Origin of the sequence: Flavobacterium urumqiense (assembly GCF_900108015.1) — a bacterium.
Taxonomy (GTDB): domain Bacteria; phylum Bacteroidota; class Bacteroidia; order Flavobacteriales; family Flavobacteriaceae; genus Flavobacterium; species Flavobacterium urumqiense.
The window spans coordinates 1-41,976 of sequence record NZ_FNVP01000019.1; the positions used below are offsets into that span (position 1 = coordinate 1).

The 41,976-nt window shown below is 33.2% G+C and carries 35 protein-coding genes; 27 read left to right on the top strand and 8 right to left on the bottom strand.

Going from position 1 to position 41,976, the window contains the following annotated elements; all coding sequences use genetic code 11:
- Positions 1–520: 520 nt before the first annotated feature.
- The 3 genes from C4S35_RS15000 to C4S35_RS15010 form a co-directional block, all read right to left on the bottom strand.
- Positions 521–1,618 carry a Fic family protein gene (locus C4S35_RS15000; RefSeq protein ID WP_104000962.1) on the bottom strand — a complete coding sequence of 366 codons (1,098 nt, stop codon included), beginning with the start codon at positions 1,616–1,618 and terminating at the stop codon, positions 521–523.
- Positions 1,619–1,923: 305 nt separating this feature from the next.
- Positions 1,924–2,235: a hypothetical protein gene (locus C4S35_RS15005; protein WP_244175295.1), complete on the bottom strand. Its 312-nt coding sequence runs from the start codon at positions 2,233–2,235 to the stop codon at positions 1,924–1,926.
- A 415-nt stretch (positions 2,236–2,650) separates the two neighbouring features.
- Positions 2,651–5,086, bottom strand: coding sequence for an aminotransferase class I/II-fold pyridoxal phosphate-dependent enzyme (locus C4S35_RS15010; protein WP_104000963.1), 2,436 nt, complete (start codon positions 5,084–5,086; stop codon positions 2,651–2,653).
- 210 nt (positions 5,087–5,296) lie between these two features.
- Between C4S35_RS15010 and C4S35_RS15015 the strand changes: the two genes are divergently transcribed.
- The 4 genes from C4S35_RS15015 to C4S35_RS15030 all read left to right on the top strand — a co-directional run bounded on the left by C4S35_RS15015 (position 5,297) and on the right by C4S35_RS15030 (position 8,854).
- Positions 5,297–5,674 (top strand): DUF7793 family protein, encoded by a 378-nt coding sequence (locus C4S35_RS15015; protein WP_104000964.1) that lies wholly within the window; start codon positions 5,297–5,299, stop codon positions 5,672–5,674.
- 21 nt (positions 5,675–5,695) lie between these two features.
- Positions 5,696–6,634, top strand: a complete 939-nt coding sequence (locus C4S35_RS15020; RefSeq protein ID WP_104000965.1) for a helix-turn-helix domain-containing protein — start codon at positions 5,696–5,698, stop codon at positions 6,632–6,634.
- 152 nt (positions 6,635–6,786) lie between these two features.
- Positions 6,787–8,337: a DoxX family protein gene (locus C4S35_RS15025; protein ID WP_146059566.1), complete on the top strand. Its 1,551-nt coding sequence runs from the start codon at positions 6,787–6,789 to the stop codon at positions 8,335–8,337.
- A gap of 244 nt (positions 8,338–8,581) precedes the next feature.
- On the top strand, positions 8,582–8,854 hold the full coding sequence (locus C4S35_RS15030; protein ID WP_104000967.1) for a DUF6520 family protein: 273 nt from the start codon (positions 8,582–8,584) through the stop codon (positions 8,852–8,854).
- Positions 8,855–8,907: 53 nt separating this feature from the next.
- Here the strand turns inward: C4S35_RS15030 and C4S35_RS15035 are convergent, their stop codons facing one another.
- The 3 genes from C4S35_RS15035 to C4S35_RS15045 form a co-directional block, all read right to left on the bottom strand.
- Positions 8,908–11,544 carry a S9 family peptidase gene (locus C4S35_RS15035; protein WP_104000968.1) on the bottom strand — a complete coding sequence of 879 codons (2,637 nt, stop codon included), beginning with the start codon at positions 11,542–11,544 and terminating at the stop codon, positions 8,908–8,910.
- Positions 11,545–11,769: 225 nt separating this feature from the next.
- Positions 11,770–13,182, bottom strand: a complete 1,413-nt coding sequence (locus C4S35_RS15040) for a RagB/SusD family nutrient uptake outer membrane protein (RefSeq protein ID WP_104000969.1) — start codon at positions 13,180–13,182, stop codon at positions 11,770–11,772.
- Between the two features lie 17 nt (positions 13,183–13,199).
- Positions 13,200–16,238 carry a SusC/RagA family TonB-linked outer membrane protein gene (locus C4S35_RS15045; protein WP_104000970.1) on the bottom strand — a complete coding sequence of 1,013 codons (3,039 nt, stop codon included), beginning with the start codon at positions 16,236–16,238 and terminating at the stop codon, positions 13,200–13,202.
- A gap of 652 nt (positions 16,239–16,890) precedes the next feature.
- Between C4S35_RS15045 and C4S35_RS15050 the strand changes: the two genes are divergently transcribed.
- The 21 genes from C4S35_RS15050 (at position 16,891) to C4S35_RS15150 (ending at position 37,753) form a co-directional block, all read left to right on the top strand.
- Positions 16,891–17,166 (top strand): helix-turn-helix domain-containing protein, encoded by a 276-nt coding sequence (locus tag C4S35_RS15050; RefSeq protein ID WP_146059568.1) that lies wholly within the window; start codon positions 16,891–16,893, stop codon positions 17,164–17,166.
- A gap of 443 nt (positions 17,167–17,609) precedes the next feature.
- The gene (locus C4S35_RS15055) at positions 17,610–17,966 is read left to right on the top strand and encodes a helix-turn-helix domain-containing protein (RefSeq protein ID WP_104000972.1); all 357 of its coding nucleotides are present in this window, start codon (positions 17,610–17,612) and stop codon (positions 17,964–17,966) included.
- A gap of 932 nt (positions 17,967–18,898) precedes the next feature.
- On the top strand, positions 18,899–19,768 hold the full coding sequence (locus C4S35_RS15060; RefSeq protein WP_104000973.1) for an ABC transporter permease: 870 nt from the start codon (positions 18,899–18,901) through the stop codon (positions 19,766–19,768).
- A gap of 215 nt (positions 19,769–19,983) precedes the next feature.
- Positions 19,984–21,060, top strand: a complete 1,077-nt coding sequence (locus tag C4S35_RS15065) for a DegT/DnrJ/EryC1/StrS family aminotransferase (protein WP_104000974.1) — start codon at positions 19,984–19,986, stop codon at positions 21,058–21,060.
- Positions 21,054–21,701: an acetyltransferase gene (locus tag C4S35_RS15070; RefSeq protein ID WP_104000975.1), complete on the top strand. Its 648-nt coding sequence runs from the start codon at positions 21,054–21,056 to the stop codon at positions 21,699–21,701. Before C4S35_RS15065 ends, C4S35_RS15070 begins: the two co-directional genes overlap by 7 nt.
- A 1-nt stretch (position 21,702) precedes the next feature.
- Positions 21,703–22,641, top strand: coding sequence for a glycosyltransferase (locus tag C4S35_RS15075; protein ID WP_104000976.1), 939 nt, complete (start codon positions 21,703–21,705; stop codon positions 22,639–22,641).
- 28 nt (positions 22,642–22,669) lie between these two features.
- Complete coding sequence (locus C4S35_RS15080) at positions 22,670–23,905, top strand: ABC transporter ATP-binding protein (RefSeq protein ID WP_104000977.1); 1,236 nt, start codon at positions 22,670–22,672, stop codon at positions 23,903–23,905.
- Between the two features lie 43 nt (positions 23,906–23,948).
- A complete protein-coding gene (locus C4S35_RS15085) occupies positions 23,949–24,647 on the top strand; it encodes a CatB-related O-acetyltransferase (protein WP_104000978.1) in 699 nt (232 codons plus the stop codon).
- A 318-nt stretch (positions 24,648–24,965) separates the two neighbouring features.
- On the top strand, positions 24,966–25,877 hold the full coding sequence (locus C4S35_RS15090) for a hypothetical protein (RefSeq protein WP_104000979.1): 912 nt from the start codon (positions 24,966–24,968) through the stop codon (positions 25,875–25,877).
- Positions 25,878–25,907: 30 nt separating this feature from the next.
- Positions 25,908–26,771 carry a hypothetical protein gene (locus C4S35_RS15095; RefSeq protein ID WP_104000980.1) on the top strand — a complete coding sequence of 288 codons (864 nt, stop codon included), beginning with the start codon at positions 25,908–25,910 and terminating at the stop codon, positions 26,769–26,771.
- Positions 26,772–26,921: 150 nt separating this feature from the next.
- Entirely contained in the window at positions 26,922–27,905 is a 984-nt protein-coding gene (locus C4S35_RS15100; protein ID WP_104000981.1) for a glycosyltransferase family 10 domain-containing protein, read from the top strand.
- 90 nt (positions 27,906–27,995) lie between these two features.
- Positions 27,996–28,952, top strand: coding sequence for a glycosyltransferase family 10 domain-containing protein (locus C4S35_RS15105; protein WP_104000982.1), 957 nt, complete (start codon positions 27,996–27,998; stop codon positions 28,950–28,952).
- Entirely contained in the window at positions 28,952–29,872 is a 921-nt protein-coding gene (locus C4S35_RS15110) for a glycosyltransferase family 2 protein (RefSeq protein WP_146059569.1), read from the top strand. Before C4S35_RS15105 ends, C4S35_RS15110 begins: the two co-directional genes overlap by 1 nt.
- On the top strand, positions 29,869–30,696 hold the full coding sequence (locus C4S35_RS15115) for an O-fucosyltransferase family protein (protein ID WP_104000983.1): 828 nt from the start codon (positions 29,869–29,871) through the stop codon (positions 30,694–30,696). Before C4S35_RS15110 ends, C4S35_RS15115 begins: the two co-directional genes overlap by 4 nt.
- A 33-nt stretch (positions 30,697–30,729) precedes the next feature.
- Positions 30,730–31,692, top strand: coding sequence for a glycosyltransferase family 2 protein (locus C4S35_RS15120; RefSeq protein WP_104000984.1), 963 nt, complete (start codon positions 30,730–30,732; stop codon positions 31,690–31,692).
- Entirely contained in the window at positions 31,679–32,533 is an 855-nt protein-coding gene (locus C4S35_RS15125) for a glycosyltransferase (RefSeq protein WP_104000985.1), read from the top strand. Before C4S35_RS15120 ends, C4S35_RS15125 begins: the two co-directional genes overlap by 14 nt.
- Complete coding sequence (locus C4S35_RS15130; protein ID WP_104000986.1) at positions 32,530–33,465, top strand: glycosyltransferase family 2 protein; 936 nt, start codon at positions 32,530–32,532, stop codon at positions 33,463–33,465. The genes C4S35_RS15125 and C4S35_RS15130 overlap by 4 nt, the downstream gene beginning before the upstream one ends.
- A 3-nt stretch (positions 33,466–33,468) precedes the next feature.
- A complete protein-coding gene (gene wecB / locus C4S35_RS15135; RefSeq protein ID WP_104000987.1) occupies positions 33,469–34,599 on the top strand; it encodes a non-hydrolyzing UDP-N-acetylglucosamine 2-epimerase in 1,131 nt (376 codons plus the stop codon).
- Complete coding sequence (locus C4S35_RS15140; protein ID WP_244175296.1) at positions 34,577–35,815, top strand: glycosyltransferase family protein; 1,239 nt, start codon at positions 34,577–34,579, stop codon at positions 35,813–35,815. The genes wecB and C4S35_RS15140 overlap by 23 nt, the downstream gene beginning before the upstream one ends.
- 36 nt (positions 35,816–35,851) lie before the next feature.
- Positions 35,852–36,862 carry a glycosyltransferase family 2 protein gene (locus tag C4S35_RS15145; protein WP_104000989.1) on the top strand — a complete coding sequence of 337 codons (1,011 nt, stop codon included), beginning with the start codon at positions 35,852–35,854 and terminating at the stop codon, positions 36,860–36,862.
- A gap of 6 nt (positions 36,863–36,868) precedes the next feature.
- The gene (locus C4S35_RS15150) at positions 36,869–37,753 is read left to right on the top strand and encodes a glycosyltransferase family 2 protein (protein WP_104000990.1); all 885 of its coding nucleotides are present in this window, start codon (positions 36,869–36,871) and stop codon (positions 37,751–37,753) included.
- On the opposite strand, the gene C4S35_RS15155 is transcribed toward C4S35_RS15150, so the two are convergent.
- Positions 37,750–38,484, bottom strand: coding sequence for a class I SAM-dependent methyltransferase (locus tag C4S35_RS15155; protein ID WP_104000991.1), 735 nt, complete (start codon positions 38,482–38,484; stop codon positions 37,750–37,752). The two genes, C4S35_RS15150 and C4S35_RS15155, sit on opposite strands and share 4 nt — an antisense overlap.
- A 449-nt stretch (positions 38,485–38,933) precedes the next feature.
- Entirely contained in the window at positions 38,934–39,863 is a 930-nt protein-coding gene (locus tag C4S35_RS15160; RefSeq protein WP_104000992.1) for an O-fucosyltransferase family protein, read from the bottom strand.
- A gap of 326 nt (positions 39,864–40,189) precedes the next feature.
- Here C4S35_RS15160 and C4S35_RS15165 point away from each other — a divergent pair, with 326 nt between their 5' ends.
- On the top strand, positions 40,190–41,224 hold the full coding sequence (locus C4S35_RS15165; RefSeq protein ID WP_104000993.1) for an N-acetylneuraminate synthase family protein: 1,035 nt from the start codon (positions 40,190–40,192) through the stop codon (positions 41,222–41,224).
- Between the two features lie 358 nt (positions 41,225–41,582).
- Positions 41,583–41,921 carry a GIY-YIG nuclease family protein gene (locus tag C4S35_RS15170; RefSeq protein ID WP_104000994.1) on the top strand — a complete coding sequence of 113 codons (339 nt, stop codon included), beginning with the start codon at positions 41,583–41,585 and terminating at the stop codon, positions 41,919–41,921.
- The last annotated feature ends 55 nt before the right edge of the window (positions 41,922–41,976 follow it).

Here is a 41,976-nt window from a genome sequence, read left to right on the forward strand (position 1 = left end):
TTTTTACACTAAAAATCATCGGACAAATTTCCCTATCGCAACCCCAGCCGCTCGTGTTTCACACTCGACTCGGGGGTCACTCCCTGCGGCCAGCGCATAAACCCAGATTCCGCATTAGAAATCTACTGCATCTGAATTACTTCACAAAAAAAATATTTTTATAGGAGTTCAGTGAATATATTTCTTTTTCAAAACCAATCACGTACTCCCATTTTTAAAATCAAAATACAAAAGTATTAACTCATTGGTTTTTATTTATTTGCGGTATTCGTTGAACTCTGTTTCTTCATTTAAAAAATAGTCCGTGAGCACTTGTTTTTTTTGAATAATCCAGCTTCGTAACGAAGTCTAATGCAGAATCTGGGTTGAATTCTTACCGTGATTTTTTGGAATTAAAATATAAGGGCGGTTGTGGTGTCATCTCGGCGTAGGAGAGATCACACATGAGAATCGTAATAGATCTGATTTATTTCTGCTTTAAAGAGTATGGGTTTTTTATTTGAAGACCATTTTTTCTTTTTTATTTTACTCTCAAAACTTCTAACAACTTAAAATTCAGATACAACTTCTCTTTCCCAACTTGTTCACTTTTCAAGAAACCATGATTTTCCAATTGTTTTAAGTACGTACCCACCGTTTTTAGATTTCCTAACCCTGCTTTTTCTAATTGACTTCTTTTGGTATATGGTAATCTGAATAGTTCTTCCATTAAATCTTTTGAATATATTTTTGGAAGTTGCCTTTGTATTTCTTTTCCCATTTCATTCATCAATCCCTCGATTTCGGCTATTTGGTTTCTACCTTTTAATGCTGTTTGTTCTACCATATCGAGCATATACATAATCCAATCTTGCCAATTACCTTCTTCTGTTACTTTCCTTAATGTGGTGTAGTATTTGTCTTTGTATTGAATAATGTAATTACTCAAATATAATGCGGGTAAATCCATTAATTCTGTCATTTTCAAGTAGAGTAGAAGTATAATTCTCCCTGTACGGCCATTTCCATCAAAAAAAGGATGTATTGCCTCAAACTGATAATGAATGATTGCCATTTTAATTAAAGGATCAAGGGTATCTTCTGCGTGAATGAAGTCTTCAAGATTTTTTAGTTTTCCCCGGATGACATCTTCTCCTTCGGGGGGTGTATAGACTACTGTATTTGTAATCGGATTTTTTAATTGAGTTCCTGTTGTATTTCGAATACTTGATTGATTTTCTTTGATAATTTGCATTAATGCAACAAACAAATTGGTCGTTAAAATTGGTCGTTTATTTATTTGATCTACACCATACCATAGAGCATCTTTATAGTGCATTACTTCTTTTGTAGCGGGATTGTCATTTTTTCTCTCGGCGATAGAAGCCTTGAATAATTCATCTTGGGTCGTGATAATATTTTCTATTGCAGAACTCGCTTGGGCTTCCTGTAAATTGATTGTATCAATAAATAATGTTGGATTGGGTAAGTTTGTAATAGCACCCTTCAGTTCTGACAAAGCTCTACTTGCTGCAATTGTCTTTTTTAGAATTAGTGTATTTTCTATTTCTGCTTGTGGTGGCAATAAGGGTAAATCGTTATACGGAATTTCCGGATTGTAGTTTATTTTATTACTCATTATAGATGATTTAAACAAGGGTAATTATTACCCTTGTTTTATTTTGAAGTGTAAATATAGTTAAAAATTACTCTCGTTGTGTTCTTTAGGGCAAAAATTGCCCTCGTTGTTTATGCGCCAGCTATTATGCTACTATCACTATGAGAATTTCCTATTATTCATATTTTGAATCTTTAATTAAGCTCAAAATGGGTGTTTAAATTTTCTATGTAGTATGCAATTCTGGAATTTAAATAAGTAATTTGGGAGTATTAATTAAAAATAAAAAAAGATGCCTATTATATTAAGCATCTTTTCTTTTTTCTTTAGTCTTTTTTGAATTGGTTTTGCTCTTCTGAAAAATTGAAAAGGATTACCATGCTGCCTTTGAATGGATTGAATGAGGGTTCATATTTAATATATCCTTTTTCGTTTAACTCTCTTATACATTTGTGATACGTTGCTGTGGAACAAATTTTACTAATGCGCATCACTTCTTCTCTGGTTATGCTTATCGGGTTTTGGAAATGGTTTATGTTCCAGTATTGGAATAATGTAATGTATAGACTGATGTGAGTAGGGTTGAGGTTCTCATCTTGTATGATACGGTCGAAGAAACCAGTGAGATGGTGTTTCATGTAATTCATTTGGTAGTGTTCGGTTTTTTAATATGTGGTTTTTAATGGTTAGTGTTCAGTGATCACTGTTCAGTGTTCAGTATTTAGTGTTCAGTGTTCAGTGTTCAGTGATCAGTGTTCAGAATTTAGTGATCAGTGGTCAGTGTTCAGTCTTAAGTGTTCAGTCTTAAGTCTTCAGTGTTCCGTATTTTGTGATCAGTTTTTAAAAGCAGTAATCTGTTATCAGCATTAAGAGTTGTATTACATGTTTAGCGTTTAGGACTCTGATTGCCGGTTCATTAAGTACAAAATATTAAATTTGAAGAGATTACTGCATCAGTTTGGGCAAGCCATCTTTTCCTCCTTTGATCGAATCACAAAATGGGGGATAGATAAGGCTTTGTTGTACATTTATAGTTAATAATTGTTAATTTTTTTAGTGTATTTTATCATCGTTTTGAAGTGTTCCCATCAATTCCATTGAAAAATTATCTCTGGCCTGGATGTAAGCTACTTTCGGAATTACTGTGGCACCCAGTTTTTTCTTTTCAAAAGTGGCTGAAAAACCAAAATCTATTTTTTTAAAATTTAGTTCCTTGGCGCGTTTAATTCCTTGATACAAAAGTTGTCTGTAAATCTGAAATTCTCTAACATAGTTATAATCCATTCCTATCAAAGAGGGAGAATAGGTATAGTTGCTGTTTTTATAACAAAAAAGCGTGCCCACTAATTGCCCCTGTTGTTGCTCATTGTCTTCATCTTTTAAATATAGCATTATAAATTCCCAATTTGGGTCGGTGACCATGGCTATAAATACGTTAGGAGGATAGGTAAAAGTGTTAAAGGCGAGATTATTGTTTTTTACGTTTTTATAGAGTTGATAGATCTGTTCCGTTTCTATTATAGTTAGTTCATTTTTTATTACTACATCAAAAGCCTTTTCAAAGGGAAGCACTTCTTCGATAAAATGGCGTTTAGAACGTGGGGAAAGTTTGTTGGTAAAGGCTTGTGGAGTGTCCCATTCCAGATTTTCAACCACACAGGAGTCGGGCATATTAGCTTTTAAGTAACCTTGATTATGGAATATGCGATTTAATTGTTCATTTTCTTCAAAGTCCCTTAAGACTAACATATCAGCATTTAAATGATTGTAAAGAGTTTCTAACTCTTGCAATAGCATTAGAATAGCTTCTTCTATTAATGGATGTGATGTATTAAGATAGCAATGATTTCCTTCGGTGAATAAAGACCCCATTCCTAACACTTTAGAGGTTAGATATAAAGGATTTTTTATTCTTTCCTCTTCTAAATGCTTTGATATTGATTCTGTTGCCATCATGTCGTCTTTCCAAAGTCCATAAGTAAAAAAAGTGGCTATTAAAGGAATTTCATTTTTGTCCTTGATTATGTAGTAGTGGAAGTCCCATTTGTTTGCAGGTTCATCAGAATTGGCAAAAGCAACTTCTAAAAAATGAAGGCCATCCCAATCAAATGTGCTTTGTTGTCCTAGTAACTCATTCCAAGTAGGTTTGTCCATTTTTGATATCGATGTTTCATATTTCAGTTGTAACGAGGATTTGTCAACTATTGTGTCTATAGTAGTATGGGTCTCGACCAAACCAAATGCACTTTGTATTTTGCTTAAGCTATTTCCTGTTTCTTTGAGCACGATGGGTAAATACTTTTCTATTGCTTCGACTAATGCTTTTATTTCTTCTTTTTGGTTGTGTCTCGAAAGTGTGATGCGAATCCCTGTGTTTTGAACAGGAACCGCTGGATATATTGCAGGATTGACAAAGAATCCTTCTTCGAATAGGTTTTGAACTAATTTATAAGAAGTTATTGGTATTGCCGTACCAAGGAAAAACACCGGTGAATCGTTTTTGACTATTATTGGTAAAGCCGTTTTAGAAATTAATTCATTAAAATAGGCTATTTTTTCGGCTAGTTCCGATTGTAAAATGGTGATCTCTACAGACAGGTGGATATCTGCAGCAGCTATGGCAGCAGCTACCGAAGCTGGCTCCAGTTGTGCGGAGAAAGTTAGCGGGCCACCAAAAACTTTTATTTTTTCGCGAAGCTTTGCATTTGGACAAAGTAAAACGGCGCCACTGGCTCCAAATGTTTTGCTTAATGTCCCCATAATCATCACGTTGTCCGGTATTTCTTTTAGTACGCTTAACACGTAGCCCGTGCCGTTTTTACCCTTCCAACTCATCCCGTGGACGTCATCAAAATACAAATGCAGTTGTGGATATTTTTTACTAAGTTCCATTAGTGCTGCAATAGGAGCATAGTCACCAAACATGGAATAGACTCCGTCAGCCATATACCAAATTTTTTTGCATTTTGACATCAATTGCTTGATTTTATCTTCTAGCAAAACCATATTGCTGTGCTTAATCATTTCGACTGGAATACCTCTTAATTTGAGTAATTGGCAAGCAGTTTGAACACTCCAGTGGACCTGATGATCGAGAATGACTCCGTCTTCATCTCTCACCGCTGTTGGAATTACCGCCATATGACCGAGGGTACTGTTCTTGGTGATAATAGTAGGAATACCGTACATAGCCTCCATTTTAGCTTCTAGTTCTGCATATAGTGGATTTGATATGTAGGATTTAGATAATGGAAATTGGGTTCCAAATTTTTTTATGGCATCAATTGCTGCTTCTTTCAATCTGCTATCTTGCTCTAATCCAAGGTAACCTGTAGTTCCAAAATGGAACATTTCTTTGCCTTTTATTTGAATTGTTCTCCCATTTAAGGATTTATCCTCTGCATAAAGATGCATTACGCCCTCTTTTTTCGCTCCTGAAAATACTTCATCAACGGTATCAATAAAGTTGTTGTGTTTAATTTTTGCCATAGTGTAAGGTTTTGATTATTTTTATAAAAGTGAGTATAAAAAATTAGATATTTTGGCTTTTTTATGCGAAAATCCCTATATGACATGTAATACTCCCGAATTGACAACAATAATGAATAATTGTTACTTTTTGTATAAAATTATTAGTATTTGTTAATTATTTATGAATAATATTTCATTTATTTGTGCTGTTTTACTTAATATTACCAAATGGATATAGACGGCTTTGAGAATGAATTTGCCCGTTTTTGGATTGATGGGACTATTCTTTTTTTTATATATAAAGATAATGTCAGCATTAATTTAGAGGCTGCAGAATGTATTGTAGCTGATAGGATTCAGTTTCAAAATGATGTGGCTTATCCTATTTTTTGTGATGCCCGAGGCATTGTATCCATGGATAAACCAGCACGAGATTATTTAGCACAATCGGGTTCGTTGCTTATTAAAGCAGTTGGTTTACTGGTCAACGAACAAGTTTCTGTGATGGTAAGTTATTTTTATCTTAAAATTAATAAACCCAGTGTTCCTACCCGACTATTTACAGATCAATTGGCCGCGATAGCATTTGCTTCCAATTATATTTAGTTGTACTAAAAACTCTTTTTAATGCTATGGTATTTCATGGAAGATAAAATTAATCATGAACGTATTAGGCCTATTCGCCAAATGTTGCTTGAAATGGCAGTAGGGAATTTCAGCTATCGTATTCAGCGGAGTACAGCTGATGATGAAGTGGAATCCTTAATATTGCTGTTGAATATGGTAGCCGAAGAATTAAAGTCCTCTTTTTCTCATCTGAGTTATGTAAATCCACACAACAGCTATAGTTCCTATGTTCAGGCCAGTTTTATTGTAGATTCCAGTTGGATAGTAAAAAAGATAAGTACAGATGTATCTGTTTCATTGGGATACAGTCCAAAAATGCTTTATGGAGCCGCTTTTGAAATTATTTTATCAGAAGAATCCGCTGTATCTTTTAATACCATCAAGGAGAAATTGTCAAAGAATAGTAGTTATTCAGAAAACTTGGAGTTGGTTTTTGTAAGCCAAAACCAATTGCTTGTGCCTGCTTTTTGTAACATTTGCCGTTTTATGGATAGTACTAAAATATTAATTAGCTTAGTTACTACAATAGTTACTACAGCAGTTAAGGATAATGTTATTGCCGATGATTCTTCTGCTGTCCCTGTGATTCCAAGAAAAGAGTTCGTTTATCGTTTGTCCGATGTACAATTAATTCAGCAGGTTTACGATTATATTTTAATTCATATTGATAGTCCTTTACCAAATTTAAAAGAGCTATCTCATATTTTTGGTACAAATGAGTATAAGTTAAAATATGGTTTTAAACATTTATTTAAAACCACTATTTATCAATTTTATAATGTAGAACGCTTAAAAAAAGCACATTTGTTAATTGAGAATACTGGCATACCACTTAAAGAAATTGCTGCAATGAGCGGGTTTATAGATTACTCTAATTTTTCAAAAGCATTTAGGAAATCGTATGGCTATGCACCTAATAAAATTACAAGAAAGCAATAGCGACAGCCTTTTCTACTGCCTTAAATACGATGCTGTTTTATAATGGGTGTGTAAATAATACCTTTTTGACAACTAAATACTACCGATTTGCAAAGCCTTAGTCTTTTGTTTATCGGAATTTTATATCGGATTAAATTTAAATGTTTATCGATATGAAACTACGTGCAACAACTCAAATCATTCTTCTTAACAGTATCTGTCTGCTATATGTTGTATTGTTTATTTATGCGGCAGTGAGTAAATTGCTGGATTTTGAGCAATTTCTTTTGCAATTGGGACAATCACCTTTGCTGAGTGTTTTTGCGGGTTGGGCCGCAGTGGGTGTGCCGACAGTTGAACTTTTTATTTCCTTACTTTTGATTTTTCCTAAATTTCGTCTTGCGGGACTTTTTGCTTCCTTTAGCCTCATGGTGATGTTTACTACTTATATCATTATCATTTTATATTTTAGTGCTTTTATTCCTTGTTCTTGCGGTGGTATTCTTGAAAAAATGAACTGGACACAGCACTTAATTTTTAATATTGGCTTTATAGTTCTAGCTATTTTTGGATTAGTTTTAAGCGGAGAGTCGGTTTATTTTGAGGTTAATTCTGTCCAAAAGGAACCTGTAAATTTCTTGTTTTTTTTTAAGAAACGTAATGCTTTAATTCTGTCCATTTGTTTTTTATCCAGCGTATCGCTAGTCGTTTTATTGTATGCTTTATCGGAGCATTCCATACACCGTAATAACAGTTTTTTGCGCAGGTATCCACATCATCCCGTAACTCAGTTAAACGGCTTACCTATTACGTATAACTCTTATTATATCGCGGGTGTCGCAAATGATCGTATTTATCTTGGAAATGTCACTGCACCGTTACACCTGTTAAGTATCGATACCAGCCTCCATGATGTGAAACCAATCCGTCTTCGATTGGAGAGACGACATAATTATACTTTTTCGGCTGTTCAGATACGCATAAATGCCCCCTATTTTTACCTTATTGATGGAACGGTACCTATTATTTTTAAGGGCACCATCTCTGAGTGGTTTGGCAGACCTTTAGTTAAAGAGAAAAAATATTTTTCCCTATTGGAGCCTATGGATTCTAATCATTTTGCTTTAAGAAGTATGAAACCATTTACTAATGAGTATGTACTGGGAGCAATCTTTGTTAATGATAGTTATCATCTGAAATTGGCACCTCATTTACTTCAAAAACAAGTTGATGGTACCTTTGATACTGATGGTATGCTTACTTATAATAAGCAGATCCAGCAACTGATTTATGTGTATTATTATCGCAATGCATTTGTTGTTGCCGACCGGAATTTGCAGACAGTGTATCGTGGTAAAACTATTGATACCGTCAGTCATGCTTCTATAAAGGTCGCATATCTGCATACCAAGAAGGAAAAAAAGCTTGCGATACAGCCACCAATGATTCAATTGTTTAGTACTTCTGCAGGGAAATATCTTTTCGTCATATCGAATCGTCTTGGTCGTTATGAGCCTGAATCAATGTTAAAAGATGCTTCTATAGTTGATGTTTATAATTTGCAAAAGCAAACCTATGAGTTCAGTTTCTATTTATATAATTACAAGAACGAGAAAGTAAAGAGTTTTAAAGTTTATGGGAATTTACTCATAGCCCTGACGGAACACTATATTGTTACTTATAAATTAAAAGCCAATAGTTTTGATTTTACCCTTCAGGATTAATGATTTCCCTGACACGTAATTCTATCCATTTTTGTGTTTTTTCACGCTGCAAAAAGCACGGAGTAAGTTTGAATGTATCTCTTTTGAAAGGGTAAATTGTTAGAGTACATGCTTGGAATGATGACTCACGACAGGTTATAATCAGATTCAACAAATAAAAATATATATGATATACCGGCCAGTATCAGGGGAAGATCGAAAACCTGTAAAATAGAGTAGATCCTCATGTTTAAATTTTATTATTATGAAAACTAGAATTTTAAAAACAGTTCTACCTGTGGCAGCGATTATGTTTGCCATTGCAGGTCCTTTTGCCTCACAAACTTCAGGTAAGGGAGTTTTGGCAGTACAAACGGGTTATATTGATGCTCCATCACCATGCAGTGAAGCTGTAACCTGTAATACAAATGTTGGACCGCTGTGCACCCTTTTGGTCAATGGGATTCAACGTCAGGCCTACGGCAAGATTAATCCTCAGGATTCAAACTGTACGAAGGTTCTTTACAGAAATAATTAAGAACTTTTAAATTAATGATTAAAGGTGTCCGGAGATCGGACACCTTTTTTATTTTAATTATTAGCCATCCAGCCCGCTGGTGGTACTCCTTTTAAATAGTAGTCAAACCAGTTTTTGACACGGAAATAAAGATCTTCTTGATAGGTCTGATCTGTGAGGACATGTTCTTGTCCGGGATAAACAATAAGAGTACTTTTTTTATGCAACCTCCACAACGCAGTTTGCAGTTTCGTACTATTTGACCAGTCTACGGACTTATCCTCATTCCCAGTCCATATTAGTAAAGGGGTATTGATGTTTTGAACGCTCCCAATAGGAGAATTTTTTAAAAATTCCTCGGAGTAAAATGGAGCTTGTATTCGGAATTGCTGGTTTTCAAAACGCCAAATATTTGATTGCCCATAGCCACCAGATGACAAATAGAAGCTTAGTAAGTCCGTTGCCGGAGCGCCCGCTACAGCAGTTTTAAAGATATTGGTATGACCGATAATATAAGTTGTTTCTACGCCGCCATAAGAATGTCCTATCAGTCCTATATTGTTTTTGTCTACCGAGCCCATTTCTATAACTTTAGCTACTGCTGCCTCCACACAATTAAGTGCCGAATTTCCGGGCTCGTTTAACTTGTATGCTAAGTCTGGCATCAGTACAAAATACCCTTCTGTCGTGAAGTTGGTTGGATTAAAACCATTGATTAATTTCAAAGAGGGTGCTACGTAATTATATACCTCATCCGATTTTTTTTGGTAAATGTTTACGATCATTGGATATTTCCTTCCCGGAACATAATCTGCAGGATAAAATAGTGCCCCTTTTAATGGCTTTCCATCGGCATTTAGGTAATGAATCAATTCTGATTTTCCCCAAAAAAAGTCTTTTTGTTGCCCATTGGCTTGTGCTATTTGTTTTTCTTTTCCGGAAGCGGTCAGCAGTATTAGTTTTGGAGAAACATCAAATCGACTTTCCATAAACTGAAACACAGGACTGTTTTTTGCCTTTTGAAGCGCAAACAACTTCATGTCCTTGCGAATCAATTCTTTTATTCCTGATGATTTATTCCAAATGGAGTAGGTTTGTTGCAGTGTAGTATTGTCCATAGTTTCAATTAATAATCCCTCTTTGTCAGTATATGATTTTGCCACGAAGCCATAAAAATTATTTCGAACCAAGCGCTGAATTTGGCCGTCATAAATACGGTAAGTGATTTGTCTTTTTCTGCCGTCCGTTATTTTCTCTTTTTTACTGCCATCATTTGTCATCAGCCAAATATCAAACTGGTCGTAGAGAATGATTTTTTCATCATTTGAAGTCCAACCGGGAAGATCATAAGGAGGAATGGCACCAGCCTGATCGCACTCTACATCATAAAAAGGAATGTTCATTTTAGCAGTAATACAATTGCTTTTTCCCGTGGCAATATTGTATACCCACCAATTGTTTAATTTAAAATAAGCTACATATTTTCCAGAGGGGGAGACCACTGTGTGCTTAAATTCGTTGATTATTTTTTTTACAATCAATTTTTTATTCCCTGTTTTTAAATCTTTCAGATAGAGATCGATGTACTCTCCCACATATTCAAATTGGGGAAGGTATTCGATAGTGTTATATACTAGCGCATTTTTTTGGTCACCAGTTAGCACGGCATTCGGATGCTGGTCATCTTCTACAGCTACAATTGTATTGTTTTCTGGCCACCAGACGGACCATTTTTCTATACTTACCCACGGTTTATCTTCTTTTTTTGGTGGTGGTACTTGTTTGTCATTCGTGTTCCAAATGCTAATTTCGGATAGTTTTTTCTGGGTGTCCGTTTGTACTACTTCTTTTTCATTCGCTACGGCACGGATGTTTAAGAACAATTGTTTGCTGTCGTCAGAGAGGTAGATTTTTGATAGGGGTATCCAACAGTCTTTTGGGAAGGAAGCTGTTGTCAATGGATCAAGTATTTTACTTTTCGGTGTGCTATCCATATTGGAGCAGAAATGAACTTTGTTGCAGCTTAATTCTGGATTTTCATTTTTGCATTCTTCAAAGAAAGCTAATGCCTTCCCAGACTTATTCCATGCTAAGCCCGAGTAGCTGTTTTGGGAGTTCTCTGCGATTGTTGTTGCTCGAAGTGTGTTGGAAAGATCAATTGTTTTTACTGTTTTCAATCCTTTTTCCTCGGTAATAATTGCCAACATATTGCCGTTTGGGTTTAAGTTTTTTTTCTTTACGTTTTCAATAGTGGTTGTTATAAAGGTTTTCAGATTATGAAACGTAAATGTTTTCAAAGCTTCGTTGTACAATAGCAAGTATCGGCTATCTGGTGTAAAGGTACCTTGGGAAAGCTCTTCAAATCGCCGCATTTTTCCAGTATGTAGGTTTAAAAGGTTTAGACTATCATTTTTTATAAACGAAAACCAATTGCTGTCGGACGTAAAATTTTCACCATGTCCTGATGGAAAGCTGTACTTGAAGTTGGTTGCTGTATTCTTCAGATATAGCGTGTCTTTATCATCCGCATGACTGATGGAATAGGATATCCAACTGCCATCGTCCGCTAATTTACCGGATGCTAACGTATTCCATAGTTTATAGTCATCAGGGGTCAATTTCCGTTTTTTTTGTGAATGACATTTTATTGGCAATATTTGCAATGCAATAAAGAGTAGTGTAATCGTATTTATTCTGTATAGTAGTTTCATAAGTGTTGTTTTTCCTCTTCCCAGCCCTCTCCTAGAAGAGGGAGCGAAGAATGAATTGGATTCAAGATTGTCTAGTATTAAAAATTTTTGCTCAGTGCCTTTTTTGGTTCATTCCATTTAAAAAAAAACTGAGATGTTGGAACGAAAAAATATTTCGTCTTCGACTCCGTTCGGGATGACTTGCAAGAGCTTACCGTTTTTAATAACCATACCTTAGGAATTGCTTTAATATCCGGGATTTTGCGGAAGCAGATTACTGTTCAACAAAAGTTCCGTTTCTGGCAATGGCCATAATAAGTCTGTTGGATTCCAGCCTGGTTTTATAGCTGATAATACGTAATTGGATTGCCCGCTTCTTTTGAGGTCAAACCAGCGTTGGCCTTGTTCGGTGAACAGTTCCACACGGCGCTCTTGCAATATAGCTTCCAGAATTTCTTGCTTTGTGTTGGCAGTAGTATTGGCCAGGCCCGCGCGATTCCTGATTTTGTTGAGGTCTTCTTTTGCCCCAGTGCTGTTTCCTTGCTGTGCTCGGGCTTCTGCCCGGATTAAATACACTTCTTCCAAGCGAAACAAAATAGAATATTCGGCAGAGGAGCCTGTATTATTATTTTGCTTGTATTTATTAGGGTAATACCAGTTTTGGGTTCCATCAGAAACAGTACCTATCCAATGGTTTTTTCTCTGGTCTCCTGTTTCAAATGCATTGCTCAAATCCACAGTTAAGGCTCTGTTGGGAGGGGGACCGGATGCAAAGATGAAATTTTGGCCTTCTAAAGTATTTTGGCCATCTCCTTGCGGTTTTAGTTGCCAAAGTGTACTTGCGCTGTTTTTCAGAAAAACTTTATCCAAGTCATCTTCTAATGCATATGTTGCGGTATTATTGATTATTAAATTGGATGTTGTTTCTGCAGCTTCCCAATTGCTAGCATACAGTTGTACTCTTGCAAGGAAAGCTTCGGCTACAGTTCGATTGGGGCGTACCCGCTCTCCACCGATATAATTTGCCGGTAGCAGTGTTTCTGCTGTTTTCAGATCAGTAATTAGCAAGGGGTACAGTATTTCCTGGCTCCATTTTTTAGCTTTAGCGTTGACTTGATAGGCCGTTGAGGTGATATATGGGATTTCTCCAAAGAGGTTCAGTAGATAAAAGTGGATGTACGATCTCACAAACAAAGCTTCTCCCTTTAATTGATTTTTATCGTTCTGTGAAATTCCCGTCGACCTGTCAACGCCTTCCAGTACTGCATTGGCAGCAAATACTAAATTGTAGCTGTCGTTCCAGGTGCCCGTAACTGTTGTATTGGAAGGCAATAGGTTGTTTTTAAAAAAAGCTTCTTCGGGAAGACTGCCGTTACTGTAATAAGCCAGTTCATCCCCGTAACTTCCCAGTAGGATTGAAAGTCCATTCAAATCTCCTGTCACCAGAACATTGTTCCGAAATCTCCCATAGATGTTTACTAAAGCCGCTTCAGCAGTGGCCTTATCCTGAAAAACGCTTTCGCCGGTAAGCTGTGAGTCAGGCACATCTACATCGACAAAACTCTCACAACTGGAAAAGAATATGGTCAACGTTATAAAGAAACTTATAAGCCATAGTATTTCAACTATATTGATAAAATTATTTCGTATGAATTTCATGTTATTTTGTTTTAAGTTTAAAAATTCAATTGTATTCCCATAGTCAACACACGCAAAGGAGGCAGGCTGCCTTGCGATTGATTTTCCGGATCAGGTCCTTTGAAACGGGTTATCGTGAGCAAATTTTGACCCTGCAAATACAGACGGCATCGGCCTATTTTTGACCAGGAATCAGGAAGGGTATAGCTTATCGAAAGGTTTTTTAGCCTTATAAAAGAGGCATCAGTGAAGACCGCATCACTGCTGCTGTAATTGTAAAATGCATTTACGGCATCATTATTAAAGCCAGCAGTATATTGCTGAAATGCACTGGTGTCGCCTGGCTGTTGCCACCGATCCAGTACTGCAACGGGTTGGTTATTTCCAACACCCGGAAGCACCCCTGTGTAATTGAAGTTGATTCCCAACTGCGTCACGAATTGAAAAAGAAAATCCAACTGCCAATTTTTATAGGTCAGGCTGTTTTGTAGCCCACCAAAGAAATTAGGATTGGTGTGGACTATATTCTGACGGTCCTCTGGTGCTGTTATGGCTCCGTCATGATTGTAATCTTCAAATTGATATATTCCTGTTTGCGGATTTATACCCGTGAAATGGTATACTTTTCGGATGTCCAGCGGCTGGCCTATTTCATACTGATTAGCATAAGTAGAGGCAGCTATTCCCGGAAATGCGATTAATTTATTACGGGCTATTGTAGCGTTAGCCATAGTGCTCCATTTGAATTGCCTGTTCTGGAAATTCACGGTTCTCAATTCCAGTTCCCACCCTGTATTTTCCACAGTGGCGTTTAGATTGGCTTGGATAGAAGTGAATCCTGTTGTGCTGGGCAGCGGAATGCCTACCAGCTGGTTCGAAGAGCAATTGCTATAGTACGCCGTGCTCAGAAGGACACGGTCCTTTAAAAAGCCCGTTTCTAAAGCTACTTCCAGTTTTTTATTGGTTTCCCAGCTAAAATCAGGATTATACAAACGGGTGGGCTGCAGGCCGGTGATGCCTTGATAACTTATCCCCGAAGAACTGTAGGTATTTAAAAACTGGTAGTCACCTATTTGGTCATTCCCCGTTGTACCGTAGCTTGCTCTTAATTTCCCGAAACTTAAGCAAGGGATGGCTTTGCTGATAAAGTCTTCTTTGCCAAACAACCAAGCAGCGCCTACAGCACCAAAATTAGCAAAGTGCTTATCCGCGCCAAAACGACTGGAACCATCCCGACGTCCGGTTAGGTTAAGGATGTATTTTTGCTGCAAGTTGTAATTTACACGTCCAAAAACAGCATTGTAACGATAGGTGCTGTTGTCGTTGTTGAGTATGGCTATATGGGCAGCCGAAGCAATGTTGGTTAGCAGACTATTGCTGGAAAAACCGGAAGCATATAGGGCCTGTTGCTCTCTGGTCTGCTCTTGGAAAGTGGCTCCTGCCAGTATTTTGAATGTGCCCAAGCCTACTTCTTGTTGGTAGGTCAGTTGTGGTTCGATGCTCCAGGACTGTTTTTTGGCTTGGTTCAATAGGAAATAGGATGCCGAACTGTTGAGACCCCAAGCTGGATTGTATACCGTGGAGGGGGACTTTTTAGACTCTTCTAAGCGGTTGTCTGTATACCCCAAAGTAGTTTTTACCTCTAAGCCAGGCATGATTTTATAGCCGATGGCGCTGCTTGCTGTAAGATTGTTGGTTTTGGCGAGGTATTTCTCCTCCAAAAGACGCAGCGGGTTATCCCACGTCGAGTTCTCCCAATTCAGATTGCCATTCGGATCATATAATTCAGGTGCATTGGGGGAGAGGACACTTGCTTCCCGTGTAAGATCTGTACCCAACAGATTGTTTTTATCAGCCACATAGTTACCGGAAAGACTGATGCTGAATTTATTATTGTCTGCTATATGGTTGATATTGAAATGTAGCGCGGTTTTGCCATAGGCGAAATTACCCGGGAATACGGTCGTTTCTTTGAACCGTGTTCCACGTATGAGGAATTGTGTATTGCTGGTACCACCGGAAACGGCGGTCTCGATATTTTGGGTCAATGCTGTTCCGCCAATGAGTTCTTTTTGCCAATTGGTGTATCGGTTTTGATCCCAAGTCCCGTTGATATCATAAGCCCAATCCGGGTATTGTGTGAAGCCATCATTAGCAAATGCCTCCCTGCGCATTTCGAGATATTGGGGCGTATTCATTAAATTCAGCGTTCGGGTGACTTTACCCGTTCCGCTATAGGCATTCAATGTAAACGTTGTTTTACCTGATTTTCCTTTTTTGGTGGTAATGAGGACGACACCATTTGCACCACGAGAGCCATATATGGCTGTGGCATCGGCATCTTTCAGGATTTCTATATTTTCTATGTCGGAAGGATTGATGCCATTGAGGGGGTTAATACCCGCAGCAGAAAGGATTGTACTGGAAAGGAGAGTGTTGCCTACGTTTTCGGATGCGTACGGCATACCATCAATAATATATAATGGGTTATTTCCATCTGTTCTTAAGCTGTTTTTTCCCCGAATTTGAATGTCGAAACCGCCGCCTGGCACTCCTGTGGTCTGGGTGATATTGACACCAGCCATGCGACCCTGCATCACCGCCAGCACATTAGTAACGGGTTGCTTTTCGATGGCTGCTGCAGTTATTTTTGCAATACTTCCGGTGCGTTCACTCTCTTTTACAGAATAATAACCGGTATTGACTAAAACTTCTTTTAGTGTTGTTGCATCTTCCTTTAGTTGGATATTTATTGTTTTCTGTCCGTCTATGTGTATTAAGACTGTTTTGAATCCCATAAAAGAGAAAACTAACGTATCGTCAGGTGATGCCGCGATTGTGTATTGCCCGTTGTAATCCGAAATGGCTGTTGTAAGTTTGCCTTTTACGGAAATGGTTACTCCTGGTAAGGGGTTATTTCCATCAGTTATACTGCCCCGTATTTGGATTTGTTGTAACAGGGACTGATTTTGCCTCAGGACCTTATTGGCTAAAGCAGGGGTACAGCAGAAGTACAGGCCAAAAATAAGCGTATACCAAAGTGCTCCTACTCCTTTGTTTAATGAAATAATTTTCATAATATTGGTTTAGTTAAATGAAACGTTAGTTTTGTTAGCGAAGGTCCTCTATTCGTCCGCCAAGAAGAGTTAGAGGGCCTTTTATTATGTCTTAAAGTCAAGATTAAAAGTCGAAATTTAAACAATGATTAAAAGAAAGCGTCTGATTTTTTTATTGCATAGGCATTTTATTTAAAGATTTATCTAAAGGAAAGTCAACTGCCCTTGTCTGTTGCAGCCAGACGGTGGCAGCGCCTTTCCCAACTAATTCAATAATTAATGGTATTGCGAGATTTGAAAAAAAGAAGCGGTGCTGAGAATGTAAGTTGAGTATTGTTTAAATAGTGGCCAAAAAAAATGGCATGGAACTCAGCTTACTGCATCAGAGGCATTGGCATACCTTAACCACAAATAAGTGAGCCCACGCCATGGGACGTGAGCATCTTACTTATCATCTCGTGGTTATAAAACGCCAATTTTCTGATACGAGATTCTAAGCGAATGCTTCAAATATTTTGTATGAAGAATCGCAAATATATAAATTATGTTACAAATATAACAAAGTTATTCAAAACTAGCACTATCGTGCCAATAAAATTCGTAAATAATATTTTCTTTTGCCGTGATGGTTAATAATAATAATAGCAACAAAAGTAATGAAGCAAAAATATTTTTGCTCGATAGATTTGTTTGTAACTACATTAAAAAAGAATGGATTTCAGATGCTAAATCAAATCTATCTCAAAGCCAAGAACTCGGGATACATCCTCATGTTCTAACTAAGATTAAAAATGATGATGGTTACCGAATACCATTATCCACACTAGCAATTATTTGCTTCTACAAAAAAATTGAATTATCCGATTTTTTCAAATTAATTGAAAAACAATATGGTTCTAAAATCAATGATGATTTTGTTTTGAAAACGAACACAAAAAAAGATGCCTAAGCATCTTTTTTTGCTTTTTAGTAGTTGTCAATTCGGGATTATTATTTGTCAATAAAGGAGTTTCTGTTGTTGTGATAATAGCCAAGTTGCTGTACTGTCTATATTTGATATATGAAATGGTATGAGATAATAGGGGGAGTTGTGGTGTGGTTTTTAGGTCTTTATTTGAGAGGGAGATTTTATGAATGTATGAGAACCAGGCATCTCAATGATAGTTGCAAGAGAAAGAAATGAAAGATGCTATGATGGTGTCTTTTTTATAGCCTTACAATTAGGAATTTATTGTAAAACTACTTGAAGTTACATCTAAGTAAATTGGAAATGCTTCTAATAAACAGCAATTCCTTGGATGATTTGTAAGAAAAAATAAATATATTTAACAATAGATAAAGTCTTGTAGAACACAATAAAAGATAAGTACTAAACTTTTATACTTTTTTAAAATGACAGATAATGAGCGCTTTTTTGCAGCCTATAATTTTCTAAAAGGAAAGGGACATATCAGGACATATGCTGACCTCGCTGAAGTACTTGGTATTGATAAGGCAGAGCTAAATGATTTAAAAAATGAAAAACAGAAAGTTTCTATTGACAATCTTAGAAGTTTCATAAAAACATACCCCGAGATATCTTTGAATTGGTTGGTTTTAGAAGAGGGTAGTATAGAAATTAAAAAAAATAATATCCCTACTTTTAATGTAAAAACAGAACTTTTAATATTGCAAAAAGAAAAAATTGAAGAACTGGAAAAAGAAATCATAGAACTGAAAATACATCCAAAAAATCGCGATTCCATATAAATAGTGACTGATTCAGTAGTAAATTAGCTAAAAAAAACATTATATTGTTAGTTATTAATGTTTTAATAATTAGTAAAAGTAATTTAAAGATGCTAACATGTTTTTTTTTTTGGCTTTTCAACTAGATGTCAATTCGGGATTATTACTTGTCAAAAACGGAGTAACCTACTTTATAATGAAAGTTGAATTTCTCTACCTTTCTATATCTGAGGTATGGAATGGTATAAAATAATAGGATTTAATTTGTTTTTTAGGTCTTTGCCTGAGAAGGAAGATTTATGAGTTTAGAAGGGATTATAATAAAAATAGTAGGTGGAGGCGTAAAAGAGATAAAATATACAGAGCATGAAATGCCCCCAAAAAGAATTTAACTTTTTTGGGGCTTTTTATTAGTAGAAAAATCAAGTATGATATTGACTTTAAGGACTCGCTATTTGTTGCACTAACCGAATAATTTTATTTTTATCCCTCCCGAAGCTTCAGGACTAAACGGAGTCGAAAATCCAGAACCTATATGCTGTATATGAGGATTACTAAATTAAGGTAAAAACAGATGAATACGCTGTGAATGTGTCAATGTTGTCGATTGATTGTTAATTATTGCTATTATTTATAAAGGAATAGTATATTCGCTGACAAACTACTCTTATTAACAAATGGGCATTGCCTTAAACTGTTAGTTAGAGTCGCGAAGCGTATCCGGAAGTTTCGTTTTTTACTGTGATTCTCATTTTATGCAGCAACTAAATAGAAGATGATATCGAAAACTAAATATGGTGCGAGGCTCTTTTTTAAGGCATACCGAGTAAATTATTTATATTTGCTTCGAAATGATGTATTTAGTGAATAAAAAAAGGTTTCTAGTCTAACGACCGCGCTCGAGATGACGCCTTGAGAATACAAAACCAAAACCAAGATTTTAGCATAAACCAATGATCCACAACGAACATACCAATACCACGTGGCTGTTTGAAATAACACCTAAAAATAAATTCTTCACGCTTAATCTTAAGGAAGTTTGGCAATACAGGGATTTGCTAATGCTTTTTGTGAAGAGAGATGTGGTTACCGTTTATAAACAAACCGTTTTAGGACCGCTTTGGTACCTGATACAGCCCTTGTTTACCTCCATTACCTTTACCATTATTTTTAATAATTTAGCAGGAATTGATACTGGCACGGTTCCTCCGTTTTTGTTTAATTTGGCGGGAATCACGGTTTGGAATTATTTTACGGCTTGTCTTACCGGCACCTCGAATACATTTGGTGCTAATGCAGGAATTTTTGGAAAAGTTTATTTTCCCAGACTGATTGTGCCTATCTCCATAGTGATTTCTAATTTGATTAAATTTGGAATTCAATTTCTGATATTTATAGCGTTTTATATTTTTTATTATTTAAAAGGAGTCAATGTTGGACTTAATGGTTCTGTCGTGTTCTTCCCTTTTTTAATTGTACTTATGGGCGTTTTAGGATTGGGATTAGGGATGTTTATTTCTTCTTTAGTAACCAAGTACCGAGATTTTAGTAATTTGATTGGTTTTGGCGTACAATTGTTGATGTATTTGTCAGCCGTGATGTATCCTATGGCTTTGATTAAAGAAAAATTGCCCGATTATGGTTGGCTAGTGCAATACAATCCTTTGGCATATGTGATAGAAACCACTCGCTATATGTTGTTGAATGTAGGGCACATTTCCATTTGGGGATTGGGTTATACCTTCTTAGTAACTGTAATAGTATTTTTTGTAGGTGTGTTGATTTTTAATAAGACTGAGAAGAGTTTTATAGATACGGTTTAATGTAGTGGGAAGAGTGATCAGTTTAATTAATAGGAATATAGAGTTTTACATATAACCATAAAGATTTCAGGTATTTGGAAAAAAAGTATGGATGTGGTACAATTTATTTATCAACTTACTAAAAATTTATGAATTTAAATTATGAAATTTTTAAATGACATAATACCATTCATACAGAAGAAACGGTTTGTTTTGCAAAACCAAGAAATTAATCTATGATAAATGTTACCAAATCTTTTCTGCCTCCCATAGAAGAATACAACAAACAAGTACAACGTGCTTGGGATAATCAGTGGCTAACCAATAGAGGGGAATTGGTTTTGGAATTGGAAGAAAAGTTAAAACACTATTTAAAAATTTCGAATATTGTGGTGACTACTAATGGAACTATTCCACTACAAATTGCCTTAAAATTACTAGGTGAACAAGGGGATATTATCACCACACCATTCAGCTATGTAGCCACTACATCGGTAATAGTGTGGGAACACTGCACCCCTATTTTTGTAGATATCCATCCCGAGTATTTAACTATAGATGAAACCAAAATTGAAGCAGCAATAACGGATAGAACCACAGCCATTTTAGCCACTCATGTTTTTGGAAATCCTTGCCATGTAGAAGCCATTGAATTCATTGCAAAGAAGCATAAACTAAAAGTCATTTATGATGCAGCACATTGTTTTGGCGTGACTTATAAAAATAAATCCTTGTTCGATTATGGGGATGTAAGTACTTGTAGTTTTCATGCAACCAAACTATTTCATACCGGAGAAGGTGGCGCGATGTTTACTAATGATTCGGATCTACAGCATCAATTGTTTTACAGTCATAATTTTGGACACAACGGTCCGTTAACTTTTCATGGATTGGGAATTAATGGCAAGATATCGGAGTTGCAAGCTGCAATGGGATTGGCTGTATTGCCTTATATGAAAACAATTTTATCTGATAGAAAGAAAGTAATTGATTATTATGATGCCAATTTAGATTTTTCAAAACTTCAATCCTTAAAGATAAGAGAAAATACGAATTGGAATTATAGTTACTATCCTGTTATTTTTGAGAATGAAAAGCAACTTTTAAAAGTAGAAAAAGAGTTAAACGATCATCAAATTTTTCCAAGACGTTATTTTTATCCCTCCTTAAATACAATTGATTACGCTAATGGAGTAGCAATGCCAATTTCCGAAAGTATAGCTTCAAGAATTATGTGTTTGCCTTTATATATTGGTCTGTGCGAAAATAACTTAGACAGAATAGTTACTTTAATAAACAATAATATATGTTAATAGTTGGAGCCAACGGATTTGCTAAGGAAGTTTTAGAAGTTTTACATAATTTAAACCAATTAGAAAATCTGGTTTTTTATGATGATATAAATGATGCTTTACCTGAAAAATTATTTGGAAAGTTTCCAATTCTGAAAACGATGCAAGAGGCATCTATCTATTTTAAAACTATAAATAATCATTTTACGATAGGAATTGGAAATCCTTTTTTGCGAAAAAAATTACATGATACGTTCATATCTATTGGGGGTGTATTCTCCTCAACCATTAGTCCATCAGCAGTTATTGGTAATTTTGATGTTCAGATTGGATTAGGGTCCAATGTGCTGTCCGGAACTGTTTTTTCTAATAGTACGATTCTTGGAATAGGGTGTATAGTTTATTATAATTCAATAATTACACATGATTGTAGAATTGGCGATTTTGTAGAAATTTCTCCAAGTGTCACTTTGTTAGGTAGATGCAGTATCGATTCTTATTCGCAAATTGGAGCGAATACAACAATTTTGCCAGATGTGGAAATTGGAAAAAATGTAATAATTGGAGCAGGTTCTATAGTTACTAAAAACATCCCCGATAATTGTGTGGCGGTCGGTATTCCTGCCAAGATTATTAAAAAGTTAAATCCTTTAGAATTTTAAAATGGAACAACTTCCTAGAGTTAGTGTTTGCATGATAACCTATGCCCATGAAAACTATATTCGGCAATCTGTTGAAGGTGTATTGATGCAAGAATGTAATTTTGAGGTAGAACTCATCATTGTCAATGATTGTTCTGCTGATGATACAGATGCAGTGATTGAAGATGTTTTGAACAATCATCCGCGAGCTTCATGGATCAACTACATAAAGCATGAAAAAAATATTGGAATGATGCCCAATTTTATTTTTGCAATGAAACAGTGCAAAGGTAAATATATTGCTCTTTGCGAAGGTGACGACTATTGGACCGATCCTTTAAAACTGCAAAAACAATTTAATTTTCTAGAGGCCAATCCGGATTATGTTATTCACAGTGGCTCTGCTAAAATATTGTATGCTAAAGAAGATGTTAGTGAAATTGTTTTAGGAGACACATCAGGTAAAACAGACTTTGTAGTGGAGGATTTTTATACTAAAAATAATTTAGTTACCTGTACTGTACTGTTTAGAAATATAGTGCAAAACTATCCAGATTCATTTACAACTATTACTTTTGGGGATTGGTTTTTGTATGTGGTTTTATTGCATAAATCAAAATCAAAAGCATTTGTTAGTAATGCTATTTTTTCCGTTTATAGAGTTCATGAAGCGGGTGCTATGAAGCAGTTAGCGCAGATTGAAAAAATTGATGCTCATTTTCAGCAAATTAAAACTATAGAAGAATACATAAAATACAAAAAAAAGTCTATTCAAGACAGTAAAAATATTAATGGTTATTTTCGAAATAAATTCATGCTATTTTTAGATGAAGGTTTATATGCTAGAGGATTTAGAACTTTAGTAATAAATATTAAATATTGTAGTTTTCGAACTAATTACATGAGTTATGTAAAATTATCAATAAAACATTTAATTAAATATAAAAAACTGGTTGAGTGAAAGTTATGTTACCCCCTAAATAAGAACAATGAGTAAAGACATTATATTAAAAGCCGAAAATATCTCCAAGCAATACCGTTTGGGGCAAGTAGGTACTGGTACTTTAACCCACGACCTGAATCGCTGGTGGCATCAGATTCGTGGTAAGGAGAATCCATATTTAAAGATTGGGGATGTCAATGACCGCAGTACTAAAGCCACCAGCGACTATGTTTGGGCTTTGCGGGACATTAATTTTGAAGTAGAACGAGGTGAGGTTATAGGAATCATTGGGAAGAATGGGGCAGGTAAATCTACCTTATTAAAGATATTATCCAAAGTTACTGCACCCACAACTGGAAATATTAAATTTAAAGGTCGTGTTGCTTCCCTGCTGGAAGTGGGTACGGGATTTAATGGTGAAATGACAGGACGAGAAAATATATTTCTGAACGGGGCTATCTTAGGAATGACCAAAAAAGAGATTGCTTCTAAATTAGATGAAATAATTGATTTCTCTGGTTGTGATCGTTATATAGATACACCCGTAAAAAGATATAGTTCTGGAATGACAGTTCGTTTGGCTTTTGCAGTGGCAGCTTTTCTTGATCCCGAAATTTTGATAATTGATGAGGTTCTCGCTGTGGGCGATGCTGAGTTCCAGAAAAAGGCCATTGGTAAAATGCAGGATATTTCTAAACAAGGAGGAAGAACGGTATTGTTTGTGAGTCATAATATGACCGCAGTAAGACAATTATGTACTAAAGGAATTTTATTAGAAAATGGCAATATAAAAATGCATTCAGATATGCAATCAGTTTTAGATGAGTATACTAAATCATCTAAAAAACAATCCGAATTTAAGTATCTAATTAAAGAAGACAAAACTTTGATTTCAAAAATTGCAATAAAAAATCAATTTAATTATCTGACAAATGTGTTTCAGTATAATGATGAAATAATAATAGAAATAGATGTTATTGTTAATAATCCTAAAGTTTCATTGTCAATATTTATTAAAGATAATGATTTTAATTTAATCTTTATTGATGAATATCCCGTAAATGAGTCTGGAAAATTTAAGATAATAATCCCGACTGGTTTTTTGTTAAAATCTACGTATTATGCTGATGTACATTTATATAGGCCAAATATAAATTTTTTTGATAGTAAAAAAGATGAGGTAACTTTTATTATTGAAAATTACCCTGATAAATTTTCTATGTACGATAATGTGAATTGTGGAATTATCAATAGTCCTTTAGTCTGGTCTAAAATAGGATAAATGTTTTTCTTTTAAAAAAAAATTGAAAAGATATAAAATAAAAATGATAAAGAAAGCTATTAGAAAGGGAATTCAAAAACTGATAAAGGTTTTTTTTGGAGTTAATTCATATTTGTATTTCATAGTCTGTAATGATGAAAATTTAAATTTATTTCATAATAAGAATTCATTTTTATATTCAGAAAAAGGTTTAAAAACTAAATTATATCCACCATATAAGGCATTTAAATCTAGTATTGGAGACTACACTTATATTGCCGAAAATTCCAAAATAAATAGTACTACAATTGGTAAATTTTGTTCAATAGGTCCTAATTTGAGTTCGGGATGGGGTATCCACCCAACAAATGGTATTTCAACCCATCCAATGTTTTATTCTACTTTAAAACAAAATGGGATGACATTAAGTACCGAAGATAAAATAGAAGAAACAAAGTCTATTTTAATAGGAAATGATGTGTTTTTAGGAATGAATGTGTCAATTTTGGATGGAGTTACAATAGGGGATGGGGCGGTAATTGGAGCTGGAGCATTAGTCTCTAAAGATATTCCACCCTATGCTGTAGCCGTTGGGAACCCTATAAGAGTGATTAATTATAGATTTGATGAAAAAACAATTCAAAGGCTTTTAGAGTTAAAATGGTGGGAGAATAAAGAGGAAAAATTAAATTTAATTGAAAAACATTTTTTTGACATTGAAGAATATCTAAAGATTATGGAAGAAAAGAAATCGACAGATTAATAAAATGTCATATATTAATAAACTCACCATTAACACCATCAATTACAACACCCTTGCAGGCTCGCTACGCTGTCATGACAATTGACGCAGGAGTATAATGGTAACCCTCATTATGATACTAAGAAAAAAGCTTATTTTTATTAATACGGAGAGTAGTAAAAGTTATCTAAAACGAATTTATTAACTTTTTTAGATTGCAAAAAAATTGCGAAATAGAAAACTACAAAATTTACAAATATTAGGATTTTTGGGATGGTAAGCCATGCGAGACATTTGTTATTTACTATTATTTAAAAAATATTTACAGAAAAATTATAAATGAAATTGTTCCTATATTTAATTCAGGGTAGAAAAAAAAATGTTTTAAAATATTCTTATTTGCAAAATGATCATTCGGATTTAATAGCATTAACTTTTGATGAAGCTATCGAAGAAAAGGAATTACGGTCTATTGAAAATATTTTCTTTCCGAGAAGTACCTGGGCAGAGGGAAGGAACAAACAATTGGCACTAGCAAAAAAAATTGAAACTAAGTATTTATACTATATCTTTATTGATGATGATGTTGAGTTTATAAAAGGAAATTTTTGTGTTTTTGAACAAAAGCTTTTAGACAACAAACCTGCAATTGGAGTGCCATTATTGACAGTTATTAAAAATAGTAATAGGTACAATAAAAAATTGGCAATACAGCATCCGATTGCATTAGATGCACAGGTTCAGGCATTTCACTATAAGGTGATAGATGAATCTATAGTGATGCCATTAGAAACTAAATTTGATAAATTAAGTTGGTGGTATTCTTGTGAAATAAATCATTTCTTAATTTTATCATTCTACAAAGATTTTGTCATGCAATTTAATGATATCGTTGTTGATAATATTGGACATTATTGGAATGTAGAAACAAATGTTTCAAATGATGCAAACAGCAGTTATTTGGGTGGAATTTCTGCTGCGGGCTTAGAACAAATTAGAAGTTTTATTGAGGAAAAATATGGTAAACAGCCCAAATTGAAGAATAGTTTATTTCATGATAGTAAATACCCTAAATCTAATTACGACTCAAAAGATGAGATCCATCAATTTATTCATAATCTAAACAAAGGAAAGATTAAAAAATGCATAAAATTAATAATGGTTTATATGAAATCATTGTTAAATAGGTATCCAAATTCCTTAATAATTAACGAAAAGAACGTTAAGAGTTTTGATTCTACTACGATTTAAAATAGTTTAATAATTAATTGAGAAATTAGAATGGTTAAAATAAAAGTAGGTTATTTAATTTCATATGATTTTGAATTACTTTTTACTTCCTTGAAGGAATTATATAGTTATGTAGACAGTGTTTATCTTGCAATAGATGTGAATAGAACAACATGGAGTGGAAATCCTTTTGTGATTCCTGAAACTTTTTTTGAAAAGATTAATAGGATAGATGTTAAAAAGAAGATTCACATTTATGAGGATAATTTTTATATACCAAATCTTACTCCCTTAGAATGTGATACAAGAGAACGTAATATGTTGTTAAAAAAAATGGGGAAAGGTTGGCTAATGCAAGTAGATGTTGACGAATATATTTATGATTTTAAATATGTATCTAAATATTTAAATAAATACTGGTATTTGACTATTTTTCCAAAAATAACGCCAATAATTTTTAGAGGAAAATTAGTTACGTTATACAAACAAATATCAAATGGCTATCTTTATATAGAGGATAATGAAAGCTTTCCTTTTATTACAAATTATCCAAAATATGAATTAGTAAGAAGCAATTCTAAGATAAAGAATCATTTTACTAATATTAATGTAATACATCAATCTTGGGCTAGAACTGAAGAGGAAATTAAAATTAAAACTACTAATTGGGGGCATCGAGACGATTTCGATACTCAAGAATATTTTAATTTTTGGAAAAATTTAAGTAGTTCAAATTATTTAAATTTTAAAAATTTACATCCAATTGTTCCAGAAATATGGCAAGAACTGCATTTTTTACCTTCTGATTCAATAGATGATTTTATTACAAAATATAAAATAAATAAGAAACAGATGTTACTTCTTATGGATTCTAAAAAAATGGTTAAACATTATTTATTAAATTTTTTTAAATAAAATAGTCTTTATCATTATCCCATATTACAATTAACATTCTTTATCCATTCAAACTGATATGGGGTTTAAAGTGTTTGTTATTAGTTAAGGGATTCTTATGTAACAACAATATTAAATTATTAAAAAACATTATTATTGGGATAGATTTTTATGAAAGAAATTAAAATAAATTTTGTCGATTTTTGGCCGGATTTCGATAAAACGGATAATTATTTTTATAATTTATTGGTTCAAGAGTATAAGGTGATTATAGATGATGATCCGGAATTCTTGTTTTATTCCTGTTACAATAGTGAATATTTAAAATATAAATGTACCAGAATATTTTATACAGCAGAAAACATCAGGCCCGATTTTTCAGCATGTGATTTTGCTTTTTCTTTTGATTATAATAAAAGGAAAAATCATTTCAGGCTGCCATTATATTCTCTTTTTATAGATAATTATAAAATGTTAGCACATTTGCAAACCATTAAAACGAGAGCGGAAGCTAAAAGAATTTGGAGTGCTAAATCCAAGTTTTGTTGTATGGTAGTTTCGAACGGAGATTCCAGTGAAAGGTTGAATTTTTTTAAAAACCTTTCTGCAATTAAAAGGGTAGATTCAGGAGGAGGAGTTCTTAATAATGTTGGGGGAAAGGTAGCGGATAAACTTGAATTTATTAAAGACTATAAGTTTGTAATTTCTTTTGAAAATAGTAGGCATGATGGGTATACTACTGAAAAAATAGTACAGCCATTTTTTAAGGATTGTATTCCGGTTTATTGGGGTAATAAATTGGTTCATAAAGATTTTAATGGTAAGAGATTTATTGACCATCATAATTTCAATACAGAAGAGGAACTTATTAATAAATTAATAGAAATTGATCAAAATGATGAATTAGCTATAAATATGCTGATGGAACCAACCTTTAGTTTAGATAAAGTTAATCATCAAGAGGAGCAAAAGCAAGTACTTAAAATTCTATGCAAAATTATAAATAATAATGAAAAACCAATTGCTAGACAATTATGGAGATATATTCATAGACATAAATTTATATATCGAAATACAAAAAAGAGAGTTTTAGCAAAATTTAAAAAAACATATAATTGCATAATCCCTTATATGCGCGCTGATTTTAAAGTTTAAATTTATTATTAAGTAAAAGATTAAAAATCTTAAACTCAAATTACACTAAAAAAAATTAGATAATAAAACGTTACTATTGAAAAAATTTTCATGAGAGAAATTAAAGTAAACTTTGTTGATTTTTGGTCAAATTTAGATAAAACAGATAATTATTTTTATAATTTGTTAATAAAGAAGTATAAAGTTGTAATAGATGATGATCCTGATATTTTATTTTATTCTTGTTACGGACGTGAGTATTTAAAATATAAATGTACCCGTATTTTTTTTGCTGGAGAGAATGTAAGACCTGATTTTATGGCATGTGATTTTGCTTTTTCATTTGATTTTAATAAAAGAGAAAATCATTTTCGATTGCCTTTATATTCTTTGTACATTGATCATCATAGAAAGCTTGAGGAAGTGATGGCTTTGAAAACTAGAGAGGAGGCTAAGGCAATATGGAATTTAAAATCTAAGTTTTGTTGTATGGTCGTTTCTAACGGGGATTCGCCAGAAAGATTAGATTTTTTTAAAAATCTTTCTAAAATTAAAAGAGTAGATTCAGGAGGAGGAATTCTTAATAATGTTGGGGGAAAGGTGGCAGATAAGCTTGAATTTATTAAAGACTATAAATTTGTAATTTCTTTTGAGAATAAAAAACAGATTGGATATACGACCGAAAAAATTTTAGAACCCATTTTCACAGATTCTATTCCTATTTATTGGGGAAATGAGCTAGTGAATGAAGATTTTAATTCCGGTAGATTTATTAATCATAATGATTTTGATTCTCAAGAAGCATTAATAAATAGAATACTTGAAATTGACAATAATGATGAACTGGCTATCAAAATGTTAATGGAACCAACGTTCAGTACTAACAAATTACCTCATGAGGAAGAACATATACGTGTGCTTGATATTCTTTGTAGAATAGTTGAAGGTGATAAAAAGCCTGTTGCCAAACAATTTTGGATTCATATTCATAGGTTTAAACTGGAATTGTATAGTGTAAAGCAAAATTTTAAAAGGTATTTAAAAACGTTTTTTAAACCAGAAAAATAATGCTGGCTATCGTTATCCCTTTTTATAAGCTTACTTTTTTTGAGGAAACGTTACAATCTTTATCCATTCAAACTGATAAACGGTTTAAGGTATATATTGGTGATGATGCAAGTTCAGAAAATCCTTCGGTTTTGTTGGGAAAATACAAAGGACAGTTTGATTTTATGTATCATAGGTTTGAAGAGAATCAGGGGAGTCTTTCTTTAGTACAGCAATGGGATCGGTGCATTGCTTTGACTGGAGAAGAGGAATGGCTCTTGGTTTTATGCGATGATGATACTTTGAGCAATACATGCATAGCTGATTTTTATACTTGTTTACCCGAAATTGAGGGTCATGATTGTAAGGTAATTCGATTTGCTTCCATCATAAATGATGTGGTGCAGCAAAAAGTATCGGCACTTCACACACATCCCAAACTAGAAAAATCAACTGATTTCTTTTGCAGACGATTTAAGAATCAAACACGTAGTTCATTGTCTGAATATATTTTCAAAAAAAAAGCCTACCAGAAATATGGGTTTTATAATTATGAGTTGGCTTGGTATGCCGATGATAGAGCTTGGCTAGAATTTTCGGAATTTAAAGAAATTTATTCTATAAATTCATCTTATCTGAGCTTTAGATTGAGTAATCAAAATATATCGAGAGACAATTATAAAACGGAGATTAAAGAGCACATTAAAATTAAATTTTTTAAAGAATTTTTAATAAAAAATTTACTAAAATTTAAAAGAGACCAACGACATGATTTGTTGTTGTATTACGAACAAATTATTTATAAACAGGATAGAGTTAACTTTACATTTTGGATTGACCTATTTTTATTATTTATCAGTAATCGTGATTTTCTTCAATCTCTAAAGTTTACAAGAAGATTATTGATATTTTTAAATTCTAAAAGAATAGTGAATTTATGATTACACTTGAACCTCAAGGAGGATTAGCAAATAGAATGAGAACTATTGCTTCTGGCATATGGTTGATGAAAGAATCCAATCAGGAATTAGAAGTAATTTGGAATTTGAACGAAGATTTGAATTGTAACTTTGATATATTATTTAATCAGATAGAAGCTGTTTCAATAATTGATAAAAGGGAAAAAGATTTTTTTGTTCATCATACGAATCATCCTAATTTAAATAGAAGAATAAAAGGTTATTTTAAAAATAAATTATTAGGTGTAGGTTATTGTATAAATGAAACTGATTTTTATAATTTAATTTGGAAAAATAAAATTGCAATAGATAAAATCGCAAAAAAAAATAAAAACATTTATATAAGGACTTGTCAAGAATTTGGATATAATTATAATGAATTTAAATCTTTTTTGCCATCTCAATTAGTACAAAAAATAATTGATGGACAAGTTTCCAAATTTAATAAAAACACTATCGGAATTCATATTAGAAGAGTAGATAATATTAATTCTATAGCAGAAAGCCCCATAGAATTATTTATATCTAAAATGGAAGAAGAAGTAGATAAAAACAGTAATGTTAATTTTTTTTTAGCAACTGATGATAAGGAAACAGAACAAAAATTATTAAATAGATTTGAATCGAAAATAATTGTTTACAAAAAAGTTTTAAACAGGAATTTAGAAAGAGGTGTAATTGATGCCGTTGTAGATTTGTATTGTTTGTCTAGTACTAAATATATTTATGGTTCTTATTGGAGCTCTTTTTCTGATATTGCATCCAGAGTAGGAAATATTGAATTAAAGGTATTACGAAAGAATTGAAAAAACAATAAGTTATTTTTATACTTAAAACATATGCAAATTACCCCACAGCTGCCCACTATATCAATAATCATACCCGTTTTTAACCGTGATACTTTATTGGCGATGACTATTGAAAGCATCATTGAGCAGACTTTTACCAATTGGGAATGTATTCTGATAGATGATCAAAGTACAGACGATTCTTTTTTAGTTATGAAGGAATTTCAGGCAAAAGACAAACGAATACAAGCATATAAACGACCACTGGAATTAAAAAAAGGAGCCAATGCCTGTCGGAATTTTGGTTTTACAAAGTCATCCGGAGCGTATATAAAATGGTTTGATAGCGATGATATCATGCTTCCCAATCATTTAGAGACTGCGTTCCATACTTTAGTTGATAATTCGTTAGATTTTGTAGTGACTGATACTTTGAATTTTGATCATGACACCAACGAATTCTTGGGAAAGACTTATAATTTTGATAGAAATAAAGTGATTATTACAGCAGAAAACCTTGCTTTAATGAGGATTGGGTGGATAACCGATGATTTTTTGGGAACTCGAGAGATAGTTGAAAATATAAAATTCAATGAGAATATTACTGATGGAGATGAATATAATTTTTTTGTAAAAATGTTGCATCAATCTGTAAAGGGAACTTATGTAAATCAGATAGTTACACATAAAAGAATTCATGTTGATACTATAACATTAAAGAATAGCGAAAATGATATCAATCATAGGTCTATAATTGCAATCTTAAAATTTCAGACTGCCCTAGATTTGGTTATTTATAATGATATAAAATTAATTCGCTGGTTTTTATCGGGATATATGCGCTATGCATTTATGTTGGCAGCTGAAAAAGTTACGATACCTTATAAGAAAGAAGCTTTCAAATTAATTTGTAAATACTATTCCTTTTCTAAAGGATTTGCTTTTATGACCGCTTTATTTTTGGGAAGCTATTTTAAAAAAGGATATAACATAATGAAATATGCACGGGAATAATAGTCATAATAAAAATTCATTATTAACCATAGTGATTTCCTGTTACAATGATGCCGATTATATAGAGCAAGCGGTATCTTCGGCATTGAATCAAACGTATTCCAATAAAGAAATAATAGTTATTGACGACGGTTCCAATGCTGAAACTAAAGCAGTACTAAAAAAATTGGAGTCTAAAATTACTGAATTAATTACACAGGAAAATCAGGGTCAAAGTATAGCGCGTAATAATGGCATCAGAAAAGCTAAAGGCGAATATATTTTAAATCTTGACTCTGATGATTTTTTTGAAATCTCTTTTTGTGAAAAAGCAATTCGTAAATTTCAGGAGAATGAGGAAATCGCCATTGTAACCTGTAATGTAAATAGGTTTAATACAAGTGGTTCTATTGATATTTTTTATCCTGATGGAGGATTCTTAAATAATTTTTTACTGACTAATTGTGCTATGGGAAGTGCAATGTTTAAAAAGTCAGATTGGCAAGCTATAAATGGTTATGATGAAAATATGAGGAAAGGCTTTGAAGATTGGGAATTTTATATCCGATTGGTAAAAGAAGGGAGAAGTGCTTATGTACTTCCAGAATTACTTTTTAATTACCGAGTTAAAGAAAATTCTACATCGACTAAAGCTAATAAAATAAAATATGAATTGTTACACTATATTTATATTAAACATCGGGAGTTGTATATTGCGCATTATGATTTGTTCATAAGTCATTTATTGTCTAAGACGAAACAACAAGAAAAGGAAAAAATAAAAAATATTAGTCAAATAGATTTTAAAATTGGCGAAGCTATTTTAAAGCCTTTACGATGGATTAAAGCATTACTTAAATGAATCAATTCCCACAAGTAACCATTATCATGGCGACCTATAATAGGGCCGATTTTATATCTGAAACATTGCAGTCAATAAAAAATCAAGTATTTACCGATTGGGAATGTTTGATTATTGATGATGGCGGTACTGATAACACCGCTGAAGTTATTGCATTAGTTTTAGAGCAAGACAAACGTTTTCAATTGTTAAAACGTCCTACTGTTTATTTGAAAGGTTTGCCAGGTTGTCGCAATTACGGATTGGATTTGGCCAAAGGGGAGTATATTATTTTCTTCGATGATGATGATATTGTGCATCCTCAAAATTTAGAGTTAGCTGTTTTAGAATTATCTCGTAATGCCGTTTCTTTTTGCAGGTATATCAGAGCTGTTTTTTATGACACATTTGATTATAAATATGATTATTCAAAAGACTATACTTCGTTTTTTATTGATAAAAGGGATGTTTTTAGTTTGTTGAATCAGGACTTACCTTTTAATTCTTGTGCTGTTCTTTGGAAAAAAGAATGCTTTCTAGAAAATAGGTACACGGAATATTTATCACATGCCGAAGAATGGGAATTGTATTCCAGAATTTTATCCACAGGAATAACAGGAATATCCATTGATAAAACATTATTTTTTGCACGAAAACATAGCAATTCTATGACGGGTCAAAATTTTAGATTAGATCCCAAAAGAACACAATCAAATATTGATGCTATTTTATTGGTTATGAAAAACCTTAAAGAAAAAAATCAACTGAACTATTCCATAATCCGTTATTTTGTTGCTATGTCCCATGGATATAGTGAATATGATTTATTTAATCAATTAATGAAACAATTAGAATATACGGGATTTGATTATTTTAAATGGAGATCATTTTATTTTGTATTACCATTGCGGTTTAAAATCACTAAATTAAAAAAAAGAATTATAAAAAAATAATCCATGCAAATTCTACTTTGCTTTGGCACACGTCCGGAAGCAATCAAAATGGCACCGCTTTACCACGAATTGAAAAAAAACAATTTAGATGTGAAAGTGTGCGTGACGGCACAACATCGAGAGATGCTGGATCAGGTATTGGATTTTTTCGATATAGTACCCGACTACGATTTAAATTTGATGCAGCATAATCAAACCTTAAATATTTTAAGTGCCAATATATTGTCCAAAATAGATGAAGTTCTTACTGCCGTAAAACCAGATTTGGTTTTGGTTCATGGGGATACCACAACTTCTGCTATGGTGGCTTTAGCGGCTTTTCACCTGGCTATAAAAGTAGGGCATGTGGAGGCTGGATTGCGAACGTATAATAAAAACGCTCCCTTTCCTGAAGAAATCAACAGACAGTTTACCAGCAGAATAGCTGATATTCATTTTACGCCCACAGCTGCAGCTACACAAAATTTATTGAAAGAGGGAATTATTGAAGCTACTATAGTTGAAACTGGCAACACGGTTATTGATGCCCTATTGTGGACGATTGATAAAATTGAAGACGAGCACTATTCGCATCTGGAAATTGAAAATTTAAAAAAAATACTGCCAGCCAATAAAAAAATAGTCTTGGTGACGGGACACCGTAGAGAGAATTTTGGGGAGGGTTTTATAAATCTTTGCGACGCCCTTTTATCCGTTTCAGCAAGAGATGATGTGGCTATTGTATATCCAGTACATTTGAATCCAAATGTCAAGGATGTTGTTTATGAAAAATTAGCGAATAAAGACAATATTTATCTGGTTCCCCCTGTTTCCTACCCTGCTTTTGTTTGGTTGATGCAACAATCCTATTTGATAGTAACGGATTCGGGTGGTATTCAAGAAGAGGCGCCAACATTAGGAAAACCAGTTCTTGTAACTCGAACCGTTTCAGAAAGACCTGAGGGAGTTATAGATGGATTCTCTATATTGGTAGGGACCGAGCAACAAATAATAAAGGATAATATAGTTGCGATTTTAGATTATTTTGCCGGCTTCAAAAACCCAATAAACCCATATGGTCAGGGTGATGCGTCTCATAAAATTGTGACCTTTTTATTAAATCAAAACCAAAATGAAGATACTGGTAGTTGTTGATTCCATCGATATTGAAGATAGTAGCGGTTCTAAAGCTAATGTGGCTTTAATAAACAATCTGGTTGAAGCAGGCTTTGAGGTTTTGGTGTATCATTACACAATAAGGAATATACAGTTACAGGGTGTTTCTTGTTATGCAATTCCAGAAATAAAATATAGTCCTCTGTATTTTTTAAGCCGCATGCAAAGGGTTATTCAACGTAATTCGGCTCTAAATCTTGCTCCTTTTTTTGAGCAATTATTTGGGTTTTCTTTTACTTTTTTCAATGATACAAACAGCATTCTAAAAGCTTTAAAAAAGCTGTCATTTGATCAGGATTTAGTATTGACATTAAGTAAAGGAGGTAGTTTCAGACCGCATTATGCTGTTTTGAAATTGCCCCAATTGCATGATAAATGGATGGCTTATGTTCATGATCCGTATCCATTTCATTTTTATCCGCAACCCTATCAATGGGTGGAACCCAGTTATAAATTTAAGGAAGCCTTCTTTAAAGAAGTTGCTGAAAAAGCAAAACACAGTGCCTTTCCAAGCCAATTATTGCTGGAGTGGATGGGCGGTTATTTTCCTGGTTTTATGAAAACGGGGGTTGTTATCCCGCATCAAAATTCAAAATATACAATTCAAAATACCGTTTTTCCATCCTATTTTGATAGTTCAAAATTTAATTTGCTTCATGCTGGAAATCTATTAAATACCCGTTCCCCAAAAGGATTGATAGAGGGATTAAAATTGTTTTTTGAGAGATATCCAGAAGCTAAAAAAGAAGTGCGACTTCTTTTGATAGGATCTTGTGCAGGTTATTCTAAAATGGTGTCAGATTATCAAAAAGACGTACCGGAACTTTTTGTGCATGATGGAATTATTCCTTTTGACCTCGTGTATAATATTCAACAAAATGCGACAGTAAATATCATAATTGAAGCCAAATCAGAAATTAGTCCCTTTCTGCCCGCTAAGTTTCCTCACTGTGTAGCAGCCAATAAAATGATTCTTTCACTGGCTCCATATCTTAGTGAAGTAAAAAGGTTATTGGGTGTTGATTATGAATATTGGTCGGAAGTGGATGATGTTACCAAAATCAGCAAACTGATAGAACAATTGTATACTCGATGGAAGGAAAATCCTGAGAATTTACTTTTAAATAGACGCGATCTGCAAGAGTATCTGTCGGTTGATTATTTAAAACAAAGCATTATTAATCTAAAAAAATAATTTCTGATTATTATTGCTTTTATGAAATATCATTAAATGAAAAAATTAGCTGTTTTACTACCCGCTTTTAACGCTGGCCCTTATATCAAAGCCAGTATTGATTCTATTTTGAATCAAACATTCGATGATTTTCATTTGTTTGTTTATGACGATTGTTCAACAGATAACACTGAAGAAATTATTTCCTCTTATAGAGATCCCCGTATTTTTTATCGCAAGAATGCTGCAAATTTTGGTATCGCTAAAACGTTGAATAGAGGATTAGACGAATTGCTTCCTCATTATGAATTCATTGCAAGGATGGATGCCGATGATTGGGCATACCCTCAACGTTTTGAAAAACAATTGGATTTTTTAAATAAAAATAGAGAAATAGTACTTTGTGGTACGCAAGGATATTGGTTGAAAGATATTAATCAAAATCCTAGTGCAGGATGGCAATATCCAACAGATAGTGCGTATATTAAATATTATTTGCTCTTTGCAGCTACTTTTGGCCACTCCTCAGTTGTTTTTAGAAGCCATACTATTACTAGTTATAATTTAGGATATGATGAAACAATTACTACTTGTGAAGATTGGGAACTATGGGTTCGAATTTCTAAAATAGGAACAATGGCTAATTTACCTGATTACCTCATGAAATATCGTATTTTGGAAAATAGTAACCATCGTTCTTTAGAGAAAATTAAGAGGCATCTTGAAGAACGATCCAACATTATATCCAGTTATTGGAGATATTATGATATTCCATTTTTTGATCAAGAGATTTATGAATTGTATTTTGGTAAAATAGCTATAACAGGAAAGGAATTTAAATTAAAAATTAAAAAATTAATAACCGCTTTCAATACTATCTATCATAAAACAGAAATGGATTTGTCCATAAAAGACAGAAATGATTTTCGCTATTTATTAGCCAGAAAAATTTTGAATTATTGGAAGCGTTCTCAGATCAGTAGATACGATCCTTTAGTTTGGATAATGATTGTTGGCGAAGTAAAATTTATGAATAAAATTAAGTTGGTAAAAAGTATAATACGATAATAATTTATGCAAGCCTCCATTGTAATCGTTTCTAAAGACAGAAAACAAGAATTAGAAAAAACACTGCTCATACTTGAAAAGTTAATTAATTTTTCAATTCATGAAGTTTTGGTTTTTCTTGATGGGTGCAGCGACGGATCTGAACTTTTAAAAAGTCAATTTAAATGGGTGATATGGGATGGTTCTGAAAAATCAATTGGTGCTTCAGGTGCGAGAAACGCACTTTATCCAAAAGCTAAAGGAACATATTTAATCGGTTTGGATGATGATGCGCATCCTTTGCAAACTAATTTCATAGATCTTACACAAACTATTTTCAAAAAGTATCCTACTGCTGGCATTCTCGCTTTTCAAGAAATTAAAGGTATTTTTAATTCTGATACCGAAGCCCTATTTCATAAAAAATTAATAGTAGACGAGTACTATTGTAATGACTTTATTGGCTGTGGTTTTTCTATCAAAAATGAAGTGTATAAGGCTACCAATGGCTTTCCTGTTTGGGTAGACATTTACGGAGAAGAATCTTGTGTTTCTATTGAAGTCATAGCGAAAGGATTTGATATTCTTTACACCAATAGAATCGCCGTGAATCATCGTGTCAACATGGAATTGCGAAAAAAATCAGGCGCAAATTATTTTAGATTTGGGAAACAATTGAAAAATGTCACTTATTATTATCTCGTTTACTATCCTTTTCCAGTTATGAAAATTGCCAAATTGTTTTGGCATAATTTTAAAAAATACGCAACTAATGATTGGAGTTATTTTAAAATATATTTTCAAACTATTGTAATTATAGTGCTTTATTTGCCCCAATTAATCAAGTTTAGAAAACCTGTAGATCTTAAAGTGTTAAAAAAGTTAAAAGAATTATCTAGCCCAAAGTTTTAGAAACTTACATGCCAATCCCAGTTTCGAGTATCATTATTAATTTTTTGTATAACAACGCAATGAGAATTAATACCTAAATCAAAATCTGGTTTAAGAATTTCTATACTTAATAATTTGTGATGATAAGGTAATAATTTTAAGAATTTCGCTAATTTTCTTAATTGTGAAATTCTATTGTTACTAGGATTTTGGGAATGAACTTTATAATTAGGAAATTGGGAAATGTATCTAAGTAATTTTCTAATGCCTGGGAATGATACATCATCAAACACAATCATGCCATTGATTTCTAATAGTTTATCAATGTAAAAAAAATTAACAAGTAACCAGTCAAATTGTTTGGTTGAGTCAATGTAAGCAAAATCAAATTTTCTTCCTTTTTCTAAAAGTGATGGTAAAACAACATAACAAAATTCTTCGAAATATTCTATTTTTTCAGTATATCCTGCCTGATTCACTAAATCAATTCCATCGCTATTCCAATCTGAATGCTGAAATTTATCAATTACAAGATGACTACCACCATTATTTACAATTTCTTCCGTTATTGCAAATGTAGAAATACCAAAGGCAAATCCGATTTCAATAGATTTCTTAAAATTATTAGTTTTTATTATATTTTGTAAATATTCGCATTGTTCTTTTCTTGTTTCGGAATGTATGTAGATTGTCTGATTTTTACTATTTGTAAATTTTTTTGTTTCAAATATATTTTCAAGTATCTTATTCATAAATTTTTTTTTTATAAAAAGCGTTAAGTAATTGAAGATTATTACTTTACATTTTACCCAATAGTACTAAATTAAAATACTTAATTAAGTACCCGAGTTGTAATTATCCAAAAATAGTTTGAAATACTAAAGCAGAAGCGAAATTAAGTATAGTTATTATACAAAAAGTATTTTTGTCGTCAGAAATATATTCAACTCTAAACTTATAATATGTATTTAAAAAAATCATCACGATGCATTATTGCCGAAATTCGTCAAGCATATGAGAGTAATCTTTGAATTTTTGATTCTTTGAAGGTTCACTATTGAAAAATGATAGAATATTGAAACGAGAAAATATTAATTTTACGAATAAAATGTAAGAGGGTTATTTATCATAAATAAAAAAGCATTATCCAATATGTTTATGTATTTAAAAGTTGATGAAATACCTAATTCAAAAATAATCTTTATAAGGGAGTCCAAGGTATATCAAGACTATGGCAATCTTTATTGTTTCTTATGAGTGTAACAAATCGTGAAATATTACTAGAGTATGTACCAACAAACATTTCAGAGCTAGAGAGCAGGTATGCATCTTTTAAAATGTTTATAACTTCAGTTCTTTTTTCATGTTTTTTCGCATTGTTATATTCTTTTTGAAAATATCCGAATCTAGTTGAAGGGCAAAAACTTAAATAATTAAATTCAGGAAATTTTTTTTTAAAACTCTCTAGCACTTCATTATCATCTGTACAAATAGTAAATTTTTTAATTTCGGGTTTAAATTCTTGTGATTTATTAATATAAAATTCAATATCGAATGATTCGGCCTCGTTATTGTTTCCTTTTACTTTGTCTCCTCTTCTTACATGTATTCCGCAACTTTCTTTAACAAATTTAAGGTCAGTTTCGTTTAGTGAAAATATTTCTTTAGTGGTGTCATGGTTGTAGTCCAAGATTATATCAAAAATTTGCTTTTTTGCTTCGAAAATATCTCCGTTTATGCCAAGTTCAGGGTAAAAAAAATGTTTATTTATAAATGATTTTCTCCTCATGTCACTCCAAATATCATCTTGTAATATTTTTCTTTTTTTATAATGTTTATGATAAATCATATAAAAAGATTCTATTCTTTTTCTAACAAAAATATCATGCGGTATTGGAATTATTCCTTTATACTCTTCAAATATTGGATTGAAATAATCTTCCCATTTGCCACTAACCCATTTGCCACTGTAAAGTCTAAGTTTTATTTTATTATCAATACAGTATAAAGCAGCAAGCGCTAGGTTATTCAGCTCGGAGAAAAATCCTCTATTTGTCAAAGGATATATTAATTCTGATCTTTTTATAGAATTGTTTGTTTTTTTGTAGGTTTCTCTATATTGTGTAATCATATATTATTTTGAATTTATTTAGTATTCATTGCTATTTTATTTGCATCAACTTGAATGGGCAAACACTCATTGATCCATTTTGCAACGATTCTATAATTTTAGCTTGGATTTTAATGTTTTTTTGTTGGCGAAATCAACCAATTGTACTTCTCATTTTTTTATCAAATATAAACTTTTTTGTCAAATTAATTCTTTGCAATGATTTTGTAAATGATTTTTTTGTAATTAAAAAAAGATTATTCATTAAATTAAACAATTTGGATTTATCTAAATTAATTTGGTAAAAGGAAATAAAACCTATTTTTGTTTAAATAAAAAAACTATTCATGTTTTTAAAAAAATCGTCACCCTATATTATAGCTGAAATCGGTCAGGCACATGAGGGCAGTTTGGGTATTTTATATTCGTATATTGATGCAATTGCCGAGATGGGAGTTGATGCCGTAAAGTTTCAAATGCACATCGCTGAAGCGGAAAGTAGTGTTCACGAGCCTTTTCGAGTACAGTTCTCATTAGAAGACAACACCCGCTTTGATTATTGGAAACGAATGGGTTTTTCTTTAGCGCAATGGATAGGTATCAAACGTCATTGTGATAGTGTGGGGCTTGACTTTATATGTTCCCCTTTTAGTAATTTAGCAGTGGATTGGCTGGAAGAAATTGGTGTGAAATATTATAAAATAGGCTCCGGTGAAGTTACTAATTTTTTGATTTTGGAAAAAATTGCACAAACTGGAAAACCTGTGATTTTGTCTTCAGGTATGAGTTCCTATGCCGAATTAGATCAAACCGTTGATTTCCTGAAAGAAAGACAAGTTGATTTTTCTATTTTGCAATGTACGACTGCCTATCCGACAGTGCCAGAAAACTATGGTTTGAATGTTATTCAAGAGGTAAAGGAAAGATATAAAGTACCAGTTGGTTTTTCAGATCATTCGGCCCGAATAGAAACTTGTATTGCAGCAACGGCTTTGGGAGCCAGTATTCTTGAATTTCATGTTGTTTTTGACCGACAGCTTTTTGGTCCGGATGCCAAAGCTTCTTTAACCATTGCGGAAACCAAAGATTTAGTTTTAGCCGTCAAAAATGTTGCAACTGCCTTGTCCAATCCTATTGATAAAAATAACAATACTAATTTTTCGGAACTCAAACAGATTTTCGAAAAATCATTGGCAGTCAATAAAAAATTGCCTAAAAATCATGTGATTACTTTTGATGACTTAGAAGCTAAAAAGCCAAAAGGGTTTGGGATTGACGCCCTGCGATTTCAAGAAGTAGTCGGGAAGGTTTTGAATAGGGATTTAGATCAATGGGATTTTTTGAATGAGGGGGACTTCGACAAGCTCAGTCTGACGGAGTAAGGTCTTTGACCCTTCGAAAAAGACTCAGGGAAGACTCTGGTTAGACGGAGAAGTGTAAGTTGAGGAGGACTTCGACAAGCTCAGTCTGACAAGTATAGATCGAGGAGGATTACGACTCTTCGATAAAAACTCAGGGCAGGCTCTGCTCAGACGGAGAAGTGTGAATTGATTAGGACTTCGACAAACTCAGTCTGACAAATCCAAGTTTTCGCGAAGATCTGCGACTCTTCAATAAAAACTCAGGGGAGGTTCTGCTGAGACGGACAAGTATGAATAAGGATGTATATTAGATAGAACAACGTATTCTACCACTAGATCTGTCGAAGCGAAAGTTTAAATTTTAATCGATATCAAAATGATGAGACTTTATTATGTTTATATTGTCAAGTGTAAAGATGATTCCTATTATACTGGGATAACTAATAGTATTGACAGGAGATTATACGAGCATAATAGTGGAATAAAAACAGACTCTTATACATACTCCAAAAGACCAGTTGTTTTAGTTTGGTTTGAATCCTTTACTGATCCTACACAAGCTATTATGATAGAAAAAAAAATTAAAGGATGGAGCAGAAGGAAAAAAGAAGCATTAATAAATGAAGATTGGGATAAGCTAGTGCAGTATTCAAAAAATTATACTGAATTTGGTAAAGATGGCGATTTGTCCTCTATAATCTCAGACGGACGAGTATAAAGTGAGGAGGACTTCGACAAGCTCAGTCTGACAAATTCAAGTTTTCGAGAAGATC

What these genes read in the sequence shown, in the direction of transcription:
- C4S35_RS15155 (WP_104000991.1), bottom strand. Translation starts at nt 38,484, where the DNA reads ATGAATAAGATACTTGAAAATATATTTGAAACAAAAAAATTTACAAAT.
- C4S35_RS15095 (WP_104000980.1), top strand. Translation starts at nt 25,908, where the DNA reads ATGGTTAAAATAAAAGTAGGTTATTTAATTTCATATGATTTTGAATTA.
- C4S35_RS15010 (WP_104000963.1), bottom strand. Translation starts at nt 5,086, where the DNA reads ATGGCAAAAATTAAACACAACAACTTTATTGATACCGTTGATGAAGTA.
- C4S35_RS15040 (WP_104000969.1), bottom strand. Translation starts at nt 13,182, where the DNA reads ATGAAATTCATACGAAATAATTTTATCAATATAGTTGAAATACTATGG.
- C4S35_RS15105 (WP_104000982.1), top strand. Translation starts at nt 27,996, where the DNA reads ATGAGAGAAATTAAAGTAAACTTTGTTGATTTTTGGTCAAATTTAGAT.
- C4S35_RS15015 (WP_104000964.1), top strand. Translation starts at nt 5,297, where the DNA reads ATGGATATAGACGGCTTTGAGAATGAATTTGCCCGTTTTTGGATTGAT.
- C4S35_RS15020 (WP_104000965.1), top strand. Translation starts at nt 5,696, where the DNA reads ATGCTATGGTATTTCATGGAAGATAAAATTAATCATGAACGTATTAGG.
- C4S35_RS15035 (WP_104000968.1), bottom strand. Translation starts at nt 11,544, where the DNA reads ATGAAACTACTATACAGAATAAATACGATTACACTACTCTTTATTGCA.
- C4S35_RS15080 (WP_104000977.1), top strand. Translation starts at nt 22,670, where the DNA reads ATGAGTAAAGACATTATATTAAAAGCCGAAAATATCTCCAAGCAATAC.
- C4S35_RS15140 (WP_244175296.1), top strand. Translation starts at nt 34,577, where the DNA reads ATGAAGATACTGGTAGTTGTTGATTCCATCGATATTGAAGATAGTAGC.
- C4S35_RS15055 (WP_104000972.1), top strand. Translation starts at nt 17,610, where the DNA reads ATGACAGATAATGAGCGCTTTTTTGCAGCCTATAATTTTCTAAAAGGA.
- C4S35_RS15130 (WP_104000986.1), top strand. Translation starts at nt 32,530, where the DNA reads ATGAATCAATTCCCACAAGTAACCATTATCATGGCGACCTATAATAGG.
- C4S35_RS15160 (WP_104000992.1), bottom strand. Translation starts at nt 39,863, where the DNA reads ATGATTACACAATATAGAGAAACCTACAAAAAAACAAACAATTCTATA.
- C4S35_RS15045 (WP_104000970.1), bottom strand. Translation starts at nt 16,238, where the DNA reads ATGAAAATTATTTCATTAAACAAAGGAGTAGGAGCACTTTGGTATACG.
- C4S35_RS15005 (WP_244175295.1), bottom strand. Translation starts at nt 2,235, where the DNA reads ATGAAACACCATCTCACTGGTTTCTTCGACCGTATCATACAAGATGAG.
- C4S35_RS15070 (WP_104000975.1), top strand. Translation starts at nt 21,054, where the DNA reads ATGTTAATAGTTGGAGCCAACGGATTTGCTAAGGAAGTTTTAGAAGTT.
- C4S35_RS15090 (WP_104000979.1), top strand. Translation starts at nt 24,966, where the DNA reads ATGAAATTGTTCCTATATTTAATTCAGGGTAGAAAAAAAAATGTTTTA.
- C4S35_RS15150 (WP_104000990.1), top strand. Translation starts at nt 36,869, where the DNA reads ATGCAAGCCTCCATTGTAATCGTTTCTAAAGACAGAAAACAAGAATTA.
- C4S35_RS15030 (WP_104000967.1), top strand. Translation starts at nt 8,582, where the DNA reads ATGAAAACTAGAATTTTAAAAACAGTTCTACCTGTGGCAGCGATTATG.
- C4S35_RS15100 (WP_104000981.1), top strand. Translation starts at nt 26,922, where the DNA reads ATGAAAGAAATTAAAATAAATTTTGTCGATTTTTGGCCGGATTTCGAT.
- C4S35_RS15085 (WP_104000978.1), top strand. Translation starts at nt 23,949, where the DNA reads ATGATAAAGAAAGCTATTAGAAAGGGAATTCAAAAACTGATAAAGGTT.
- C4S35_RS15060 (WP_104000973.1), top strand. Translation starts at nt 18,899, where the DNA reads ATGATCCACAACGAACATACCAATACCACGTGGCTGTTTGAAATAACA.
- C4S35_RS15165 (WP_104000993.1), top strand. Translation starts at nt 40,190, where the DNA reads ATGTTTTTAAAAAAATCGTCACCCTATATTATAGCTGAAATCGGTCAG.
- C4S35_RS15025 (WP_146059566.1), top strand. Translation starts at nt 6,787, where the DNA reads ATGAAACTACGTGCAACAACTCAAATCATTCTTCTTAACAGTATCTGT.
- C4S35_RS15125 (WP_104000985.1), top strand. Translation starts at nt 31,679, where the DNA reads ATGCACGGGAATAATAGTCATAATAAAAATTCATTATTAACCATAGTG.
- C4S35_RS15110 (WP_146059569.1), top strand. Translation starts at nt 28,952, where the DNA reads ATGCTGGCTATCGTTATCCCTTTTTATAAGCTTACTTTTTTTGAGGAA.
- C4S35_RS15170 (WP_104000994.1), top strand. Translation starts at nt 41,583, where the DNA reads ATGAGACTTTATTATGTTTATATTGTCAAGTGTAAAGATGATTCCTAT.
- C4S35_RS15145 (WP_104000989.1), top strand. Translation starts at nt 35,852, where the DNA reads ATGAAAAAATTAGCTGTTTTACTACCCGCTTTTAACGCTGGCCCTTAT.
- wecB (WP_104000987.1), top strand. Translation starts at nt 33,469, where the DNA reads ATGCAAATTCTACTTTGCTTTGGCACACGTCCGGAAGCAATCAAAATG.
- C4S35_RS15115 (WP_104000983.1), top strand. Translation starts at nt 29,869, where the DNA reads ATGATTACACTTGAACCTCAAGGAGGATTAGCAAATAGAATGAGAACT.
- C4S35_RS15120 (WP_104000984.1), top strand. Translation starts at nt 30,730, where the DNA reads ATGCAAATTACCCCACAGCTGCCCACTATATCAATAATCATACCCGTT.
- C4S35_RS15000 (WP_104000962.1), bottom strand. Translation starts at nt 1,618, where the DNA reads ATGAGTAATAAAATAAACTACAATCCGGAAATTCCGTATAACGATTTA.
- C4S35_RS15065 (WP_104000974.1), top strand. Translation starts at nt 19,984, where the DNA reads ATGATAAATGTTACCAAATCTTTTCTGCCTCCCATAGAAGAATACAAC.
- C4S35_RS15075 (WP_104000976.1), top strand. Translation starts at nt 21,703, where the DNA reads ATGGAACAACTTCCTAGAGTTAGTGTTTGCATGATAACCTATGCCCAT.